We start from the raw sequence: 57261 nt of genomic DNA on the forward strand, positions 1-57261 counted from the left end.
GGAGTGGCGCTTCGTCGGCGGCCCGGCCCGGCTATTCGTCGTCGGCTGGGAGTGGCGCTCCGACGGCGGCCCGAGCCGAGTACCCGTCGGCGGCTGGGAGTGGCGCTTCGTCGGCGGCCCGGCCCGGGTATCCGTCGTCGGCTCGGAGTGGCGCTCCGACGTCCGCCCCGCGCAATCATGAGGAGGTCCGATGACCAGCGTCGCGGAGGCCCCGCCCGGCAGTTCGGTGCATCTCCGGCTGCTCGCCGACCCCGCCGGAAGCCGGCTCGACACGCATCTGTCCCAGCACGGGCGTCTGCCGGTGCCGGACGCCAGCCAGGTGATCGGCATGGCCCGCGACGCCGGGCTCACCGGCCGGGGCGGCGCCGGTTTCCCGCTCTGGCGCAAGCTCACCGCCGTCGCGGCGACCCGGCGGCCGGCGGTGGTGATCGCGAACGGCGCCGAGGGCGAACCGGCCAGCGGCAAGGACAAAGCGCTTCTCTCGTACGCACCCAACCTCGTGCTCGACGGCCTGCAGCTGATCGCCGCCGGGGCCGGGAGCGCTGTCCTCTATGCGCCGGCCGCGGCCCATCCCGCGCTGCGGCAGCTGATCGACCAGCGCCGGGCGGCCGGGCTCGACCGCGTGCCCGTGCGGCTGGTCGCCGCGCCCGACGCGTTCGTGTCGGGGGAGGAGTCGGCGGTGGCTTCGGCCGTCGCCGGGCGGGACGCGGTGCCCGCCGACAAGCTGGTCCGGATCACCGACTCGGGCCCGGACGGGTCGCCGACGCTGGTGCAGAACGTCGAGACGCTCGCGCACCTGGCCATGATCGCCCGCTACGGGCCGGGCTGGTTCCGGACGGCGGGCACCTATGACGAGCCGGGCACGTTCCTGGCCACGATCAGTGGTGCGGTCGCGTCACCGGGTGTGGTCGAGGCCGGCTACGGGGTGGCGCTCGGTGACCTGATCGCCGCTGCGGGCGGTGCCACCACGCCGTTGAGCGCGGTTCTGGTCGGCGGGTATCACGGTGGCTGGGTGCCGGCCGATCCCGCGCTCGGGGTCAGTCGGGCGGCCCTCACGCCGTACGGGGGAAGCCCCGGCGCCGGTGTGATCATGGCGCTGCCCGCGGGTTCGTGCGGGTTGATCGAAACGGCCCGGATCGCCGGTTATCTGGCCGGGCAGGTCGCGGGCCAATGTGGACCGTGCGTCAACGGACTGCCGACGCTGGCGAACACGCTGACCGACCTGGCGAACCGCCGCGCCCGGCCCGGGCTGCCGGCCGAGGTCGAACGGCTGACCCGGCTGGTCACCGGGCGTGGCGCCTGCCGCCACCCCGACGGGACGGCCCGGTTGATCACGAGCGCGATGCGTCTCTTCCACGCCGATGTCGACGCCCATCTCGCGGGGCGTTGCCTGTCCGAGGGGAGTTACCGATGATCCGTACTGCCGCTTGCTGTAATGCCGCGCCCTTTTCGGCCGTGCTCTTCTCCGCCGCGTCCCTTTCGGCCGTGCTCTTCTCCGCCGCGTCCCTTTCGGCCGTGCCCTTCTCCGCCGCGTCCCTTTCGGCCGTGCCCTTCTCCGCCAAGCCCTTTTCGGCCGCCCGCGCGAACTTCGTTGCCTCCGCGGACGGGAGTGACCGATGAGCCGGGTCCACATCGACTGGACGGCCTGTGACGGGCGTGGCCTGTGCGCGGAGTTGTTGCCGGAGTTGCTGGCCGAGGACGAGTGGGGCTACCCGGTCGCGCGCGGTGACATGAACGTGCCGCCGGCTCTGGAACCGGCGGCACGTCAGGCGGTGGACCGTTGCCCGGCCCTGGCCTTGAAACTCGTCAGCGCACGAAGCGCGTGATCGGTCAGCGCAGGCCGAGCGCCCGCTTCATCGTGAAGAACAGGTCGGTCTGGTTGGTCACGCCGAGCACGTTGGCCGCCTGCGGGCCGCCGGCGGCGATCCGCACCTCGGTGCCGGTGTGCTGCTGCGAACCGGTGATCTCGGCGGTCGCATAGCTGATCGTCATGGTGGCGTCGTCGTGCGTGATCAGCGTGGCGGTGTAGCCGAGGGTGGCCGCCTCGACGATCTGGCTGGTGTGGCCGTGGTCGGCGGTGACGACGACCAGGGTGTCCGGGTTGCGCTTCTGGTAGTCGAGCACCTTCTTGATCGCGGCGTCGAACCCCACGGTCTCACCGATCTGGCCGCACGGGTTGGCCGCGTGGTCCTGCTTGTCGATCGAGGCGCCCTCGATCTGCAGGAAGAAGCCCTTCTTGCTGTGCCGGGTCTGCTTGTCCAGCACGTCGAGAGCCTTGGTCGCCATGTCGACCAGGTGCGGCTGGGACGCCGTACGGGCCGTGTTCACCGCACACTTGGCCGGCGCGGTGCCCGTACGGGTCGGGGTCGGGCCGACCCACTCGAGGTCCATGTTGTTCTTGGCGAACGCGCCCAGGATCGGCTTGTCGCCCTTGGCCGCCGCCAGCCCCGCGGCGTCGGTGACGATCTGGTAGCCGTTGGCCTGGGCCTGCTGGGCCACCGTCAGACCCTTGTACTGGCCGGCCTTGACGGTCTGGTCGAAGTACTGCTTGCCGCCGCCCAGGAGCAGGTCGGGCTTGGTCTGCACGAGCTGCTCGGCGATCGAGCCGGCGCCACCGTTGACCTTGTCGTTGACCGCGCAGGTGGCCATCGCGTCCGGGCCCTTGCAGTCCCGGTTGATCACGTGCGAACCGAGTACGGCCGGGGTGGCGTCCTGCAGCTCGGCCGTGGTGACGTTGCCGGTCTTGTAGCCGGACGCCTTGGCCAGTTCGAGGATGGTCGGCTTGGGCTTGCCGTCCGGGGTCACCGAGATCGCGCCGTTGTAGGTCTTGTGCCCGGTCGCCCACCCGCTGCCCGAGGCGGCCGAGTCGGTGACGTAGTCGGGCTTCGACGGGTCGGCCTTCTGCACCGCGTACGTGGTGTAGGCGCCGGTCAGCGGAAGCTTGTCCATCGCCAGGCGGCCGTTCGCGCCGACCTGGTAGTTGCGGGCGATGGTGATCTCGCTGTCACCCATGCCGTCGCCGATGAGCAGGATGACGTTGCGGGCCTGCCCGCCCTTGATCGCCTGCTTGGCGGCCCAGGTGTTGTCCTGGTGCGCGTCGCCGGCCAGGGCGGCCGACGGAACCGCGACGATCGCGGCCGCTGCGAGGGCCGCGATTTTCTTGGAACGCGGGGCATTCATTGATGCGCACTCCACTATGCGTTGATGGTGGTCGCGTTCACGCCATCAGTCGCATCTTGCTTTCCGGTGGCCGTGAAGTGACGGAAAGGCCAACTTGGGCCGGAGGGGACGGTGAACGTGAACGGGCAACAACGTCGCGCTGTCAGTTCCCTGAGATCGCCGCGACGCGTAAGTGGAGGCGCGTCCCCATTTGATCACGGCGTTTAAGCTCGTGCGGTGCTGAGGGTCGTGCGGCTGGTGCTGGCGGTGGCGATCACGGCCGCGGCCGCCTTGGGCGTGATTCGTCTGACGACCCCGGCCGACGGCGGCATCCCCCGGCAGCTGGCCTTCCTGCGCGCCGAGCTGGAGTCAGGCGCGGCCGAGGACGCGCAGGAGCTCTTCCCCGAGGGCTATTTCTTCCTGCACGCCCTGTACGGCCTGACCGCCGTCGACATGGGCGACCTGTCGTCCGCGCGCTGGGCCCTTTCTCATTTGGAATCGGATACCGCCCGGGCTCCGTTCGCCGGCGAGATGCAGCTGCAGTACGGCGTCTTCTACCGCGGCTGGGTCAACTGGCTCCGAGGCGGAATCGCCGCCCTGTCCCGCGATCCCGCCGACCTGCGCGCGCTGGAGGAGGAGTCGGCCGCCATCGCCGCCGCCTTCGACGCTTCGCCCACCCCCTATCTGGCCTCGTATCCCGGCCAGGCGTGGCCGGTCGACTCCACGGTCGCGATCGCCTCGCTACGCCTGCACGACAAACTGCTCACGCCCGCCTACGACGTGACGGTGATCCGCTGGCTGGCCAACGTCGAGGCCCGCCTAGACCCGGCCACCCAGCTCATCCCGCACACGGTCGACCCCGACACCGGCGAGCCCACTTCCGGCGCCCAGGGCACATCGCAGAGCCTGATCAACCGTTTCCTCCCCGAGATCGACGCTGAGCTCGCTCAGGCCCAGTACACCCGCTTCCGTACGTGGTTCCTGGCCGCCCCGCTCGGCCTGGGCCCGACGGTCCGCGAGTATCCCGTCGGCTTCGACGGCCCCGCCAACGTCGACTCGGGCCCGCTGGTCTTAGGAACAAGCCTCTCGGCCACAGTCGTCACGATCGGCGCCGCCCGCCTGAACGGCGACCGCTCCCTGGCAACCGCCCTGTCCCAGTTCGGCGAGGTGGCCGGCCTGCCGTTCTCGACCCCGTGGACCAAGCGGTACGCCCTGGGCGCCGCCCCCATCGGAGACGCTTTCCTGGCCTGGTCCAAATCCGCCCGCCCCTGGGTGGCTGCGGCCTCTTCCCCCGAGGCGGAACCCCCGTCCCGCTTCATCTCCCACTGGTGGCGCCTGCCCCTACTCATGTTGTTCCTGGCTATCGGCCTTACCCCGTGGCTCACACGCGCAGCCCTACGCCGCCGCAAGGTAGCCGATTCCGCCGCCGCTTGAGGCGTTATCCACACTGCGGAGTTATCCACAGCCCGTCCCACTCCGCCCCGCAGAGATCGCCGTCCTCGGCCAGAATCAGCGGTGCCTCGGCGGTGGGTGGCAGTCCCCGGAGGGTGGGGGTCCCCCTGGTAGGGCGGGTAGTGCGCTCGGGAGGTCGTAATGCAGCCTGCGGCGGTCCTCTCCCAGAGGTCCGGTTGGTCGGCTTAGGTCGATTTAAGCCGAAAAAAGCGTTCCGCCGGTAACGAGGCGATAGGCCGGTTAGATTACGGAAGGCGAGAAGCCGGATCTTTCTCGGCTTTCGCTGCTCGGCCGGCCCAAGCCGGTTTCCCCGAGCCCGCCCATCGGTGCGGTACCCGAACAGGCAAACCCGTCGTAAGGCGGGGACGCAAAGCCAGGGGCCTCCACGAGGCAGCCCAGCCGCCGAAGGAGAACGAAAGACATGCGCTATCCCAAAGCCCATGCAGACTCGAGCGGCTCGGTTCCGTTCGCGCTGCGTGGACGCAAGTCGCTGAGGGCCGTCCTCTCAGCCGGAGTTGCCGGCGCCATCGGCCTGGTGCCTGTAGTCATGGCGCCTACGCCCGCTCTGGCCGCCGCGGTCTCGGGCGACCTCACCGTTTCGTCGCCCAGTGTTCTGGAGAACGCCGGCACGGCTTCGGTGACGGTGACCTGGACCGGTACAGCGAGCACTCAGCCGACGCCGGAGACCGGTCTGACCTGGTCGACGGCCGACGACACGGCCAAGGCGCCCTACGACTACACGTCGAGTTCCGGCACGGTCACCTGGTCAGGCACGACCGCCACGCTGTCGATCCCGATCGCTAACGACACCACTGACGAGGCGGACGAGACCTTCACGGTCAACGTGAAGAACGGCTCGACCACAATCGGAACCGGCACCGTCACGATCCAGGATGACGACCCTGCGCCCACCTTCACGATGACCGCTGACAAGACGACGGTCACCGAGGCCTCGGGCGCCAACGTCAAGGTCACGGTCAAGCTGTCGCAGGCTACCGAGAAGGTCGTCAGCATCCCGATCACGATCGCGAACGTGACGACGACGTCCGCCGACTACAGCACGAGCTTCGTCTCGCCGCTGGTGTTCAACCCGGGCGACCCGATCAGCAAAGACATCACGATCAACATCACCGACGACGCGACCGATGAGGACGACCAGTCCTTCCAGGTCAAGGTGGGCACGCCCACCTCCAACGTCACGGGCACGGCGGATCCGATCACCATCACGATCGTCGACAACGACGACGCGCCGGTGGTGGCGTTCGCGGGCGCGAACACGCAGGTCGACGAGAACCTGGACCTCAACCTTCCCGTCACCCTGACGCCGGCCTCGGAGAAGACCGTCACGGTCAAGTACGACACCAGTGACCTCGCCGAAGGCAAGCAGCTGACCAACAACGGTCTCGCGACGGCGGGTAAGGACTACACCGCGGTAGCCGGCGGCACCGTGACCTTCGCCCCGGGTGAGACGTCGAAGAACGCCACGGTGAAGACGCTCGCCGACGACCTCGATGAGGTCAGCCCGGAGGACTTCCAGGCCACCCTCTCGTCGCCGACCAACGCGACGCTGGGCACTCGCACCACGACCATCGGCCAGATTGCCGACCCGTCGGGTACGACGTCGCCGACCGTCACACTGTCGCCGAAGGAGGTCACCGAGGGCAGCACCGGCGCCTGGGTGCCGCAGACCTTCACCGTGAAGCTCTCGAAGGCGTCCGGCAAGTCGCAGGTGATCGACTGGACCACCGGCTCCACCGGTGCCACGGCCACCGACGCTGTGGCTGGTACCGACTTCCGGAGCGGCACGGGCAGCATCACGTTCGCCCCGGGCGAGCTTTCGAAGACGTTCACTGTGGACGTCAACAGCGACAAGGTCGATGAGTCGGACGAGACCTTCTCGATCACGCTGGCGAACCACACCGGCAGCACGCTGTCGAGCACCACCGGCGACCTCGGCACGACGTCGATCAAGATCCTTGACGACGACAGTGCGCCGACGTTCTCGGTCAAGGACGTCACCATGGACGAGGGTAACGACACCTCGGTCGCGCTCTTCACGCTGAACCTGTCGAACCCGACGAGCAAGACCACCAGCTGGAAGGTCACGGCGGTCGACGGTACGGCGAAGAGCGAGGCGGTTCCGGCCACTCACTTCGGTGCTGACGACTACTCGGTGCCGGTGGCGACGTTCACCATTCCGGCCGGCCTGAGCTCGGGCTACACCTTCGCGCTGGTCAACGGCGACAAGATCTTCGAGGGCGACGAGACCGCGTCCCTGAAGTTCGAGCCGAACGACGCCACCACCATCGCGGCGGTCAGCGGCGCCGAGACCTCGGCCAAGCTGACGCTGAAGAACGATGACACCTCTCCGGTGCTCAACATCGTTTCGGTCACGGGCAAGGAGGGTGACACCGTCACCGTCAACGGCCTGATCTCCGGTCAGTCGCAGGACGCCGTGACGTTCAACACCTGGTTCGAGGGTAAGGCCGTCGGCGGCGCCAAGGCCGCGTCGGCTGACGACTTCGTCAACCCGGGCATCCAGCAGAAGATCGTGGCGGCCGGTACCGAGATCGGCACCTCCGTCGAGCTTGCGAAGATCAAGCTGAACGTCGACACCATGCCTGAGCCGGCCGAGACGATCCTGGTCGATGGCACCGCTCTGAACAACGGCGGCTGGGTCAAGACGGGTTCGATCACCATTGAGGCCAACGGCACCACGCCGGAGGAGCCGGGTGAGGCTCCGAAGCCGACCATCAAGGCTCCGGCCAAGGTGACCGGTCCGTCGACTGTCGAGGTCGAGGGCACGGTTGCGGCCGGCCAGAAGGTCGAGCTGTGGGGTGCTCCCGTCGGTGGCGGCGCGCTGAAGTGGCTGAAGAACGTCACCAGTGACGAGGACGGCTACTACTGGTTCGAGTACAACATCAGCTCGGGCTACCGCTTCGCGACCATGTCGCAGGAGATGAAGTCGAACGAGGTCGCTGTCTGGATGACCCAGGACCCGATCTTCGTGATCTCCACCAGCACCAAGGGCCAGCTGAACCTGGGCGTCAAGGGCAACCCGTCCTGGGCCGGCCAGACCGCTGCGATCCAGCAGTGGAAGAACGGCGGCTGGGTGACCATCCGCAGTGGCAAGACCGGTAGCGACGGTGTCTACCGCACCGGCCCGAAGTTCACCTCGGGCAGCTCGGTCGTCCTGCGGGCCTGGGTTGCCGGTGAGCCGGGCAAGGGCACGCTGCCTGCCTTCACCGAGCAGGTCCGGACCACCGTTAAGTAACACCTGATCCAACGAAGACGGGGGCGGCCAAGTGGCCGCCCCCGTCGCCATGTAAAGCTGAGTTTCTCAAAAGGTCAGTCGACCTCGGCTACCGCCTGGGCGAACTGCGCCGAATACAAACGGGCGTACGCCCCACCGGCGGCGATCAGGGAATCGTGAGTTCCCTGCTCCACGATCTGGCCGTTCTCCATCACCAGGATCACGTCGGCGTCTCGGATCGTCGACAGGCGGTGGGCGATCACGAACGAGGTGCGGCCCTCGCGGAGCGTGGCCATCGCCCTTTGGATCAGGACCTCGGTGCGGGTGTCTACCGAGCTCGTGGCCTCGTCGAGGATCAGGATCGACGGCTCGGCCAGGAAAGCCCGCGCAATGGTGATCAGCTGCTTCTGGCCGGCGCTGACGTTCGAGCCCTCCTCGTCGATCACCGTGTCGTAGCCGTCGGGGAGCATGCGTACGAAGGCGTCGACGTGGGCCGCCGAAGCTGCGTGCTCCACTGCGGTCATGTCGAACGAGTCGGCGCCGTAGGCGATGTTCTCGGCGATCGTGCCGCCGAACAGCCACGTGTCCTGCAGCACCATCCCGATCTCCTCGCGCAACTGTGAGCGGGGCATCGTGGCGATGTCGACGCCGTCGAGCAGGATGCGGCCCGAGTCGACGTCGTAGAAGCGCATCAGCAGGTTGACCAGGGTGGTCTTGCCGGCCCCGGTCGGCCCGACGATCGCGACCGTCTGCCCCGGGGCCACGTCGAGCGACAAATCAGTAATAAGCGGTTTGTCCGGAACGTACCGGAACGAGACGCTGGAGAAGCTGATTGCACCACGGATACGGTCCAGAGAAGCCGGCGCCGGATCAGCCGACTGCTCAGGAGCATCCAGCAAAGCAAAAACCCGCTCAGCCGAGGCAACCCCGGACTGAATCAGGTTCGCCATCGAAGCGACCTGCGTCAACGGCTGACTGAACTGCCGGGAATACTGAATGAACGCCTGCACCTCACCCAGCGACAACGACCCCGAAGCCACCCGGAGCCCACCGACCACGGCCACCAGCACGTAGTTCAGGTTGCTGATGAACATCATGGCCGGCTGGATCAGCCCGCTGATGAACTGCGCCCGGAACGACGACGCGTACAGCTTGTCGTTGTGCTCCTGGAACACCGTCGACGCCTCGTCCTGCCGGCCGAACACCTTGACCAGCGAGTGCCCGGTGAACATCTCCTCGATGTGCCCGTTGAGCTTGCCCGTCGTGGCCCACTGGGCCACGAAGTTGGGCTGCGAGCGCTTGCCGACCGCGGTCGTGATGAAGAACGAGACCGGCACCGTGACCAGCGCGATCAACGCCAGCAGGGGTGAGATCCAGAACATCGCCCCGAGCACCCCGACGATCATCAGCAGGGCCGTGATGAGCTGCGCGAACGTCTGCTGCAGGGTCTGGGCGATGTTGTCGGTGTCGTTGGTGGCCCGGCTCAGCACCTCGCCCCGGGGCTGCTGGTCGAAGTACGACAGGGGCAGCCGGGACAGCTTGACCTCGACCTCCTGCCGCAGGTGGTAGACCGCGGTCTGCACCACGTGGGCGGTGATGCGGCCCTGCAGCACGCCGAACACCCACGCGAACAGGTAGACGATCGCGACCCAGGCCAGCACCCGCGCCAGCTGGTCGAAGTCGATGCCCTGCCCGGGGGTGAAGTCGAGCGCGTTGAGCAGGTCGGCCTGCGTGTTCTCGCCCCGCTCGCGCAGCCCGGCGATCACGTCGGCCTTGGTGACGTCGGCCGGGAACATCTGCCCGATGACGCCCTTGAAGATCACGTCGGTGGCGTGGCCCAGCAGGTAGGGGCCGGCCACCGACAGGGCGACGCTGACCGCGCCGGCCAGCATCACGAAGCCGACCAGCACCCGCTGCGGCTTGAGCCGGGCCAGCAGGCGTTTTGTCGAGCCCTTGAAGTCCTGCAACTTCTCGGTCGGGGCGGGTCCGGCCATCATCCGTACGGCGGGAGGGCCGCCGACGGGCGGTCCGGGGCGGCGGGGCGCGGTCACGCGGCAGCCTCCTGTGCGGTCAACTGCGACAAGACGATTTCCCGGTACGTCGCATTGGTGTCCATGAGTTCGGTATGTGTGCCGGTGCCGACCACCCGGCCGTCGTCCAGCACCACGATCCGGTCGGCGTCGCGGATCGTGCTGACCCGCTGGGCCACGATCACCACGGTGGCGTCGGCGATGTGGTCGGTCAGGGCCGAGCGCAGCGCGGCGTCGGTGGCGTAGTCGAGGGCCGAGAACGAGTCGTCGAACAGGTAGATCTCCGGCTTGTGCACCAGGACCCGCGCGATGGCGAGCCGCTGCCGCTGGCCGCCCGAGACGTTCGTGCCGCCCTGGGCGATCGGCGCGTCGAGGCCGCCCTCCATGCGTTCGACGAAGTCGCGGGCCTGCGCGATCTCGAGCGCCTGCCACAGCTCGTCGTCGGTCGCGTCCGGGTTGCCGTACCGCAGATTGGAACCGACCGTGCCCGAGAACAGGTAGGGCCGCTGCGGCACCAGGCCGACCAGCCGGGAGAGCAGCGCCGGGTCGAGGTCGCGGACGTCGACGCCGTCGACCAGCACCTGACCGCCGGTGGCGTCGAACAACCGGGGCACGAGGTTGAGCAGTGTCGTCTTGCCACTGCCGGTGCTCCCGATGATCGCCGTGACCTCACGGGGCCGGGCGGTCACGTCGATCCCGCAGAGCACGGGGTTCTCGGCGCCGGGGTAGAGGAAGTCGACCGCGCGCAGGTCGAGCCGTCCGTGTTCGGAGACCGTGGTGACCGGCTCCTTGGGCGGGGCAACGCTGGAGTCGGTGCCCAGCACCTCCTCGATCCGCTCGGCGCAGACCTCGGCCCGCGGGATCATCACGAACATGAAGGTCGCCATCATGATCGACATGAGGATCTGCATGAGGTAGCTGAGGAACGCGGTGAGCGCGCCGACCTGCATGGCGCCCGAGTCGATGCGGTGACCGCCGAACCAGAGCACGGCGACGCTGGACAGGTTCACGATCAGCATCACCGTCGGGAACATCAGCGCCATCAGCTTGCCGGCCTTGAGCGACACGTCGGTGAGCTCGGCGTTCGAGCTCTCGTAGCGGGCCTGCTCGCGCTCGTCGCGGACGAACGCGCGGATCACCCGGATGCCGGTGATCTGCTCGCGCATCACCGTGTTGACCCGGTCGATGCGCTTCTGCATCGAGCGGAACAGCGGACGCATCCGCACGATGATCACGCCGACCGTGGTGACCAGGATCGGCACGATGACCAGCAGCAGGGCCGAGAGCGGCACATCCTGCCGGAGGGCCAGCACGATGCCGCCGACACACATGATCGGCGCCGAGACCATCAGGGTGAAGGTCATCAGCACCAGCATCTGGATCTGCTGGACGTCGTTGGTGGTCCGCGTGATCAGCGACGGCGCGCCGAACTGGCCGACCTCACGGGCCGAGAACTCCTGCACCTTGCCGAAGATCGACGCCCGGACGTCGCGTCCGACCGCCATGGCCGTACGGGCGCCGAAATAGACGGCCACGATCTGGGCGGCGATCTGGCCGACGGTGACGGCGAGCATCCAGCCGCCGATCTCCATCACGTAGCCGGTGTCGCCCTTGACCACGCCGTTGTCGATGATGTCGGCGTTGAGCGTGGGCAGATAAAGCGTGGCCAGGGTCTGCAGGAACTGGAAGAGCACGACGAGCGCGATGTCCCGCCGGTAGGGCGACAGATGGCCGCGGAGTAATTGGATGAGCACTAGTGGGTCCCCCGTCGGATGAGCAGTCCGTCGAGCAGCAGGGAAGCGGTCTCCTCGCCACTGAAGTTGTCCGGGTCGCCGAACGGCCCGTACGTGTTGGCGCCGCAGAACAGAAGCAACAACGACGCCACGGCGGCCGGGGAGCGGCGCAGTTCGTCCGCGCCCGGGGCGATGACGTCGGTCAACGCGTTGTGGAGGGCCTCCCGGTTCGAGACCATGTGGCCGGAGGCGTCGCCCGTCATCACCAGCTTGCGCGCGGCCGCCATGATCTGGGCGTTCTCGGCGAACCGGGCGTGGATCAGTTCGGCCGCCCGGGTCAGCCGTTCCCGCAACGGCCGATCGCGGTCGATCGCGGCCAATGCGGCCAGGGTCGGTTCCGGGTCGAGCGCCTTGATCACCGAGCACACCACCAGCGACGTCTTGGTATCGAAGACGCCGAAGATGGTGCCCTCGGCCACCCCGGCCGCCTGGGCGATCTGCCGGGTGCTGACGTCGACCCCGTGTTCGTGCAGCAACGGGATGGTCGCCGCGATCAGGGCGGCGCGACGTTCCTCGGGCGCGAGCGCGGGCACACGCCGTCGTTTGTTCTCCACGTCCGCCCACTCTAATGAGCGAGCACTCACTCAGCCACTGACATTTGTCATGAGCGGCCGGTTTCGCTCAGGTTGCAGAACGGGGAACCGATCGAAGCGCCCGTGCGGAAAGTCGAGATGGACGATCACACGGCCGAATACTGGGCGCGTCAGCTGCGCCTGGGCGCGGCCATTGCCGCCGTGGTCACAGGGATCGGCGGGCTGCGGATCGCGATGGGCTGGGACCCGGCGGACCGCTGGTGGCTGGTGCCGGTCGGGCTGGCGGTCCTGGCGCAGGCCGGCATGTACCGGCTGCCATGGGGGCGCCTGGTGCGCAAGCCGCAGACCCGGCGCTGGCTGGTGCTGTGGTGGCTGGCCGAGATTCCGGTGATGGCTCTGTTCGGGTGGGTCGACGCCGACGGCTGGATGCTCTTCCTCCCCGCCGCCGTGTTGATACTGATCAGTGCGGCTGCGCTCTGGTCTCCGCGGTTCGTGATCGGACTCGGTGTGATGGCCGCCGCCGGCTATGCCGTGCTGCTGCCGGTCCGTGCGGGCAAGGGCTTCGGCACCACGTTTCTGCTGATCGCGATGCTGGGCTGCGTCATCGGGCTGACCGCGACGTACGCCAAGAGCCGCCGCGCGCTGGACAGCCGACGTCAGGCCGCCGAGCACCGTGCCGAGACGATGCTGGCCGCTTCGGCCGACGCGGTGATCGCCATCGGCCCGGACACCAAGATCAAGTACGTCACCGATTCCGTCAGCCAGCTGCTCGGGTTCGAGGTCTCGGCGCTGGTCGATCACCGGCTGGACCAGTTGCTCCCCGACGAGCGTCTGGACCGGGCCGAGAGTTTCCTGGCCGAACTCCTGACGCTGCCGACCGGGCAGAGCATGCGGGCCGAGTCCCAGCTGCGCAACGCCGCCGGCGAATGGGTCTACCTCGACGTGCTGGCCACCAACTGGATGGACGACCCGGGCATCGAGGCCGTCGTGGTGAGCCTGCGCGACATCGGCACCCGGCGCGCCTTGGAGGACCAGCTGCACCTGCAGGCGTTCACCGACTCGCTGACCGGCATGCCCAACCGTGCGCTGTTCCGCCAGCGCCTCGAGGAGGCAGTGTCGGCCCCCGGCGCCAACCCGGTCACCGTGCTGCTGCTCGACCTCGACGACTTCAAGCTCGTGAACGACAACCTCGGGCACAGCGCGGGCGACGACCTGCTCAGCACGATCGCGCTGCGCCTGCGACGGCACGTACGCCCGTCCGACGTGCTGGCCCGCCTCGGCGGCGACGAGTTCGCCATCCTGATGCACGATCTCGAACCGGGTGACGCCGCCGCCCTGGCCGAGCGGCTGGTCCGCACCATCCGCGAGCCCATCCGCCTGGCCAGCCGCGATGTCGCCTGCTCGCTGAGCATCGGCATCGCCACCTCGGAGCCCGGCGGCACCGAGGCCGGCAAGGTCAGCGCCGACCACCTGCTCGGCAACGCCGACCTGGCGATGTACGCGGCCAAGCGGGCCGGGCGCAACGGCTACGCGATCTTCGACCCGACCATGACCATGTCGGTGCTCGAGGAGGCCCAGCTGCGCAGCGACCTCGAACACGGCCTCGAGCACGACGAGTTCGTGGTGCTCTACCAGCCGGTGGTCGACATGCAGACCCAGAGCGTCACGTCGGTCGAGGCTCTGGTGCGCTGGGAGCACCCGCGCGACGGGCTGCTCGGCCCCTACCACTTCATCGCTGCCGCCGAGGCCAACGGCCTGATCGTGCCGCTGGGCCGCTGGGTCCTGCGCGAGGCGTGCGCCCAGCTGGCCAAGTGGCGCGCGGAGTCACCGGCCGCGGCCACCCTCAAGATCAACGTCAACCTCTCGGCCCGTCAGTTCCAATACGCGGGCCTGGTGCAGGACGTCGCCGAGGCGCTGGCCGACGCCGGGGTCGACCCGGCCTCGCTGACCCTGGAAATCACCGAGTCGATGCTGATGGAGGACATCGAGACCGCCAAGCGCACCCTGCACGCGCTGCGCGAGCTGGGCGTCCGGCTGGCCATCGACGACTTCGGCACCGGCTACTCCTCGCTCAGCTATCTCAAGCAGCTCCCGGTCGATGTCATCAAGATCGACAAGACGTTCGTCGACGACGTGCACATCGACCCCGACGACGTGGCACTGGTCGACGCGGTGGCCGGCCTCGGCCAGGCGCTGAAGATGCAGACCGTGGCCGAGGGCATCGAGACCGACGAGCAGTGGTCGACGCTGCGCAGCATCGGCATCGACCACGGCCAGGGCTACCTGTTCGGCAAGCCGGCCGACGCCGCCCAGATCAACCTGCTGCTGAACCGGGTCACCGTCAGCTGACGGCAAAAAAGGACAGGTCGGCCGACGGCGGCAAAGGCAACAGGTCGGCCGACGGCGGCAAAGGCAACAGGTCGGCCGATGGCGGCAAAGGCAACAGGTCGGCCGATGGCGGCAAAGGCAACAGGTCGGCCGATGGCGGCAAAGGCAACAGGTCAGCTGAAGGCGGCCAAGGCAACAGGTCAGCCGACGGCGGCAAAAGCAACAGGTCAGCCGACGGCGGCGAAAAGAACGAAAGGTCAGCCGGCGTCGTCGATCCCGAGCAGGTCGTCGGTGGTGCCGACCAGATGCGCCAGCATGCGCTCGGCGGCCCGGTCGGGGTCGCGCGCCGCGATGGCCTCCCGGATCTCACGGTGCTCGGCCAGCGACCGCGGCGGCTGGTCGGCCCGGGTCAGGCTGGTCTCGGACGTCTTGTCGTAGGCCTCGCGGATCCCGGCCACCAGCTGGATCAGGATCGGGTTGTGCGAGGCGTTCACCACGCCCAGGTGGAAGTGGCGGTCACCGGCCAGCCCCGGCTCGCCGGCGGCGATCTCGGCCGCCATCAGCGTGAGCCCGGCGTCGATCTGGGCCAGGTCGTCGGCGGTGGCGCGGCGGGCGGCGAGCCGGGCGCACTGCACCTCGACCGCCTGCCGCGCCTCCCAGATGTACGGATGGTCGACGTGCGTGGCGACCAGCTCGGTGGCCAGCGACGGGATCAGTTCCTCGCTGCGGTTGAGCAGATAGATGCCCTCGCCGTGGCGCACGTCGACGATGCCCTGCGCGCGCAGCGCGGTGATCGCCTCGCGGATCGTCGACCGGCCCACGCCCAGCTCGGCGGCGAGCTCGCGCTCGGTCATCAGCCGGTCGCCGGGACGCAGGTCGTTGTCGTCGATGAACTCGCGGAGGCGGTCGCTCACCTGCTGGTACGCCGGTTTGCGCTGGACCGGCCGGATGCGCGCCATGCCGACAACCCTAGTCGTCGTCGACGAAGGTGGCCGCAGCCCTCCGCCGCCGGTCGACCGTGCTGCCGAACACATCCGGGCGGCTGTAATGACCGGCCGGGTCGAACGTGAACCGTTCCGCGCGCACCTGCCGCAGATCGAGGGCCGCCACGATCAACCCCTCTTCCCCCCGTACGGGCGGAACGACCCACTCGCCGTCCGGACCGGCGACCGCCGAGCCACCGTCGAAGGGCATCGGGTCGGCGTCGGCCCGCAGCTCGGCGGCGAGCGGGAAGTCGTCCGGCACCTCGTCGCGGCGCAGCAGCCCCCCGGCGGCGACGCTGAACACCCGGCCCTCCAGCGCCACGAACCGGGTGATGTCGCCGGTCAGCCGGGCCGAACCGGGCCACACTCCGATGTGCACGTCCTCGCCCGCCGCGTACATGGCCTGCCGGGCCTGTGGCATCCAGTTCTCCCAGCAGTTCAGGCTGCCGATCCGCCCCGGCCCGACCGGGTGGGTGGTCAGGCCGGCGCCGTCCCCGGGCGCCCAGACCAGCCGTTCGTCATAGGTCGGCACCAGTTTGCGGTGGTGCCCGGCGACCCCGTCCGGGCCGATCGTGAGAACCGTGGCGTACGTCGACCCGTACGACCGCTCGGTGATCCCCACGACCAGCGTGAGCCGCAGGTCGGACGCGGCGGCCGCCAGCTGGCGCACCTCGGGCCCGCCGACCTCGACCGCGGTGTCCAGGTAGTACGCGTACGCCTCCTTCTGCCGCGGGTCGCCGAAGGTGGCGCCGTTGGTGCGTGACAGCCAGTACGGATAGCCGCTCAGGTAGGTCTCGGGGAACGCCAGCACGTCGGCGCCCTCGGCCGCGGCCAGTTCGGCCGCCGCCAGCGCCCGGGCGAGCCGGGCCGGGACGTCCAGCCACGGCCCGCCCAGCTGCGCCGCCGCGACGACTAGCCGGGCCGGGCCGTCGTGCTCGTGCCGGGCCAGCACCCGCAGGTCAGTAGACCTCGAAATACTCACGTTGCTCCCAGTCGGTGACCGCGGCGTTGAACCGGGCCACCTCGTGCCGCTTGATCATGGTCAGGTAGTCGACGAACGGGTCACCGAACTCGGCCCGCAGCAGGGCGCTGCCCTCGAAGTGGTCGATCGCCCGTTCCAGCGTGGCCGGCAGCGCGGGCGACTCCGACACGTACGGCTCGTCGGCCGACGGACCCGGGTCGAGCTTCTGCCGCAGGCCGTCCCGCCCGGCCGCGATCTGTGAGGCCAGATAGAGGTACGGGTTGGCGGCCGGATCGCCGACGCGGTTCTCCAGGTGGGTGTTGGCGTCGCCGCGGCCGCCGGTGACCCGCACGAACGCGCCCCGGTTCTCCTCGGCCCAGGCGATGCGGTCGGGGGCGAACGAGTCGGGGCGGTAGCGCTTGTACCCGTTGATCGTCGGCGTGGTCAGCACCGAGGTGGCCAGCGCGTGGTGCAGCAGGCCACCCATGAAGGTCATCCCGGTCTGCGACAGCAGCTCGTCGGCGGTCGCCCCGGCGAACGCGTTGCCGGTGGACTCCGAGCTCAGCGACTGGTGCAGGTGCCAGCCGCTGGAGAACGCGTTGGGCAGCGCGGGCCGGGCCATGAACGTGGCGTGGTAGCCGTTCCGCCGGGCCAGCTGCTTGATCGTGGTGCGGGCCAGCACGGCCGCGTCGGCGGTGGCGGCGCCGGGCAGCGGTTCGAACGTGAACTCGGTCTGGCCCGGTCCCCACTCGTCCTCGATCGTGGCCAGCGGCAGCCCGAGCGAGACCAGGTTGTCGCGCAGGATCGACAGGATCGGTTCGATCTCGTCGCCGCGCGACTCGGTCAGATATTGGAAGCCGTGGCCGACCGCGGACACCTTGGGCGGCGTGGGCGGATAGCCCGAGTCCTCGAAGCCCAGCATCGGGTCGTCGAGCCGGGTCAGATAGAACTCCATCTCGATGCCGGAGACATAGCCGAACCCCTCGCCGGCCAGCCGGGACAGCTGGTCGGCGAGCACCCCGCGGGTGTCGAAGGGAACCCGCTCGCCGCTGCGGTAGTGCAGGTCGGACAGGATCCAGCCGGTGCGGTCGAGCCAGGGCAGCATGCGGAAGGTGAGCGGATCGGGCACCAGCACGCCGTCGGGGAGGCCGGTCATCCGCGGGTCACCCAGCGCGGCCGCCCGGAACGGGGGAGTGACCGGGTTGTTGGTCGTGTCGAAGATCAGGGTCGCGGTCTGGAAGTCCTTGCCCGAGTCGAGCACGGACAGGAAATGCCCGACCTCGAGCGTTTTGCCGCGCAGGATGCCGTGCTGGTCGCACCACGCGATCCGCACCTGCCGCAGCCCCTCCGCCTGGGATCGGAGTCGTTCGGCCGCGTCGGTCTGCTCCGCCGTCCACAACTGGTGGCGAGCGATGAAGTCATCTTTCACCGTCGGTCTCCTGATGGCCTGGTGGTCTGATGACCCTACCTTAGGGCCGGTGATGTTATCGGCGGGTTACAGATGGGCTGAACCGCGGGCCCTGACCCAGCGTGTACCTGGTGGCAGGTATGTAATCCAGCGGTGAGGAAGTTCCCAGTGTCGGTCAACAAGCACGTACGCCGGATCGGCGGCGCGGTGGTCACCACCCTCGCCGCCCTGTTCGTCTTCCTCGCGCTGGTGCTCCCCGACCAGATCTTCCGTCTCCCACCCGGCAACTTCTGGGGGACGGCCCTGGTCCGCGTCCCGATCGAGGGGCTGCTCGCGGTCGCTCTGCTGCTGGTCCTGCCCGAGCGGGCCCGGCGCATCACGGCCACCGTGCTCGGCGTCCTTCTCGGTGCGCTGACCGTCCTGAAGATCATCGACATCGCCTTCTTCGCCGTGCTGGCCCGCGCGTTCGACCCGGTGCTCGACTGGATGCTGTTCAAGGACGGCTTCAACTTCCTCACCGACTCGGTCGGCAAGGGCGGCGCGATCGGGGTCGCGGCCGGCGGTGTGCTGCTCGCCGCGGTGACATTCGTGGCGATGACCTTTTCCGTACGCCGGTTGAGCCGTCTGCTGCCGAGTCACCCGCGCCTGGTCCGGGGCGGTGTCGTCACCCTCTCGGCGGCCTGGGTCACGCTCGCCGTGATGGGCTTCCAGCTCGTCGGCGGCATCCCGGTGGCCAGCCAGAGCGCCACCGACCTGGCCCGCGACACCGTGCTCGCGGTCCCCAAGGACATCGAGGACCGCAAGAACTTCGCCCGCGAGGTGCAGGACGACGACTTCCGCACCATGCCGCAGGACCAGCTGCTGAGCGCGCTGCGCGGCAAAGACGTGATCATCGGCTTCGTCGAGAGCTACGGCCGCGACGCCGTCGAGAACCCCGATTTCAACCGGCCTGTCGTCGAGCAGCTGCGCACCGGGCAGCAGAAACTCGAGGCCAAGGGCTTCCACGGGCGCAGCGGTTATCTCACGTCGCCCACGTTCGGCGGCGGCAGCTGGCTCGCCCACTCCACGTTCCTGTCCGGCCTGTGGGTCGACAACCAGAACCGCTACCGCAATCTCGTGGCCACCGACCGGCTCACGCTGACCTCGGCGTTCGGAAAAGCCGGCTTCCGTACGGTCGGATTCGAGCCCGGCGTCACGTTCGCGTGGCCCGAGGGTCAGTTCTACGGCTACCAGCAGATCTACGACTCGCACACGCTGGGCTACAACGGGCCGATGCTGAGCTGGTCGACGATGCCCGACCAGTACGTGATGAAGAAGGTCCAGGACTACGAGTTCGCCAAGCCCAAGCGCAAGCCGCTGATGGCCGAGGTGACCCTGACCTCCAGCCACACCCCGTGGACGCCGGTGCCGTCGATGCTGCCCTGGGACCAGATCGGCGACGGCAAGGTCTACGGGCCCACGGTGGCCGCCGCCGAGAGCCCGCAGAAGCTCTTCTCCGACGGCAAGAAGGTCAAGCAGGCGTACGCGGGTTCGATCGCCTACTCGGTCGACAGCCTGCTCTCGTGGGTCCAGGAGTACGGCGACGACAACCTGGTGCTGGTGCTGCTCGGCGACCACCAGCCGGCCTCGGTCGTGGTCGGCACCAACTCCACGAAGGACGTCCCGATCTCGATCGTCGCCAAGGACCCCAAGGTGCTCGACCGGATCTCGGGCTGGGGCTGGACCGACGGGCTCACGCCGGCGCCCGGCGCGCCGCTGTGGCCGATGAACGAGTTCCGCGACAAGTTCCTCACCGCGTACAGCCCGCAGGGCGAACCGCACTGATCGGTTTGCTGACAACAAATCGACACGCATCTACTCGCGCGTAACTGACGTTCTGTAACCAACTTCCGCTTAGATACGCCTCGGAGGCCGCGAGGGGGCGGCCCTCGGACCCAACCGGGGGAAGTTGTGGAAGAGCCGAAGCGACCGTCCCGAGCGGACAGTCTGCGGCTGACGAGAATGCCGGATCTGCGTACGAGAGAGAGGGTAGCCAGCCCGCCCGCACCACCGCCGCCGGCGCCGCCACCGGCCCGTCGGCGGTCACGTAAAGGCTGGTGGGCGGCGAGTGGCCTGGCGCTGGCGGCAATCCTCGGGGGTGGATTGTTCGTCGCCTTCCGGGCCACGACGGAGAAGGCCGTGCCGGCCCCGAGCGTGCCGTCGCCGGTGGTGCCGCCGGCCCCGGTGGCCGGGTCCGAGCCGGTCGTGCAGCCGTCGGTGACCTGGAGCGAGGCGGTAGCGGCGCCGATCACGGGTGTGCCCAAACCGTCACCGACGGTGACGTCGAGGCCGGTCCCGCCGAAGGTCACCGGCAAGGCCAACCCGGCCGGCGCGAACCTCGCGCTGACCGGGTTCGCCGCCGCCAGCAGCATCGAGGCCGATCACTTCGCGGCGTCCGAGGCGATCGACGGCGACCCGTCGACACGCTGGTCGAGCGGCTTCGCCGAACCGCAGTGGCTGCGGGTCGACCTGCGCGAGCGCCGCTCGTTGACCGAGGTCACGCTGGTCTGGGAACACGCGCACGCGATCGCCTACCGCGTCGATGTCTCGCTCGACGGCAAGACCTGGAAGCCGATCTTCTCGACCACCGCCGGCGCCGGTGGCACGGTCACGGTCGACGCCGGCGGGACGGTCGCGCGGTTCGTGCGGATGTACGGCACCAAGCGCTCGAACCAGTACGGGTTCTCGCTGTTCGAGTTCCAGGTCAGATAGCCGGGCCGGGGTTATGAGGCGCTCCCCGTGGGGAGCCCACGGGGAGCGCCTTGACGATCGACTGGGACCTAGTCGATCGTCGGAGGAAGGCTCCGGGCCGCCTTCAGTGCCGCGGCGGCACTGGAGTACGGGTTGTAGCTGTACGACCGGTCGAGGGAACCCGGCACCTTGAAGTACGAAGCAGCGAGCCTCGCCGGATCAGTTGCGATCTCACCTCGGGCCGGAACGTCGTTGCCGTCGTCCCAGCCCCACGGCGCGTTGGCCGAGTTCGTGCCGCAGCTCCACGTGCCCTGACCGCAGCCGCCCGAGGTGTCACCGGCGAAGGTGCCCAGGTTGGCGAACAGGTTCGTGTTGTTGCGCTGCGCCCACAGGCCGCCGCCCGCGAAGATGTCGATCAGCTCGTACTTGACGTCGCGGTCGTTCGGCCCGCTCGGCGCCTCCGACGTGCTCGCCGTCGGGTAGTAGACGACGCCGTCGCCGTCGATGTCGTACTGCGGCCACGCCTTGAGCCCGTGCCCGCCCCGCTCCTGGGCGGTCACCGGGTGCTGGAACGAGTCGTGCGGCGACGACTGGAGCTGCAGCGTGCCGTCGATCGTCTCGCTCCCGTTGGTCCAGCCGCTGCCGGTCGGGATGTACGAGTAGAAGTCGCTGTGCGCCACCGTGACCGCGGCCTTGAGCGTGCCGTACGCCGAACCGTCCTTCTGCACGATCTCGACCACGCCCTCGCCGTCGTTCTCGTGCTCGGTCTCGAAGAACGGGTGGTCGATCCAGTCGCGCGGGTGGAAGAAGAAGTACGTGAGGTAGTAGTGCGTGCCGGTTTCGAGCACCGAATAATAGACGGCGGCCGAAGTGTTCTTCCCCGCGTTGTCCCAGTTGTCCCGCCCGTTCAGGTTGCCGTCTAAGTCGTACCTGGTAATGAAGTCGCTCCTGCCGCCCAGCGCGTGCGCGCCGGTGGTGTCCACGTCCTGGTAGTGGATCGGCGCCCAGCGCAGTGCCAGCTCGGCCCGGCTGGGGGCGGCCTGTGCCGGCGCGGCCAGGCCCGCCGCCGCCAGGACGCCCGCCATCCCGAACGCGATTCTGCCCACGAACCTCATACGTCCTCCTCAAGCATTGATGATCGTAAATGTATGGGGCCCGGATGGACATGGGGAGGCCGGAAAATGGCGTGCCGGCGGCGGCTACGCTGGGCTCGTGTTCAAGGTCGATCTGGGCGGGGGCGCGGAGCTCCGGCCGCTGGAGCCGTGGCAGGCCGAGGAATTCCTCGCACACATCGACCGGGCGCGGGCGACCGTCGACCCGTGGATCCCGTGGGCGAGCCGCAGCACCGACCTCGCCTCGGCCCGCCAGACCCTGCAGCGCTACGCCGATCTCCAGGCCCGGGGCGAGGGGCGCATCCTCGGCATCCGCCTCGACGGCGTGCTCGTCGGCGGGGTCATGGCGTTCGACTTCGACGAGCACTCGGGCGTGTGCGAGGTCGGCTGCTGGCTCGAACCGGCCGGCACCGGCCGCGGGCTGATCACCAAGTCGGCCGCCCTGCTGATCGAGTGGCTGATCCGCGACCGCTCGGTCTACCGGGTCGAGTGGCACTGCCGGCCCGACAACGTGGCCAGTTCGGCGGTCGCGCGCCGGCTCGGCCTGAAGCACGAGGCCACGCTGCGCGCGAACTTCGTCTGGAAGGGCGTGCGCTACGACACCGAGATCTGGGCCGTGCTCGCGCCCGAGTGGCCCGGCATCGAGGCCTGACCATGCCGTCTCTCACCGGGCCCGCCGGGGACGGCCAGGACGTGCCGGAGCCGGTTCTGACCCACCGCGCCGAGAGCGGCCAGGACGTGCCGGAACCGGTTCTGACCGACCGCGTTGAGAGCGGTCGCGACGTGCCGTTGCTCGTCTGGCGGCTGCCCCGGGCCGTGCGGGCGATCTCGTCGGCGGTGCTCGGCGGGGGGATCGGACCGTGTGAGTGGCTGGTCAACGCGACCGTGCCGATGTCGTACGACCGGGACGACCCGGCCGACCATCTGCGGGCCATCGCCGGCGACCTCGGGCTGAGCGGGCCCGGCGTGGGCCTGCTGACCGGCGTCGACGTGGCCGACGTGGTGAGCGCGTCGGAGGATGGTGTGCGGCTCTGGGCCACGGTCGGGCTGGGGGCGCCGATCCAGGCGGCCGCGGCCCTCCCCTCGTACGGGAAAACCGTGGTGGGAACCGTGAACCTGATCGCGTGGGTGCCGGCCCGGCTCAGTGCAGGCGCCCTGGTCAACGCCGTGGCGACCGTGACCGAGGCCAAGACCCAGGCGATCCGCGAGCTGGGACTGGACGCGACCGGGACGGCCACCGACGCCGTCTGCGTGCTGTGCCCGTTGGAGGGACCGGAAGCGGCCTACGCCGGGCCGCGCTCGACCTGGGGAGCACCGCTGGCCCGGGCCGCCTACGCCGCGGTGCTCGACGGGGGAGCGGTCAACCTGGCCGGCACCCAGTCGTGGTCCGACCGCGTCAGTGGTAGGTGAGTTCGCCCGCCTCGATCGCCGCACTCACCGTGTTTTCCGGCGGGGCCAGCGGGCACAGGTAGGCGTCGTTGTAGGCGCACGACGGGTTGTACAGATAGTTGAAGTCGAGACGCACCCGTGAGCCGCCCAGGGGTTCGAGCCCGCGCCCGTGCGTGCCCTTCACGGTGTCGGTGAGATAGCGACCGCCGCCATAGGCGCCCTGGCCGCAGGTGGCGTCGCGCACCGGCAGGAACAGCCCGCCGCCATAGGCCTCGATCCACCAGAGCGAGAGTTCCCCGTACGGGGTCAGGATGATTCCGACGCGGTTGTAGTGAACGACGCCGTCGGGCCCGCCCGTGTCGATGTCGATCTCGCCGTCGGCCGGCCGCACCTCGGCCTCGACGATCACGCTGTCGTTGGCCGGGAAGTAGCGCAGCCCGCCGAACGCCGCCCGCTCGTCCTCCGCGATGGCCGACTGGGGGTGCGTGGCGAACAGCTTGTCGCGCTCGGCCCGGAACTCGGCCAGGCTCGTGTCGGCGAGATACATCCGCGCCACGGCCGCGCGGTAGTCGGTCAGCTCGAGTGCGTCCATCCACCCAACGTAGGCCCTGTTCTTCCCTTCCCGCAGGGCTGCCGCCTCGCCGAGATGGTGCCGGTCATCACCCTGGACGCCGTCTCACGGGGGCAGCTCAGGCCCGGTAGGCGCGTACCTCGGTCGCTTTGACGCTGGCCCACACCTCGCGGCCGGGCTCGAGACCCAGATGCACGGCCGCGGCCGGAGTGACGTCGGCCGCCGCGGGTAGTCCGCCGCCCAGCTCGATGCGTAACGCGTCGCCGTGCCGCGAGATGGTGGTCACGGTGGCGGGCCAGGTGTTGCGGGGGCTGCCGTCGGGACGGCTGGGATAGAGGGCCACGGCCGAGGGCGGGAACGCGACGAAGACATCTCCCTGCTGCTCGGTGGCGGTGATCAGCTCGAAGCCGTCCGGCAGGGTGACCGTGCTGCCCTCGGCGCGGCCGCGATAGAGGTTGAGGCCGACCAGGCGGGCCACGTAGTCGGTGCGCGGCTCGGCGGTGATCGTGGCGGCGTCGCCGGTCTGCACGACGCGGCCGTCCTCGATGATGACCAGGCGGTCGGCCAGCATCAGGGCGTCGAGCGGGTCGTGGGTGACCAGCACGGTCGCGCCCGGGAAGGCGGCGAGGTGGCCGCGCAGCTGGGCCCGGGTGTCGAGGCGCGTACGGGCGTCGAGCGCGGCCAGCGGCTCGTCCAGCAGCAGCATCCGGGGCTCGAAGGCGAGCGCGCGGGCCAGGGCCACCCGCTGGGCCTGACCTCCGGAGAGCTGACGCGGCTTTTTGCGTACGTGGTCGGCCAGCCCCACCCGGGTGAGCCACTCGGTGGCCCTCTGCCGTGCCTCGGCGCGCGGCACGCGTCGGCAGCGGGGGCCGAACGCGACGTTGTCGAGCGCGCTCAGGTGCGGGAAGAGCAGGTAGTCCTGGAAGACCACGCCGATGCGCCGCTGTTCGGGCGGGAGGGTGTCGAGGCGTACGCCGTCCAGGGTGATCGAGCCCTCGCCGAGGGGGAGCAGGCCGGCCAGCGCGCGCAGGGCCGTGGTCTTGCCGGCGCCGTTGGGCCCGAGCAGAGCCACCACCTCGCCGGGCTCGGCGGTCAGCTCGATGTCGAGCGTGAAGCCGTCCCGCTTGATGACGAGTCGCGCTTCGAGGCTCATGCCGCCACCCTCCGCGACGCGTTCGCCGGGCTTTGTGACGTGCCCGCCCGGCTTTGTGGCGCGCCCGCACGGTGTGTCATGCCGCCACCCATTTGTCGCGCAGGGCGGCCAGGATGCCGACCGACACCACCAGCAGGATCAGGCTGAGCACGATCGCCGCGTCCACGTCCTGCTCCAACGCCAGATAGACGGCGAGCGGCATGGTCTGCGTACGGCCGGGGAAGTTGCCGGCGAAAGTGATCGTCGCGCCGAACTCGCCCAGCGCCCGCGCCCAGCAGAGCACGGCGCCCGCGGCCACCCCGGGCGCGATCAGCGGCAACGTGACCCGGCGGAACGCCGTCCAGCGGGAGGCGCCGAGCGTGGCCGCCGCCTCCTCGAATCGGGCGTCGGCCCCGCGCAGCGCACCCTCGACGGCGATCACCAGGAACGGCATCGCCACGAAGGCCTCGGCCACCACCACCCCGGTCGTGGTGAACGGCAGGCTGAACCCGAACGTCTGGTCGAGCCATTCGCCGACCAGCCCGCGCCGCCCGAACACCAGCAGCAACGCCACGCCGCCCACGACCGGGGGCAGCACGAGCGGCACGGTGACCAGCGCGCGCACCAGCCGGCGGCCGGGGAACTCGGTGCGGGCCAGCACCCAGGCCAGCGGCACGCCCAGGATCAGACAGACCACCGTGGCCAGGCTCGCGGTGATCAGCGAGAGGCGCAGCGCGTCGAGGATGCCCGGCTCGGTCAGGCGTTCCGGCAGCGTCGTCCACGGCGCCCGGATCAGCAGCCCGGCCAGGGGCAGGATCAGGAACGCGAGGCCGATCGCGGCCGGAACGGCCAGCGCGAGCGGGATTTTCAGTCGGTTCAGGGCTTCTGGAACCCTGCGTCGGTGAGGATCTTCATCTCGGGCTCAGTCTGCACGAACGCGACGAAGGCGGTGGCCGCCGACGGGTTGGGGGCGTTCTTCAGGGTGACGATCGGATAGTCGTTGATCGCGCCGGCCGACTCGGGAAACTCGATGCCGTCCACATCGGTGCTCGCGGCCTTGGCGTCCGTACGGTAGACCAGCGCCGCGTCGACCTCGCCCAGCTTCACCTTGGACAGTGCGGCCTTGACGTCCTGCTCCAGCGTGACCGGCTTGACGTCGACGCCCGCGGCCTCGATCGCCTTCTTGGCGGCCGAGCCGCAGGGCACCTGCTCGGCGCAGAGCGCGACCTTGAGGTCCGGGTTCTTGAGGTCGGCCAGGCTCCTGATGCCCTTCGGGTTGCCCTTGGCGGTGGCGATGACGAGCTGGTTCTTCACGAACACGGCCGGCTCGCCGGTGGCGTCACCCGCGTCGACCACGGTCTTCATGGTGGCCGGGCTGGCGGCGGCGAACACGTCGGCCGGGGCGCCCGAGGTGATCTGCTGGGCGAGACCGGAGCTGCCGCCGTACGAAATGGTGACCTTGACGGTGGGGTTCTGCGCCTCGAAGTCCGTCTTGATCTTGTCGAAGGACTCGGTGAGCGACGCCGCCGCCAGCACGATCAGCTCGCCGCCGGCCGTGGCGCCCGCACTGCCGGACGCGCCCCCGCCCGCCGGTGAACTGTTGTCCGAGCTGCTTCCGCCGCAGGCCGCCGTGGCGAGTACCGCGAGCATCGCGATGCCGGTGAGGACTCTCTTCATTCGTCGTCTCCTCGTTCCACGACCGCCGTGGTCGACTTCCCCTCGACGTCTCCGTGATCGACTTCCACTTGTCGTTCCAGCGCTCGACTGATTTGTCGTCCCCGCGCTCGACTCATTTGTCGTCTCCGCGTTCGACGACGACCGTGGTCGACTTGATGACGGCCACCGCCGTCGAACCCACCTCGAGGCCCAGGTCGTCGACGGCCTCGCGGCTCATCAGCGACACCACCCGGAACGGCCCGGCCTGGATGTCCACCTGCGCCATCACCTCGTCGCGGACGATCGCCGTCACGATGCCGCGCATCCGGTTGCGCGCCGAGGAACGGCGGGCGCCCGCGTCGGGTTCGTCGGCCAGCGACCGGGCGAACGCGGCCAGGTCAGCGCCCGCGACGTGCCGGTGGCCGTGGTCGTCGCGACCGGCGTTCAACCGGCCGGCGTCGACCCAGCGGCGGACCGTGTCGACACTGACACCGAGCAGTTCGGCCGCTTCACCGATGCGGTAGGTGGTCACAGTCGTCACTCTAGGGTGGCAAATGCAAGGCTTCCTACCCCGTAAGGCTTGCAGATGCGGAACCGTTGCACAGCTCACAGGGGCGGCGGCATGCTGAGGGGCGTGCCCGAACGCATTGCCGAGGTCACCGCCTTCCTGGCCGAGGTGCTAGCCCCCCGCGCCCCGCTCACCGTCATCGTCGACGGGGGAGACCACGGCGCTGCGGCGAGGTTCGCTTCCCGGCTCGCCGCCGCCTTCCCGCCCTCGGCCCGGGCCTGGAACGTCGACGCCGTCATGGGCTTGAGCGGCCCGTCCGGCGGAGTGCTCGACTCGGCCCTCAACGTGCTGGAGCCGGCGGCCGACCGTGTGATCGTCTATCTGCGCGCGAGCGGCCGGGGCCCGGCCGGCGAGGGCGAACGCCGGGCCCAGGTGGTGATCGACGCGCACGATCCCCAGTGGCCGGTCATCCGCCACGTGCACCCCCGCCTGGCCGACCCCGAAAGCTGGCACCTGTCGGAGAGCCGCGCGTTCTTCGCCCCGCGCGCGGCCGGGTGGGACGAAAAGTTCGGGGACGACCTGCCCGCGTACGCGCAAGCGGTGGAATCGGCCCTGCCCACCCGCGGCGACCTGGCCCTCGACGTGGGCTGCGGAACCGGCCGCGCCCTGCCCGCCCTGGCCGAAGCGGTCGGCCCCACCGGCCGGGTGATCGGCCTCGACTGCACACCCGCGATGCTGGCCGAGGCCCGGGCCAAGGGCCGCGACCGCGTCTCCACCCTGATCCAGGCCGACGCCCGCCGCTTGCCGCTCCCCAACGAGGTGGCCGGCCTGGTCTTCGCCGCGGGCCTGGTCCACCACCTGCCCGACCCCGGGGCCGGCCTGGCCGAACTGGCCCGGGTCACCCGCCCCGGCGGCCGCCTGGTGCTGTTCCACCCGACCGGCCGGGCCGCGCTGGCCGCCCGCCACGGCCACAAGCTGACCCCGTCCGACATCCTGAACGAGGAAAACCTGACCCGGGCCCTGGCCGCCGCGGGCTGGCTGCCGGCCCGCTACGAGGACGAGGACGGACATTTCCTGGCCGTAGCCGTCCGCGACTAACGCGCCTGGTCGGTGACGAAGTCGAGCGGGCCGGGCCGGCTCTGGGAGGCCGGCACAGGCTGTTCGCCGGGGTGCCGGGCCCAGGAGAGGCCGGCGGCGTCGGTGAAGAACGCGACCAGCTCGCCGGCGCTCCCGGCGACGGTGGCGTCGGCGGTCAGCGCCCCTCCGGCCGCAAGCACCGCCACCCGGGCGAGCCGGTGGTTGCGTCCCTCGACCCGGTAGTGGATCGAGACGTCCAGGACCGGCCCGGTCCCGAAGTTGGTGACCCCGCCGCTCACCTGGTCGAACGGGCTCCCGTCGGCCCGCTTCCCCGATCGGATGTCCACGTTCTCGAAGAGGACCGTCCGGGCCTGTGCCCGCTCGGCCTCCCTCCGCTCGTCGGCGGCCAGCTTCCGGTCGGCGGCGGCCTCCGCTCTCTCCTGACGGGCCTCGGCCCGGGCCCGGCGGGCCTCACCGATCTGATGCACCAGCAGCCAGAAGGTGGCCACGGCGGCGGCCAGGGCGATCACCGCGGCGCCCAGGGTGGCCCACGCCTCCAGCTGATCGGCCCAGCTGGGCGGGTCCGCGCCCGGCGACGACGGCGGTGGCGACGACGGCGCGAACCGGATCAGGTCGAACACCGGCGGCCTCACCGGCCAGGCCGGTCGAAGAGCTTCTCCCCGTCCGCCATCGGGCGTGGCTCCGAGATCTCCGTGAGCCGGTGACGGCGCAGACCGGATGCCCACCAGATGTCCGCTCCCGGCCGGCCGGAGACGCGGTAGGCGGAGCCGTCGCCACGGATCGCGACCGAGGAGCCGTCGCGCAGAACGTGGAGCACAGCGAGGGGCCGCCCGGTGGAGGTCGACCACAGGCGGACGGTGTTGTCCCGCGCGGCCGTGGCCAGCAGCTCGCCGTCCGGTGAGAAGATCACGGCGGTCACGCCACCGACATGTCCCTCGAGTTTCAGGACCGGGTTGCCGTTCCTCGTCTCGAAGATCCGCACGACGTTGTCCGACGACCCGGTCGCCACGGTCAGGTCGTCGGGGTGCACGGCGACGCAGTTCACGCGCCCTTTGTGGCCGGCCAGGTCGATCGGCGGTTCGCCGGGTGCGGTCAGGTCCCAGATTCCAGCGGTGGCCGACCGCCCGCCGCTCGCGGTGACCAGCCCCGTACCCGAGTGCAGAAAGGCGGTGGCGTTGAGGACCTTCTTGTGGGGCAGTGTCATGTCACCGGCGCTCTCTCCGGTGGCCGGATCCCACATGCGGACGACCTGACCGTGGCCGACCGCCAGGACCGTCTCGGGGAAGGCCCCGGACAGCGGCCGGAACGACAGCCCGGCGACCGCCTCGCGGCCCAGCACCTTCCGATACCGCAGGCTTCCCTCGGCGGCGTCCCAGACCGCGAAACTGCGGTCCTCCGAGACCGTCGCGATCCATCGGCCGTCCGGTGCGAAGGCGACGTCGGTGACACCGTCGGCGTGACCGGTCAGCGGCCGTCGCGACGTTCCGGTCGCCAGATCCCACACGTAGGCCACCGGAGGGTCGAGCAGCTGGCCGGCGCAGATCAGGGTGCCGTCGGGCGAGCGGGCGACGCCGTTCAACGCTCCGGTCCCGCCGCCCAGCACCTTCTCGACGGCGCCGTCCTCCAGATTCCAGATCACCACCGCGCCGTCCCACGTGGAGGCGGCCAGCCGCAACCCGTCCGGCCGGGGGTCGAAGACGAGACCCGAGGCCCAGTACGTGCTGCTGGCCAGCGTGCTCCCGGACCACTCGGGGATCCGCGCCGGGGAGGCGGGCTCGGGCTCGATCCACCGCCGGAAACGCACAGTCCCGTCCTTCGAGCCGGTGGCGACGACGTGCGGGGACTCTGCCGGGAAGGCGATGGCGGTGACCTCGTCGGCGTGATCGGTGAGTTTGGCCCGGAGGTCACGGGTTCCGGCCATGCAGAGCCACACCGTGCCGTCGCGGGTGCCGACGGCGACCAGCGCATCGTCGGGTGAGAACGCGACGCAGGTCAGCGCACCACCGACCGGCAAGGACCCGACCCGGCGGCCGTCGGTGGCGTTCCAGAGCACGGCGTCACCGTCGTTCGCCACCGTGGCGATCAGGGTGCCGTCGTGCGAGAAGGCCACCGCGGTGACACTGTCGCCGTGCTCGAGCCGGAAGATCTCCCGGCCCGTGGTCAGGTCCCACACGATGGCGACACGGTCGGTCGCCGCGGTCACCACCACCGGCCGGTCCGGTGCGGCCGCGACCGCGTTGATGTCGCCGAGCCCGTGCCGCAGCGGCCGGTAGGAGCCGTGCGGTTCCCCGTCGGTGCGACGGATCTCCGCGGTGTGGTCCATCGAGCCGGTCAGGATCGCGTCCGCCGGCCGTGACCAGGCCAGTCCGGTCACCGGCTGGAGGTGGACGTTCCACACCTTCGACTCTCCGGTGCCGACGTTCCAGACGCGTATGGTCCCGTCCTCGGCCGCGCTCACCAGCTCCCCGGCGCCGAGGAAGATCACGCCGCGAACGGTGCTGCTGTGCCCGGTCAGACAGCGGATCGTCGAGGGACTGCGCCCGGTCAGGTCGACGATCTCGACGACGTCGCCGCGGCCGGCTGCGAGAAGACGGTCACCGGGCCCGAAGGCGAGACAGTGGACCATCCCGCCGACGACCGCCTCGATCGTTCCGGGCCGCGCGCCGGGTGCCTCCTCGGCATCCTCCGGCGGCGCCTCCGGTCCCGCTTCGGCGGGGGAGGTGAAGGCTCCGGTCCGGGCCAGGCTCCGTACGGCACTTTCGCCCGTGTCGGCGAGTTGCGCGAGACTGCGAGGGTTGCCGGCGAGCGAGAGCAGCTGCTCGTTCTCCTCCAGCATCGCCGCCCACGTGCCGGCGGTTCCGGCGAAGCGCGCGGACAGGAACTCGTCGATCCGGTCGGCGTCGAAGGGCAGCAGCTCGGCCGTATGAAGCCCGGCCTCCGGCAGCGCGATGTCGTCGGCCTCGCCGACCGCCACGACCACCCGCGACTGATCGGTCAGCAACCTCAGCAGGCCGTCGCGGATCTCATCCGCCGCTTCGTCCCAGCCGTCGACCAGGAGCACGACCCGACCCTCGCCGATCATGTAGCGGATCCGGTCCAGGCGCAGATCGGTGAGGCCGTGCTCGAACAGGTAGCGCTGGAGGAGCCTGTCGACGGACTCCGACTCGCCGGCGTCGTCCAGGGCGAGCAGGAGCGGGGCACCGGATTCGGGCAGTTGCCGCGCGAGCCGGCGTAGCAGGGTGCTCCGGCCGCTGCCGTCCTCACCGCGCGCCGCGACGACGGACGGCCGGTCGTTGACCAGCAGGTCGACGATCTCGTCGGCGAGGTCCTCGACGCGAGCGGACCGTCCGGCGGGACCGGTCAGCCGGGCCGGTTGCCGCACGTAGCGGGTGGAGTCACCGGCGAGCCGCTCCGCCTGCCGGCGTACGACCGGGGAGAGGTCGGTCAGGCGCTGGAACTCGGCCAGGCTCATCAGATCGACGTTCAGCTGCCGGGCCCGCGCCGTGACTTCGGGCGCCACGACGGCGTCACGGTGGACGATGACCGCCCCGCTTCCGGGGGCCACCGCTCGAACGCGTTCGGCGAGATCGTCGACTGTGGAGACCAGTGTCGCCGACGGCGCCGGGCGGACGGTCACCCTTCGTACGGGAAAATCAGCGGTTTCCACCACGATGTCCCCCTCGGCCTCGCCCTCTTCCAGCCGGGCGTGCAAATAGCGGAGCCTGGTCGCCAGTCGCACCCGGCGCCGGAAGGCAGCCGTGTCCGGATCGCGGACCGGCGCCGGCCGCAGCCCGAAGTCGTGGTGCACGGTTCGAGCGGCCTCGGCGGCCCAGCTCTCCTCATCGGAACTCCACCGCCAGCCGCGCCGGTGCAGCCGGCCCGGGCCGATCGTCACCAGTTGCCACCGCCGGTCGTGGCCGCCCGCGCCGAGAAGCAGCGGTCCCGGCTCCATCCGGGTGATGCTCGCGCCGGTGGCGTGCCCGTGCAGGATCACGCTGATCAGTTCGTCGTCGAAGACCTGGCCGAGCTCATGAGCATCCTCCAGACTCTGTTCGGCCTGGTCGGCCCGGGCCGGATTGTGGTGGACCACGCCGAGCCGCAGCCAGCCCTCGTCCCGATAGGGGCGGAGCCGGTCGGCGAGATCCTCGATCTGCGGACGGGTGAGCAGACCCCGCTCGTCGCCGTCGTGACGGCTGAGCCGGATGGTCGAGTTGAAGCCGGCCACGACGACGCGGAGGTCGGGAAAGGTGAAGACGGTCCAGGGCCGTTCCGCGGTGAAACCGAGCCGGCCGGCCTGCGGGTCAAGCTGATCGACGGCGACAGCGAACGGACGCCACAGGTCGGCTCCGGCCGTCGGCTCGAGGAACCGGGACTGCTCGTGGACGAGTTCACGGAGCCGGGCGCTGACATCGCGTTCTCCGGGAACGACGACGATGTTCCGAGGGCTCACGTGGAGGCTGCGCGCGAGCGTACGGAGCCAGATGGCCGCACTGCCGAGCGCCCACTTGTCTCCCGCGACGGTCAGATCTCCGCTGACGACGATCAGGTCCGGCGAGATCCCACTCAGTTCGACCTGCTTGCCGATCTCCGTCGGTAGACGCCGGTCGGCGCCCGAGGCTTCCTCGCGACCACCGAGCCGCAGATCGGACAGGTGCAGCAGGGCGATCGTTCCCGGCGCGGGCGCCGACGCGAACGCCTCGGGCCAGAAACGGCGGATCTCCTCGATGGACACCAGGTAGGCGAGGCGGTCGTCCCGATCACTGCCCGGCGGCACCAGCAGCCCGACCATCGCGCCGGTGGCCGGGTCGTACGCGGGAGAACCGCCGAATCCCGCCCCCAGCCGATGACCCCCGGCTGACCGCCAGATCACCTGGATGCGACCGTCCGCGACCCGCTCGACGACGCTGAGGTCGACCAGCACGCCGGACTCGGCGCCCGGTTCGGACGAGTAGCCGAAGACCTGGGCGTCGCCGGGGAGCAGCCCGCTCGGTGCCAGTGGCTGTGGAGCCGCTTCCGCGGGCAGATCGCCGTCGATCAGCTCCAGGCCGGCGAGGCCGAAACCCGCGCCTCCCGCCGACGGCGCCCACCGCACGACCCGGACGGTGCGCGACGGCGCCTCCGGGCGCGCCTCGGCCAGGCGCGGAAACGAGATCACCAGGTCCGTGGCCGGCCGTTCCGATTCGGACGGCGGCCGCGCCAGAGCCCGGTTGACGACGGTGGTGCTGGTGATGACATGGCGTGGACCGACCACCACTCCGAGGCCGGCCGACCGGTCGCCGGCTCCGGGGAACGACACGGTGTACCGGGCGGGCAGGTTGTCCGGAAAAGCGGTGGTCATCTACCGATCGGCTCCAGTCGGCGAGTCTATGATCCTCACCGTACCGCCCCGCGACGCTCCACAAACTGTTGCCGAGTGGTGGGCCGCGAGGGACGCGAGCGAGGAGCAGATCGATTGAGTACGGCGGTTCGACCGGCCCATGTGCATGCGAATGTTCCGATCGTCTCGGCCGCCGACGTCGACGTGCTCCGGGTGCCGCCGTCCGCGGACGGCTGCCGCCCGCCGTTCGCTCGGCTGCCCGAGGTGGTGGCCGGGCGCGGCCCGGAGATCGATTCGCTGATCGAACTGGCCGATTCGGACCGCCGTGTGCATGTGCTCGCCGGACCGGCCGGCGTCGGCAAGACCACGGTCGCCCTCGCCGCCGCCCGCGGACTGCCCGACGTCATGTGGGCCCCGGCCCGCAACACCGTGTCGCTGGTCGAAGGGCTGGCCGCCGCGGCCCTGAAGTTCGGGGCGGGCGAGGCCGTGGTGTCGCGGGCCCGGGAGATGTGCGGCGGACGTCTCGAGCCCGAGGAGGACGCCGCCGGCCTCGATTGGGAGCAGGACGCACGACGTTTCGCATGGGCCATGCTCCGGCTGTTCGCCGCACCGGCGCCGGACGGGCGACGCCGGGTCCTGGTGATCGACGGCGCCGACGACCCGGATCTCTGCGCCGAGGTCCTCGAGGAAGCCGCGCGTCTGCCGTCGGGGGCGGCGTTCGTCGTCGTCACCACCAGGCACGAGGGCGCCGGTGGGGTCCGGCTCGGCCCGATCTCACCGGAAGATTCGGCAGCATTGTTGCTCAGCCGCGTCCCCGACCTCGACGACGATCGCCGCGATGCGGCCGGCAGCGTCGCCGCCGACCTCGCCGGCCTGCTCGGCGGCCTTCCCCTGGCGTTGCACGTCGCCGGTTCACAGCACGGCAGCACAGTAGTCCGGCACACGCTGGACGAGTACGCCTCGGAGCTGAGAGAGATCACCGGTGCGGCCCCACCACCCGGCCCTGTCGTGCGGCTGGCAGTGCGGCTCGCGCTGAAGGCGATCGGTGGGGAGGAGAGCGCGGCGGCCGGAGACGTCCTGCGGTTGCTGGCCGCGCTGGCCCCGTCCCAGCCGTTTCCCCTCGACCTGCTCGACGCCGCCTCGGGGTCCGCCGCCGGCCCTGCGCTGCTGCGTCGGGCCTGGCGCAACCTCCGCGGCACCGGTCTGCTGGAGTTCGGTGTGGACGACGGCGCCCACGTGGTGACGTTGCATCCCCTGGTCGCCGAGGCGGTGCTCGGCGAGGGCGGGGACGGGCCCGACGCGGCCACGGCCCTTGATCTGGCGACGCAGGCCCTCGCCGGCCGCGAGGGGCCGTCGTTGACCCTGTGGCGGCTTCTCGTCCCGCACGTTGATCACGTTCTGGCCGCCGAACGGACCGAGATCGGAGCGGTTCTGCACGCGGCCGGCCGGACGGTGCGGCATCTGCTGGCCCGCGGCATGTACCGGGCCGCCTCCGCGATCGCCGAAGCCGCGGTGACGAGGTCGTCCTCGCTCGCCCCGGACGACCCGGACCGGCTCGCCGCACGGTTGGACCGTGGCCTCGCGTTCCAGGCACGTGGCCTCTACACCGATGCCTGTCGCGACATCCGGCACGTGGCGGTGCGGGAACGGCGACGTCGGGGCGCCGCCGACCGGCTGACCCTGGAACGTCGCCTCACGGCCGAGCATCACCTGGGTGCCGTCCTGCACGATCAGGGAGCTCGGGGCGGGCTGGCCCGCTCCGAGCGGATTCTCGTGGCGGTGCTGGCGTTCCGCTCGCTTCTGCTCGGCCCCGACCACCCCGACGCGCTGGCCACCCGGCACCGGCTGGCGCTCGTGGTCCAGGCGGCCGGCAACGCGCGGGCCGCCTTCGGCCACCTCGTCGAGGTGCTCGACGCCCGCGAGCAGGTGCTCGGCCTCCGGCATCCGGACACGCTCACTACGATGCACAGCAAGGCCTACGCCCGGCAGGCGATGGGTGGTCCCGACTCCCTGCGCGTCGCCGGCGAGGAGTTCGCCGAGGTGCTCCGGCACCGCCGCCGCGTGCTCGGCGACAACCACCCGAACACCCTGGTCACCGAGCACAACCTGGCCTGGGTGGAGCAGGCCAAGGGCCGGTACGTCGCCGCCGAGACGATGTTCCGCTCGGTGCTCGCCGTGCAGCTGCGCCGGTGCGGGCCCGATCATCCGCACACCCTGGCCACCGCCGCCAACCTGGCCTGGGACCTGCTCCAGCGCAAGCAGTTCGACACCGCGCGGCGCCTGTTCAAGCAGGTGCTCCGCATCCGGCGCAACCGGCTCGGCCCGAACCATCCGGACACGCAGACCACCCGGGGCAACATCGGCTGGCTGACGTACGAGCAGGGGAACCTCGCCGAGGCCACCCACCGGTTCGAACGGCTGGTGGACGATCGGGTGGACTTTCTCGGGGCCGAGCACCCGAGGACGCTCACCACGCGCCACAACCTCGCGCTGAGCCTGCGCTCCCAGCGCCGCTACGAGGAGGCGCTGACCCAGTTCGAGCAGGTCCTGGCCGTCCAGGAGCAGGTGCTCATCGCCGATCACGAGTCGACGTTGAGCACCCGGTACAACCTCGCCGTCACCCTGCGCCTGCACCCCGGGAACGGGAACCTGAGCCGCTCGATCGACCTGCTCAGCGAGGTGCTGGACAAGCAGCTCACGGTGTTCAGCGCCCGCCATCCGACCGTGGTGCAGACCCGGGAGGAGCTGATCGCGGCGCTGCGGCAGCGGGGCACCGCCGCCGACCTCGACCGGGCCAGCGACGAGCGCACACCGAGCCGGGCGGCCGGGGCGCTGAGCCGGCACCGCGGCGACCACGAGTACGACGACGACCCCGGACCCGCGACGGACGAGGATCCGCTGCTCGAGGCGTTCCTGGACCCGGACATCGACGCGTACGTGGACGACGACATCCGGGACCTGACCGCTCGGTGATCGCTAGGGCTTGAAGCGGCGCACCTCCTGGGGCCATCCGCACGCTTCGGCGATCTTTCCGGCCCACATGCGGGCCGTTTCCTCGTCGGGGACGTCCACGATGGTCAGGCCGCCCAGGAACTCCTTCGTCTCGACGTACGGGCCGTCGGTGAACAGCAGCGTGCCGCTTGTGGCGTCGGCGCTGAAGACCGGGCCGTCCTCCTCCTCCAGGCCACCGGCGAAGACGTACGCGCCGGCGGTTTTGATCTCTTCGACGACTGCGCGCGAAAGGGGCCCGCGACCGCGGAACCACTCCTCGCTGTGGTCGCCGACCCACTGCTGGTTGAAGTAGATGAGGTACTGGGGCATGGTCACTCCCTCTGCTCGGCCTGTGCACTGATGCCACGAACGGCGATGGGCCGATCCGACACGTCGGCGCGGAAAAGTTTCAGTCGGCTGGGCCGCCCAGGTCGCGGGCCAGCCAGCCGGGTGAGTCGAAGCGGACCGCCTGGGGGCCGATCAACGCCGTGAGCTGCTTCTCCAGCGTCTCCAGCTCGGCCGCACCGATCTGGGTTTTCCACCGTTCCCGCAGGTCGTCGAAGATCGACTCGCCTACGGTCATCACCTCGTGGCCCAGCGGCGTGACCTCGAGGCGTTTGCGGCGGGCGTCGCGGGGGTCGGGGCCGCTCGTCACCCAGCCTCGCTCCTCGAGCACCGCGATCGTGCGGGCGGCCGACTGCTTGGTGATGGAGAGGCGCCGACCCAGCTCGGAGGCGTTGTCGGCGCCGGCCGCGATGGCCCGCATGGCGAAGTCGTGGACCGGCCGGACGTCGTCGTATCCGCGGTCGGCCAGCTCGGTTATCGCGGCGTCGACCAGGGTGCGGAACCCGCCGAGCAGCAGCAACGCCAGGTCGGCGCCGGAACGTGACATGCGGAAAGGCTACGGCAACGTCTGGACGATAGACAGTCTGGGTGTCTATATTTGCCGAGGAAAGACAGTCAGACTGTCGAAAAGGAGTCGATCATGGAAATCACCCATCACCGGGCCGAGGTCAACGGCACGACGCTGCACTACGCGGCGGCGGGAGACGAAGGGGAGCCGATCCTGCTGGTCCACGGCTTCCCCGAGACCTGGTACGCCTTCCACAAGCTGATCCCGCTGCTCGCGGCCCGCCACCGCGTGTTCGCGGTCGACCTGCGCGGCTTCGGAGACTCCGACCCGGGCGAGTCGGACAGCGCGACCGCCGCCGAGGATCTGCACCAGCTGATCGCCCACCTCGGCCTCGGGCCGGTGCACCTGACGGGTCAGGACATCAGCGGCGGCACCGTCTTCCGGCTCGCCACCGAGCACCCGGAAGACGTGCGGACGTTCACCGCGATCGAGATGGGGCTGGCCGGTTTCGGCCTGGAAGCGCTGGCCGACGTCACCCACGGCGGCGCCTGGCACATCGGCGTCCTGGCCGCGCCGGGCATACCCGAGATGCTGCTGGCCGGGCGGGAAAGCGCATTTCTCGGCTCGTACGCGTTCCCGTCGATGCTCGCCGACCCGGGCTCGGTCACCGGGGCCGACATCGAGGAGTTCGCCCGTACGTACGCACGCCCCGGCGGCTGGCTGGGCGCGGCCGGTCTCTACCGGTCGATGCTGACCGAGGGCGACGATCTGCGCACCCGGCCCGCCCTCACCATGCCGGTGCTGGCCGTCGGCGCCGGCGGCGGCCCGTTCACCGAGGTGACGATGAAGCAGGTCGCCGCCGGGCCGATCACGTCGGTGCAGCTCGACGGCGTCGGCCACTACGCCGCACTGGAGGCCCCGGACCGGCTCGCCGCGGCCCTCCTGGAATTTGTCAGCCGAGCGCCTTGAGCTGCTCCTCGAGCCGCTCGCGGCGCTGCTCGAGGATGTCGATGACCGCCTCGTTCTCGGCGATGCCGGTCAGCTCGGTGGCGATCTCCTCGGGCTCGACGTAGCCCTCGGACGTGTCGGTGTCCTGCCCGCGGCGGGCCTCGGCGTCCCCACCGACGCGGCGCAGCTCGGCGATCTGCTCCTCGACGTCCTTGAGTTCCTGACGCAGCTGGTCGGCGGTGATCTCTTCACTCATGCGGCCATCCTAGGCTTCGAGCTGGGCCAGCCTGGCTCGGAGTGCGGCGGTCACTCCCGCGTACGAGTCCTCGCCCAGCACCACCCGCAACGGCGCCGGCTCGACCTCGGCGCTCCCGATCACCCGGGCCGCGTACTCGGCCGGGTCCCCCGGGATCTCGATCGACCCGTCCTGAAGCCCGCGCACGAAGGCGGCGGGCGTGTTGTCGTACGCGCTCATCGGTGTGCCCCCGCGCAGGCTGCCACCCGCGAACTCGGTGCGCGCGCCGCCCGGCTCGACCAGCGTCACCCCGATCCCGAACGGCGCCACCTCGCCGGCCAGCGCCTCCATGAACCCTTCGACGCCCCACTTGCTCGCGTGATAGATCGAGGCACCCGGGAAGGCGGCCAGCCCCGCAACCGACGACAGCTGGATCAGCCGGCCGCCGCCCTGGGCCCGCAGGTGGGGCAGGGCCGCCCGGACCGTCTGGATCGAGCCGAGCAGGTTGGTGTCGATCTGGTGACGTACCTGCTCGTCGCTGACCTCCTCGGCCGCGCCGAACAGCCCGTACCCCGCGTTCGAGACCACCACGTCGATGCGCCCCAGCTCGGCGAACGCGGCGTCCACGACCTCGCGCACCTTCGGCTGGTCGGTCACGTCGAGGTGGCCGAGCCAGAACTGGTCGCCGTACTTCTCCCGCAGGTCGTCGGCCGAGCCCGCCCGCCGCACCGTACCGGCGACCCGGTCACCCCGCTCCAGAAGCTGCGACGCCATCTCGCGGCCGAACCCACTGCTGATCCCTGTGATGAACCACGTTTTCATGCCCTCGATCGTCCGAGCCGGGCCGCCGGCCAGGGAGTCCACCGCTGTTCCGGGTAGTAGCAGGGCACCCCCACCGCGGGTGGTCCCGGCATAGCGTGGACGTATGGACAACGCCCTCGGGGACTTCCTGCGCGCGCGGCGTGAACTGGTCACCCCGGCCGAGGTCGGGTTGCCGCCCGGCAACGGCCTGCGCCGCGTACCCGGTCTGCGCCGCGAGGAGGTCGCCATGCTGGCCGGGATCAGCGTCGAGTACTACCTGCGCCTGGAACGCGGCCGCGACCGCAGCCCGTCGGCCCAGGTCGTCGAGGCCCTGGGCCGGGTTTTGCAGCTCGACGCCGAGAGCACGGCCTACCTGATGACCCTGGCCGGCCCGAAACCACGGCGGCGCTCCACCGCCCAGCGGGTTCCGGCCAGCATCGAGCTGCTGCTGCGCACCATCAACGTGCCTGCCCTGGTCTTCAACAAGTACAGCGACGTGCTGGCCGCGAACGCGCTGGCCCGCGAGCTGTCCCCCGACATGGCCCCCGGCGTCAACCGCCTGCGCATGCTGTTCACCGACCTCGAGGCCCGCACGTACCACGCCGACTGGGAGCAGTACACGGCCGCCGCGGTCGCCCACCTGCGCGCCCAGGCCGGCGCCGACACCGACGACGAGCGCCTGCACGCCCTGATCGGCGAGCTCTCCCTGAAGAGCGACCGCTTCCGCCGCCTGTGGGCCCGCCACGACGTACGCACAGCGAGCGGCGGCACCTTCGTGATCCGCCACCCCCGGGTCGGCGACGTCGAGCTGCTGATCGACAAGTTCGCGGTGCTGGGCACGGACGGCCTGGAGGCGCTGCTCCTGCACGCCGAGCCGCACACCCGCTCGGCGACGGCCCTGGCCGAGCTGGCCCACCTGGTCACCGCCGACTGAGGCGGAGCCGGTTCGTTCGCGGAGCCGCCGGCACCCACAGCCCGGAAACCTCCGCGCAAGGATCAACCGCGCAAAGATCAACCACACCGGGCCAACCGCACCGAGCTCAAGTGCATCAAGGTCAACCGCACCGAGCTCAAGTGCATCAAAGGTCAACCGCGCCAAGATCGAGTGCCCACCCAGGGGCCCGCCCTCCACCGGGGGCCCCCGCCACAACCATTATCCCAGCTCCGGCGCGCCGCCACGCCCCCGCCGCGGGCGCACTGTGGACAACCAGGAATTGTGGATAACTCTCAAGACCGCTTTCCCGTACGCCTCGTCAGCCCCAGCACAAGCACCAACCAGGTCCCCTGACGCACGGCGATCTGATCGGAACTCACGGCCGTAGCGCCCGACCGGGACGTTCCCGGTGGTAACGAGGCCGTGCGGCCGCCGCCCCCGACCACCCGAAGATCGCGGACCCACGCAGCTGACGGCCGACCGCCGCAAGCTCAATTCGGCAGCTCGCACACGCCCCCGACAGCCGCGAGCCTTGCCGCAGCTCACAAGCGCGCCCGGCCGCCGGCAGTCGCGACCGCCGGCGCTCGGCGCGCGGGCCATGCTGCAGCTCACAAGCGCGCCCGGCCGCCGGCAGTCGCGACCGCCGGCGCTCGGCGCGCGGGCCATGCTGCAGCTCACAAGCGCGCCCGGCCGCCGGCAGTCGCGACCACCTGCGCTCGGCGCGCGGGCCATGCTGCAGCTCACAAGCGCACCCGGCCGCCGGCAGTCGCGACCACCTGCGCTCGGCGCGCGGGCCATGCTGCAGCTCACAAAGCGTGCCCGGTCGCCGGCAGCCCCGAGCGTTTGCGTCCGGCGCCCAGTATGGAGTCATGTCGATTGATGCGCAGCCGGACCGCGACGCGGAGGCCGGGCCTCGCCGCCGGGGGCTTGCGTTCGTTGTGGCGGCGGCCGTCCTGGTTGTGGCCGCCGGTCTTGCCGTGTGGCTGTGGCCCCGCGACGACGACCCCCGCACCGCGGCCACCGAAGCCGCCCTCGACCGGGCGCTGGCCGTCGGAGGGCCGCAGGGCTGGGCCAGCGCCGAGCCCGTGTCGCTGATGCTGCCGCAAGCCGATCAGACCGGCGAGACCGAGTCGCGCGACGGCGTCCTGGTCGGCATCACCCGTGACGGCGACGCCGAGACCGGCTTCACCGCGACCTGGACGATCGAGACGGCGTCCTCGGCGGCCTGCGACGCCCTGGTCACCTGGGCCGTCCGCCAGGTGCCGACCACCGACGCCGACGACACCCGCTCGAACTGCCAGGGCGGGGGCAGTGGTCTCTTCGCCAGCGCGGGCACCGAGGTCGACGGCAGCGGCCGCTGGATGTTCACGGCCGCGGCCGACGAGAACAATCAGCTCACCGCGACCCTGACGTTCAAGGCGGCCTGAAGCGGGGCACCCACCGGCCCCGGAAGATGCGAGGATCTTGCGGAATCGGTGGTGGCGGAGACGCCCGGCTCTGTGAAGGACGTCCTGCGATGCGCCTGCTTGTTATCGGTGGCACCCGGTTCGTCGGCCGTGCCGTGGTCGAGGCCGCCCTCCGCGCCGGCCACGACGTGACCCTCTTCAACCGCGGCCGTACGGCTCCTGGCCTCTACCCGGACGCGGAAACCGTCGTCGGTGACCGCACCGCCGACCTCGCCCCGCTGGCCGGCCGTGCCTTCGACACCGTGATCGACTGCGCCGGCTATCAACCCGAGGTCGTACGCATCTCAGCCACCGCCCTGAAGAACAGTGTGGACCGTTACGTCTTCGTCTCGACGGTTTCCGTGTACGCCGATCAGAGCGTCCCGGCCGACGAGAGTTCCGCCGTGCTCGACGACGACTCGTACGGCGGACGCAAGGCGCGCTGCGAGCGGGTGGTGATCGACGCGTACGGGGAGCGGGCCCTGATCGCGCGCCCGGGCCTCATCGTGGGGCCGCACGACCCGACCGAGCGTTTCCCGCACTGGCCCCGGCGGCTCGCGCGCGGAGGGCGGGTGCTCGTGCCGGGGGCGCCGGAGGATCCGATGCAGCTGATCGACGTACGGGATCTGGGGAATTGGCTCGTCGCCGCGGACGTCACGGGCGTGTTCAACGCGGTGGGCCCGACGCTGCCGATGCGAGACCTGATCGAGGCCTGCACAACAAAAGAGGCCGGCACAACAAAAGAGGCGGGCACGACGAAAGAGGCCGGCACAACAAAAGAGACAAACGACGCCGAGCTGGTCTGGGTGCCGACCGCGACGTTGCTCGAAGCGGGCGTCGACCCGTGGATGGGCGTGCCGATGTGGATCGGCGACCCGGAAGCGGCCGCGGCCAACCTGGTCAGCGGCGAGCGCGCGCGACAAGCAGGCCTGGTCACGCGGCCGGTGCGGGAGACCGCGGCCGACGTGCTGGCCTGGGACATCGCGCGGGGCGGACCGACCGACGACCCGTTCCCGGCGGAGGCCGAGGAGAAGCTGCTCAGTCGAGTGTCAGGTTGAGCATGTCGAGGCCCGTGACCGGCCGGAACCCGGCGGCGGCATAGAGCGCGTGCGCCGGAGCATTGCCGGTCTCCGTCTGCAACGAGACCCGCCGCGCCCCAGCGGCCCGGGCTGCGGCCACCACCCAGTCGATCAGCTCCCGGGCCACGCCCTGACGACGGAATCGCGGCGGCACATAGAGGTCGCGCACCATCCAGGCCGTACCCAGGGTCAGCGAAGCCGGCAGCACGACCGTGGTGACAAAGCCCCGTAACGACGGATCCGCAGCCACCGACAGCCCGCTCGACGCGAGCCACGAGCGGGTGGCGGCGGGCGCGCTGGGTTCGCCGTAGTGCACGCGGTATTCGTCGAACAGTCCGGCCACCGCCGGGAACCCCGGGTCGGCGGGCGTCACCCAGGCGATCACAGGTCGGCCAGTTCGGCGTCGAGCAGGCCGCGCACCCACTGCTGCCGGTCGTCGTCGGCCTCGATGCCGCGGCTGGGTCCTTCGGCGAGCATCAGGAGGTAGAGGTGGATGCGGTAGAGCGCGATCCGGGTCTGCTCGTCGGCGGTGAACGACTCGATGCCGTAACCGGCGGCGAACGGGTGCGACGGCGTGATCCGCCGGCCCAGTGCGGGTGACACGAAGTCGAGCAGCGGATCGCCGTACAGGTAACGCTCGCCGTCGACCAAGCCGCTGAGCGAACCGTCCGGCGCGGCCAGCACGTTGCCGTCCCAGAGGTCGAAGTGCAGCAGCGCCGGCCGGATCACGGTGGCCAGCAGCGGGCGGAAGCGGTCGAGGTCAAAGGCAGGGAGCCGTACGTTCCAGGCGTCCGCGTCCGCCCGCAGCGAATCGATCATGGCAGCGAACGCGGAGGGCCAGGACGAACCGGAGGGCCGGTCACCGGTGTAGCCGAAGTGCTGCCCGGTGAGGGTGTGCACGCGGGCGACAGCGGCGCCGAGCTGGCGGCGGGCCTCCGTCGACTCGACCTCGGTCAGCGGCGCACCGGGCAGCAGCGTCGAGATGATCCAGTCGTCGGTGTGCGCCAGGACCACCGGCACCGGCGCGAGATCCCGTACGAGGGAGTAGTAGGTCACCTCGGACGGGAGCATCCCCGCCTCGTACGCGAGAAGGCGAGCCGACGGCGGCGGACCCACCTTGACCACCACGTCGCGCCCGTCGGTGAGCGAAGCTCGCCAGACGGCGGCGAAACCGCCCCCGCCCAGCTCGGACGCTTCGGACACGCCGACGCCGAGACCGTCACGGACGATCCCGGCGATGTGGTCGGCTTCCAGAGCGGGCTGGGTCGGACTGCGCATGCGCGAAGACTAGATCGTCAGTGGGCGCAGCACTGCCCCGTCGAACCGCGTCGCGAAGGCCCGGTAGTGACGCAGGGAGAGAAAGAGCCAGCCCAGGCTGATGACGGCCAGAACCACGTACGCGATGGGCGACGCGAACGTGTCCCAGCAGGTGTGCAGCACCACCGCGCCGGCGAAGGTGGCCAGGAACGAGAGCACGTGCCGGGTGTTCGGCGCCGCGATCAGGGCCCACAGGGCGCCCGCGGTGAGGCCGGTCCAGGCGGTGTGCCCGGCCGGGGCGGTCAGGCCGCGGATGAACAGGGTCTGCTCGACGCTGCCGATGTTGCCGCCCGAGGCCAGCAGCGACGTGAAGCCGTACCCCATGGTCTCGAGGGCCGCGAAACCCATGCCGGACGCGACACCGATGATCAGGCCGTCCGACGGGAGCCGCCGCTCGTGCCGCGACAGGAACGTGAAGAGCAGGATCACCGGCACGATCAGCTTGGCCGACTCCTCGATGACCGCGACCAGCACCATCGGCAGCACGCCGAGCTTGTGCAGGGTGTCGTACTCGAGCGTGCCGGCCACCACGATGCCGATGACCCCACCGAAGAACGCGGCGATCACCAGCGCCGAGGCGGGCACCTGCCATCGGCCCGTACGGGCTTGGGCGAACGTGAGGAAGGAGAGCGGGACGACCGTCGCGCCGAGCAGGATCAGGGCCGGCACGAGGTTGGGGTTCTGCGTGTGAACGAGCGTCCGCAGCACGATGGCGTAGAGAGCAAGTCCGGTGACCAGGACGCCTAGCCAGGCCCACCGGCGGGGGTTCGATTCGCGCATGCCGCGCTTCTACCCCGCCGGTGAAATCGACTAGCGGAAATGCGACGGACGTCGCTCAGTGTGCGACGGCGGTCACGGAAGTCGACGAGCGACTGCGGTCACGGAGTCAGTGCGCGACGGCCATCACGGGTTCGCCGGTCTCGACCGGGAGCCGGCTCGGCCGGACGACGACCCACAGCACGCCCACGGAGGCGACCATCGTGCCCGCCACCACGATCGCCATGGCCAGTGCGCTGTTGCCGAGCACACCGACCAGCGGTGCGGCCAGGGCGCCGACGCCGAACTGCACGGCGCCGAGCAGTGCGGCCGCGGTTCCGGCGGCCTCGCCGTGGCGGGACAGCGCCAGGGCCGGGGCGTTCGGCATGGCCAGGCCGACCGTGGCCAGCACCAGCCACAGCGGGATCAGCACGCCGGCCAGCCCGCCGAAGCCGGTGAGCGCGAACACCAGGAAGATCACGCCGAACACCGCGCCCGCGACCAGCGCGCCGCCCAGGATCTGCACCGGCTGCCAGCGGCGGAGCAGGCGCACGTTGAACTGGGTGGCGCCGATCAGGCCGATCGCGCCGCCGGCGAAGACGTACGCGAACTGCTGCTCGTCCATCCCGTACTCCTCCTGGAACACGAAGGACGAGCCCGAGACGTACGCGAACAGGGCCGAGAACGCGAGTGCGGCGACCAGGATCAGACCCACGTACGAACGGTCGGTGAAGAGCCGCCCGTAGTCGCGCAGGGTGCCCACGACACCGCCGCTGCGCCGTCGCTCGACGGGCAGGGTCTCGGGCAGGAACAGCGCGGTCGCCGTCATGATCGCGATCGCGGCCACGGTCAGCACGACGAAGACGCCGCGCCACGAGGTCCAGTTGAGCACCACGCCACCGATGGTGGGCGCGAGGATCGGGGCCACGCCGACGACCAGCATGAGGCGGGAGAAGAGCTTGGCCGCGGCGAGCCCGCTGAACAGGTCACGCACGATCGCCATGGCGACCACCGAGGCGGCCGCGGCGCCCAGGCCCTGCAGGACCCGCAGGGTGCCGAGCACGGCCAGGTTGGGCGCGACGACACAGAGAACAGAGGCCAGCACGTGGACGCCGACACCCGCGAGCAGCGGCATGCGGCGCCCGATGGCGTCGGAGAGCGGTCCCACCAGCAACTGCCCGAGCGCCAGCCCCAGCAGCGTGCCGGTCAGCGTGAGCTGGACGGCGGCCTCGGTGGTGTGCAGGTCGGTGGTGATCGTCGGGAGCGACGGCAGGTACATGTCGATCGTCAGCGGCCCGAGCGCGGTGAGGAAACCCAACACGAGGACGATGCGGAGGCGGCGGCCTGCGGGCAGCAGTTCGCCAGGGGAAAGTTCAGCGCGCATATTCAGCCACAAGTCCTCCCGCCCACGGATTCTTCCGGGTCGTAATGGTGATCACAACCTGGCCGAATCGCGGAAATCGGCTTGACGACCTGGGAAAACGATCAGTGACGGGACGCACGTGTGGCGTGGGCCGCGATCGGTTGTGACCACGGCGGAACCGGAGAAAAGTATTCGTCGTACGTGCGACAAATGCGAGTGAAAGGCGACCCCGTGCCCCTGCGTCCCTCAGCAAGGGCCTGGGCGGTCTGGGCCGTCGGCCTCGCCGCGTACATCGTCGCAGTGCTGCACCGCACCTCGCTCGGCGTGGCCGGGCTCGACGCGCAGCACCGCTTCGGCATCGGCGCCGGAGCTCTGGCCTCGTTCGCCGTGCTGCAACTTCTCGTCTACGCCGGCCTCCAGGTGCCGGTCGGGGTGCTGCTCGACCGGTTCGGCTCACTGCGTCTGGTGGTCAGCGGCGGCGTGCTGATGGCGGCCGGTCAGGCGATCATGGCGACCACCGATCACGTGGGCGGCGCCGTGCTCGCCCGCATCCTGGTCGGCGCGGGCGACGCGATGACCTTCATCAGCGTGCTGCGCCTGGTGCCCCAGTGGTTCCCGGCCCGGCGGGTGCCGGTGCTGACCCAGGTGACCGGCCTGGCCGGACAGGCGGGACAGGTGCTCTCGGCCGTGCCGCTGGCCGCCATGCTGGCCGGCCCCGGCTGGAGCACCGCGTTCCTCGCGACCGCGGGCGCCGGGGTCTTCGTGGCGGTCGCCGCGTTCCTGGCGCTGCACGACACCCCGGAGCGGCGGATCAGCAACGGCGCCGCCGTCACCATGCGCCAGCTGGGTCACGACCTGGGCAGCGCGTGGCGGCACCCGGGCACCCGGCTCGGCCTGTGGACACACTTCACCACCCAGTTCACCGGCACCGTGTTCGCGCTGATGTGGGGCTTCCCGTTCCTCATCGCCGGCCAAGGCCTGCCCCAGGAGACGGCGAGCGCCCTGCTCACCCTGTTCGTGCTGGTCGGCATGGCGGCCGGCCCGCTGATCGGGATGCTCGTGCAGCGGCATCCGCTGCGCCGCTCGTGGCTGGTGCTCGGTGTGATCGGGGCCAACGCGGCCGGGTGGGGGCTGGTGCTGGCGTGGCCCGGCCACGCGCCGATGCCGGTGCTGGTGGTGCTGATCGTCGCGCTCGGCCTCGGTGGCCCGGGCTCGATGATCGGCTTCGACTACGCCCGCACGTTCAACCCGCCGAGCCGCCTCGGCACCGCCACCGGAGTCGTGAACGTCGGGGGTTTTGTCGCCTCGCTGTTGTCGATCGAATTGATCGGCCTGATTCTCGACGCGCGCACCGGCGGGTCGGCCGCGTATGACATCACCGACTTCAAAGTGGCCATGTCGGTGCAATACCTCTTCATGATCGTCGGCGTCGCCGGAATTCTGCGAACCCGCAGGCTGGCCCGGCGACGCATGGCCGAGGAGGGTGTCGTGGTTCGCCCGTTGCGCGAGGTCTGGGCCGAACGGCGGGGTTTAGCGATCGGGCAGGCGGTAAAGGCACAGAGCCTGACGAGACAGGAGTAAGGGCAGAGGAGGACATGACCGAGCACGCACCGGCCAAGATCTGGTCCGGCATCGACATCCCCAAGACCATCGCAGGAACCCTGGCCGCGGTCTCCGCCGCGTTTCTGGGCTCCTTCCTAGGCGTCGCAGGAACACTGATCGGCGCGGCCGTGGCGAGCATCGTCGGGTCGGTCGGCACCGAGCTCTACACCCGCTTCATCCACCGCGGCACGAACACCATCAAGTCGACCTTCGTGACCGCCCCGGCGGCCGTGGGCACACCGTCCGTGGCTGCGGCCGAGGACGAAGTGCCGTCGGACGAGCCGGTCGAGAAGGCGCCGGCGAAGATGCGCTGGGGCCGTATCAGCCTCGCCGCCGCCGCGGTGTTCGTGCTGGCCATGGGCTCGCTGCTCGCGGTCGAGCTGTTCATGGGCCGCACCGTCGCCGACGCCGTCGGGCACAAGACCAGCTCGAGCACGACGATCGGCTCGGTGTTCGGCAGCGACAACAAGAGCGACAGCACGCCCACACCTGCTCCGTCGGAGTCGGAGGCACCGGCCTCGGCCTCGGCCGACCCCACCGACACGTCGGAGACCACGGCCCCGACCGACGCACCCAGCGCCGGCCCCACCGGGACGACCGAGCCCACCGAGCCCACCACCGACCCGCAGCAGACCGGCGGGACGGACCAGGGCACCACGCCGACCGGGGAACCCACCCAGGCGCCGGCCGAGGGGCAGACTGAGCAGGACCAGCAGGACCAGCAGCAGCAACAGCAGAACGGCGACGGGACGGAGTAGTTCATGGACGCCAAGGGCGTACTGACGGAGGCCTTCGGCCGCCTCCCCGAACTGGTGGAGACGGCGGTGCAGGGGCTCAGCCCCGAGCAGCTGCGGTGGCGGCCGGCCGAGGGCGCCAACTCGATCGGCTGGCTGGTCTGGCACCTGACCCGGGTGCAGGACGACCACGTGGCCGAGGTGATGGGCGTCGAGCAGATCTACGCCACCGGCGAGTGGCCGGCGCGGTTCGGGCGCAAAGACACGGCCGAGACCGGGTACGGGCATGACGCGTCGCAGGTGGCGGAGATCGTGCCGGAGAACGCCCAGGCGCTTCTCGACTACTACCAGGCGGTCCACGACCGTACGGTGGCGTATCTGTCCGGCCTGACCGAGGAGGACCTGGACCGGGTGGTCGACGACAACTGGGACCCGCCCGTGACCCTCGGCGTACGCCTGATCAGCGTCTATGACGACGACGCGCAGCACGCGGGTCAGGCCGCGTACATCCGAAGCCTGTTCTGAAACACCCGTCAGCGGAGGCCGGCCCAGCGTCGGCCTCCGCTGACGTATATAGAGACAGTGACATTCATCATGATTTACCGGGATCTATGCGGGTAGTCGATCACCACGGCAACAGAGCGATTCCTGAGGAGGAATTATCTTGCGCAGTGGAAAAGTCATCCGATCCCTGTTCGTAGGGATGGTGGCCACGGGGGCCGTCATCGCAGGAGGCTCCGCGGCCAACGCCGCCGGTCCGGAGGTCGCACCGGATCCCGATGCCTGGATGGGCACCGCGACCATGGATTACAACCGCCCCGCCGACGGTGGCGGGCGCGGTGACGTCGTGACGCCGAGCGCGACCGCCCCCAACTGCATCAACCTGTCCGTCGAGTACGGCAGCGTCGGTACGGTCATGTGGGCCACCGTGGTCAACCGGTGCGGCAGCAACCAGCGCATCAACATCGTGGTGCAGAACGCGCCCGACAGCGGGTGCTTCACGCTGCAGAACGGTTATCAGCAGCGCTGGACCTTCGCCGGCATCAACCCGAAGGTGACCCGGATCGACTCCTGCTGAGAGTCGAGATGAACAAAAGCCCCCTCTGCCGTTCGGCGGAGGGGGCTTTTCGGCGGATCAGGCCGACGACGGCTCGGTCAGCGGCAGCCTCACGAGGAACTTCGTGTCGCCGGGCTTGGAATCGAGCTTGATGTCGCCGCCGTGGCCGTTCACCACGATCCGGTACGAGATGTCGAGGCCCAGCCCCGTGCCCTCGCCCACCGGCTTGGTGGTGAAGAACGGCTCGAACACGCGCTTCTTCAGCTCCTCGGGCACGCCCGGACCGGAGTCGCCGACCGAGACCACCACGTGGTCGTCCTCGCGGTACGTCTTGATCGTCAGCGTGCCGGCGCCGTGCATGGCCTGCACCGCGTTGTCGATCAGGTTGGTCCACACCTGGTTGAGCTCGGCCGGGTGGGCCGGGACCTGCGGCAACGACCGGTCGTAGTCCTTCACGACCTTCACCCCGTCGCCGATCTTGTGGGTGAGCATCACCAGCGTGCTGTCGAGACCGCTGTGCACGTCGATCCACTGATGGGCGGCCCGGTCCATCTGCGAGTACTGCTTGGCCGCCGACACCAGCGACGAGACGCGACCGGTGGCGTCCTCGATGTCGGTCATCAGCTGCTCGGTCTCGAGCGCGTAGCCGATCCAGTGGATGGCCTGGTCGAGCAGCTTCTGGGTGCCGACCCGCTCCTCGATCAGGGTGAGGCACTCGATGTCGAGACCGCCCTGGGCGAAGACCGGAGCCAGGTCCCAGCCGCCGGTGACGTTGCGCTCGTCCATCCAGTCGCCGAGCTCGTCCTCGCGGTCGGCCGTCTCCATCGCGGTCAGCGGCTTCGCCTTGGCCGCCCGCTCGATCACGTCTTCCTGCAGCTCGACCAGGGCCACCAGCTTCTCCGGTTCGACCTTGCCGGCGGCCAGCATGGCCAGCTTGTGGCGCATGCCGGCGACCCGCTGGCGCAGCGCGGCGGTGGCCCGGGAGGCGGCCGCGGCCGGGTTGTTGAGCTCGTGCATGAGACCGGCCGAGAGGGCACCGAGCGCGGTGAGGCGCTGCCGCTCGCTGACCGCGGCCTGGGTGTTGCGCATGCCGATGGTCAGGCCCTCGAGCAGGTGGATCGCCATCGGGAACCACTCGCGCATCATCCAGCCGAAGTCGGTGGCGGAGAGCACGAAGAAGTCGCTGTCGTCGAGCGCGCGCAGGCTCATCATGTAGTTGCGCTGCACACCGTCGTCGCGCAGGTAGGCGTTGGTAGCGCCCATGTAGACGCCGCGCTGCTCGGTGCGGTTGGTGCGCACCTCGTCCTGCCCGACCCGGCGGGTCAGCTCGATCGTGCCGGTGAGCAGCACGAAGAACTGGTCGGCGGGGTCGCCCTCGCGGATCACCACGCCGCCGGCCGGCATGTGCATGGTGCAGCCGTGCTCCGAGATCCAGGTCAGCTGGTCGTCGGTCAGCTTCTCGAACAGGAACAGCGTGCGCAGCTCGTCGTTGGTGAGCTGTCCCGGCTCACAGGGAACCAGCCGGACCTCGTCGGTGGTGTCACTCATGGCTTACTGAGCCTCCAGATAGCGGTGGACCAGCGTGACGGCCATCGCGCCCTCGCCGACCGCCGAGGCCACCCGCTTCACGGAGTTGGCCCGGACGTCGCCGGCGGCAAAGATGCCGGGAACACTGCACTCCAGGTAGAACGGATCCCGGTCCCGATTCCATCCCTTCGGGCGGGTGCCATTTGAGAGAAGATCCGGCCCGGTGTAGACGAAGCCCTTCTCGTCGCGGGCCACGGAGGTTCCCAACCAGTCCGTACGCGGTTCGGCGCCGATGAAGACGAAGAGGTACCCGCATTCGACGGTGGTGCTCAGGCCCTCTTTGCTGTCACAGATCGTGATCGCCTGCAGATGTCCGTCGCCCTGCGCGCCGATCACTTCGCAGCGCGTACGCACCTTGATGTTGTCGATCTTGTTGAGCTGCTGGATCAGGTAGTACGACATCGACGCCTCGAGCGAGTCGCCGCGCACCAGCAGCGTCACCGACCGCGCGTATCGCGAGAAGAACAGTGCCGCCTGCCCGGCCGAGTTGGCGCCGCCCACGATGTAGACGTCGCTGCCCGCGCAGGACGGGCCCTCGGTCGAGGCGGAACCGTAGTAAACGCCCGAACCGGTGAGCTCGGCGACGCCGTCGGCGACCAGCGGACGATAGGCCACACCGGTGGCCAGCACGATCGAGTGGGCCGAGATCTCGCCACCGTCGGCGAAGCTCAGCGTGCGGGCCGAGCCGTCCTGCCGCAGGCCGGTGACGTCGCGCGTGGTCAGCACCTCGGCCGAGAACTTGCTGGCCTGGCGGCGGGCCCGGTCGGTCAGCTGCGCGCCCGAGACGCCGTCGGGGAAGCCCAGGTAGTTCTCGATCCGCGAGCTCTGACCGGCCTGACCGCCGACCGCGCGCCGCTCGACCAGCAGCGTCTTGAGGCCCTCGGAGGCGCCGTAGACCGCGGCGCCGAGCCCGGCCGGGCCGCCGCCCACGATGATCAGGTCGTAGAAGTCGCGGCCCGGGGCCGTGGACAACCCGACCGCCTCGGCCACCTCGGTCGTGCTGGGCTGGGTCAGCGCCCGCCCGTCGGCCGTCACGACCAGCGGGATCGACTCGGGACCGACCCCGGCCGCCTCGAGCAGGCGCAGGCCCTCGGACTCGTCGGCGCCGAGCCACTTGTAGGGCACCAGGTTGCGGGCGAGGAAGTCGCGGATCTCGTACGAGGGTTCGCTCCACCGGTGGCCGACGACGCGGATGTCCTCCATCTCGCGGTCGCCGGTGGCCTGCCACGCGTCGAGCAGCGCGTCGATCACCGGGTAGAGCTTCTCCTCCGGCGGGTCCCACGGCTTGAGCAGGTAATGGTCGACGTCGACCACGTTGATGGCCTGGATGGCGGCGTCGGTGTCGGCGTACGCGGTCAGCAGCGCGCGCCGGGCGTTGGGGAACAGGTCCATCGCCTGTTCCAGGAACTCGATGCCGTTGGTCTGCGGCATCCGGTAGTCGGCGAGCATGACGGCGACCCGGCCGCCGCGCAGTTTGAGTTCCTTGAGCGCGTCGAGGGCCTCGGAGGCCGACGACGCGCGCAGGATGCGGTACTGGTCGCCGTAACGACGGCGCAGGTCGCGGGCGATGGCCCGGGAGACCGCGGGATCGTCGTCGACGGTCAGGATCGCGGGGTGGCCCATGGCAGTTACCTCAGCTATCCGCAGTTGGGGTGGCCAGGAGGTCGGCGTATTCGGGGTGGCGGTCCAGATATCCGGTGACGAAGGGACAGGAGGGAACGACCGGGGTGGCGCGGCCGCGGGCGTCCTCGAGCGCGGCCGCGGCGAGGCGGCTCGCCAGGCCCCGGCCCGAGAACGACTGCTCGATCTCGGTGTGCAGCAGTTCGATCTTGTCGCCGTGGCGGCGGTAGTGCAGCACGCCGGCCACCTCGCCGCCGATCAGCAGCTCGTAGCGCTGCCGCTCGAAGGCGTCGACCACGGCGGCGTCGGCCGCGTCGGGCACGCCGACCTGGGCGCTGCCCTCGACGCGCAGCTTGCGGCGGGCCCGCTCGTAGAAGCTGGTGTTGCCGAGGCGGATCACCTGGGCGGCCGACGGGATGGGCTCGATGGACAGCTTGTCACCGGGATCCGCGTATCCCTCGATGATCCCGTCGACCTCGATCGCGAGCCGGCCGCTGGTGGGCAGCACGTCGATGTCGAGCTGCTCCTGCAGGGCCAGCATGAGCGGGCGGTTGAACGAGGAGTGGGCGGCCGAGGCGGTGACGATCAGGCCCTCGACGTTCGGTGAGACGATCGGGCCGCCGGCCGAGAAGCTGTACGCCGTCGAGCCGGTCGGGGTGGCGACGATCACCGCGTCGGCCGCGTAGTTCACGAAGTTCTTGCCCTCGACGCAGATGCCGATCGCGGCCAGCCCGTCGCCCGGCACGCGCACCATGGCGATGTCGTTGAACGCCGAGACGTCCTTGCCGTCGGGCAGAACGGTCCGGACCGCCGTACGGGACTCGATCGTGAATTTGTGCTCGTCGATCGCGGTCAGTGCGTCGGGCAGATCGGGCAGGTCGACCTCGGCCAGGAAGCCCAGGCGGCCCACGTTCACACCCAGCACCGGCGTCTTGCGGCCCTCGACCAGGCGCATGGTGCGCAGCATCGTGCCGTCGCCACCCAGGCTGACCAGCAGACCCGCCCGCTCGGCCATCTCGTCGGGGGTGACCGCCACCGCCTCGCAGTCGATGCGGTCGATCTCGTCGTGCAGGCCCAGCACGGTGACGTTGCGCCGCACGGCCCAGTTCACGATCGCGTCGATCGCCGATCCGCAGTCGCGTCGTGGGTGCAGCACGAGCCCTACGACCTTGACCATGCCCATGCCGGATTACCGCCCGTTCTCGTAGTTCAAGAAGACAGCCTTGCACGTTCCGCGCCGGATCGGCGAGGGCAGGGGACGGAGCACACGTGGTTCATTCGGGCAGGTTTCCTTCGTGTTTCTTGACAGCGTTGTCAGACATAGACAGCCTCCGATTTATCCCCGGTTTTCCCGGCGCTCCGAGAGGATCCCCATGCGCCCACGTTCACGATTGCTGGCGATAGCCGCCGCCGCGGTCACCGCCGCGTCCCTGAGCCCCATCCCCGCCGCTCAGGCCGCACCGTCCCCCGCGCCCTCCGACTCCGCCTCGTCCTTCGGCATCGACCCCGGGATGCTCAAGGCGATGCGGCGTGACCTGAAGCTCACCGACGCCCAGATCGCGACCCGGCTGCGCACCGAGGCGACCGCACCGGCGGTCGAGAAGCGGCTCCGGGCCAAGCTCGGCTCCGCCTTCGCGGGGGCCTGGATCCCCTCCGGGGCCTCCCGTCTGACGGTCGCGGTGACGTCGTCCGCGGCGCTTGCTTCTGTACGGGCGGAGGGGGCCGATGCTCGGCTCGTCGCGTCTAGTGCTGCTTCTTTGGAGTCGACACGCGCCAATCTGGACAAAAAGGCTAAAACGGCAAGGGCTTCCGCCGTACGGGGTTGGTATGTCGACACGCCCAACAACCGGGTTGTCGTCATGGCCGCCCCCGGTTCTTCTGATGCCGCGCGTTCGTTCGCTTCCGGCTCCGGCCCGGTCGCTGTCGTCACCACCGCCGAACAGCCGCGCCCGATGTACGACACCCGCGGCGGCGACCAGTACGTGATCAACGGCAACACGCTGTGCTCGGTCGGCTTCCCGGTCGCCGGCGGCTTCGTGACGGCCGGCCACTGCGGCGGCACCGGCAGCCCGACCCTCGGCTACAACAACGTGTCGCAGGGGACCTTCGCCGGTTCGTCGTTCCCCGGCAACGACTACGCCTGGGTCCGTACGAACGGGAACTGGACCTCGCAGCCGTGGGTCAACAACTACGCCGGCGGCAACGTCACCGTCGCGGGCTCGCAGGATGCGGCGGTCGGCAGCTCGATCTGCCGCTCCGGACGCACCACCGGCTGGCGCTGCGGCACCCTGCTCGGCCGCAACGAGACCATCAACTACTCGCAGGGCGCCGTGTCCGGCCTGTCCCGCAGCAACGCGTGCGCCGAGCCCGGTGACTCCGGCGGCTCGTGGATCTCGGGCAACCAGGCCCAGGGCGTCACCTCGGGCGGCACCGGCAACTGCTCCAGCGGCGGCACCATGTGGTTCCAGCCGGTCAACGAGATCCTGCAGGTGTACGGCCTGTCGCTGACCACCACGGGCGGCGGCTCGGGCGGGTCGTCGCTGATCAGCAGCCTCAACAACAAGTGCATCGACGTGCCCAACAGCAACTTCTCGGACGGCGTACAGCTGCAGATGTGGAACTGCAACAACACCGCCGCCCAGAAGTTCAATTTCGTGAACGGCACCCTGCAGACGTCGAACAACAAGTGCGTCGACGTCGCGTGGGGCTCCACGGCCAACGGCGCGGTCATCCAGATCGTCACGTGCAGCGGCAACCCGGCCCAGCAGTGGGTCCTGTCGGCGGCCGGCGACCTGGTCAACCCCCAGGCCAACAAGTGCATCGACATCGACGCCTGGAACCCCAACGACGGCGCCAAGCTGATCCTGTGGGAGTGCCACGGCGGAGCCAACCAGAAATGGCGCCGCGGCTGACCCCTTCTCTGAGGGGTGCCCGGGATTACGGCCGTTCGGTGGCCGCAATCCCGGGCACCTTCGTGTCATGACAGTTGACCGCTCCGGATCCCGCATCGACCACCTGAACCTGGCCGTCCCCGACCTGGCGGCGGCGGTGGCCTTCTACGAGCCGGTGCTGGCGTCCATCGGCATCACCAAGATGCTGGAGATCCCACCGAACGCCACCCCGAACCAGCCGACCGCGATGACGGGTTTCGGCCTGGCCGACGTGAAGCCCTACTTCTGGCTCATCGACGGCGGCACCGTGGGTTCGAACATGCACGTGGCCTTCACCGTCGACACCCACGACGACGTGCACACCTTCTACAAGGCGGCCCTCAACGCCGGCGCCACGTCATTGCTGGAGCCGGCCGTCCACCCCGAGTATCACGACGACTATTACGGCGCTTTCGTCCTCGACCCGCACGCCATCAACCTCGAGGCCGTCTGTCACCGCCAGACTAAGCCGCGTTGACTCGATGGACCAGACTCGGATGAGTGGAGGTGGCCTCGCCGTCGTTTGCGCAATGCCGCCAGGCGGCACGTTCGATTCGTGCCGGTGATCGATGGAAGATTGTCCGCGATTTCCTCCGGCCCCGGACATTCTCGTGGTTTCGCTCGCGCCTGCCGATTGCGCTCCTGCTCTTCCGGTCCGGTCGCGACGGCTGTCTTCTGTGGGAGTCGCCCCACTCCTTGATCGTGGTGGCTCCACCGGCGGCACAGCGGCGTCGATCCTGGCTGGATCGCTGGTGTGACACCTTGATGCTGTTCGGTCCGTCGCTGGGCTTACTCATCGCCGCTGTTGTCAGCGTCGCGCTCCGGGCGCCGATGGCTGTTCAGGTTTCGCTGGTATCGGCGTTCTTCTTCTGGCCGGTCCTGTTCTCCACGATCGGTATGGTCGCCGACCTTGTGGACTTTGCGAGGTGGTTCATCCGCAATTCGTCCGCCGGCGACGGTCTCGCAGAGGTGGACCGGGTGCTCGACGCGAACTGGTCGGTCAGGTTGCTTCACGGTGCCGGGCCAGGTGATTTTGCCGAGGTCACCGGAGGTCTTCCGGGTGGCACCGAAGCACTCCTGATTCCGGCCGAAGCGGTGACCGGAGAGAACGTGCTGACGCATTGGAGATCCTCGCCGCAGGTGAGTCGCCTCGACGAATCGGGCTCGGTGCTGGTGATGCTCCCGGAGCAGAAACGCCTGATCGAGGCGCAGCCGATAAGGACCTCGCCGCACGCGGTCATTGCGATCATGACTGCGCTGAGCGTGCTGCTGCTCGTCGCCGGAGGTGCGTATGTGGTGGCCCCGGCGGAGAAAGCCGCATGTGGAAGTTCCTGCGGCGAGCGACCCGCCACGTATGGAAACGCGCTTTATTGGCTTCTCAATCGGCTGTCCGGCGGCGACCCCAACGACCTTGGGGCCGCAACGCTTTTCGGTCGCTTCGTAGGAATCGTGGTGACCACGGTGAGTGTCGTCGTCGTGGCCGTCTTGGCGAAGTCGCTTGCGAACAAGGCCTTGGAGGTCCGGCGTCCCTCCGCCGTCGATGTCGGTGCCGCCTTCAATGCGTCCGTCGCGCGGAATCGGCGAGCAGTGCCGCTC

Annotated in this window: 50 protein-coding genes and 1 riboswitch (1 of these 51 only partly in view); of the genes, 23 read left to right on the forward strand and 27 right to left on the reverse strand. The window is 70.1% G+C overall.

Features of this window, described 5'->3' with window-relative positions:
• The 3 genes from JIG36_RS45675 to JIG36_RS45685 all read left to right on the forward strand — a co-directional run.
• The coding region (locus JIG36_RS45675; RefSeq protein WP_203383175.1) for a hypothetical protein at positions 1 to 181 on the forward strand (181 nt) is incomplete at its 5' end.
• Positions 182 to 190: 9 nt separating this feature from the next.
• Positions 191 to 1414 carry an NADH-ubiquinone oxidoreductase-F iron-sulfur binding region domain-containing protein gene (locus JIG36_RS45680; RefSeq protein WP_203383176.1) on the forward strand — a complete coding sequence of 408 codons (1224 nt, stop codon included), beginning with the start codon at positions 191 to 193 and terminating at the stop codon, positions 1412 to 1414.
• Positions 1415 to 1616: 202 nt separating this feature from the next.
• Positions 1617 to 1826: a ferredoxin gene (locus tag JIG36_RS45685; protein WP_203383177.1), complete on the forward strand. Its 210-nt coding sequence runs from the start codon at positions 1617 to 1619 to the stop codon at positions 1824 to 1826.
• A gap of 4 nt (positions 1827 to 1830) precedes the next feature.
• On the opposite strand, the gene phoA is transcribed toward JIG36_RS45685, so the two are convergent.
• Positions 1831 to 3180 (reverse strand): alkaline phosphatase, encoded by a 1350-nt coding sequence (gene phoA, locus JIG36_RS45690; RefSeq protein WP_203383178.1) that lies wholly within the window; start codon positions 3178 to 3180, stop codon positions 1831 to 1833.
• A gap of 216 nt (positions 3181 to 3396) precedes the next feature.
• Between phoA and JIG36_RS45695 the strand changes: the two genes are divergently transcribed.
• The gene (locus JIG36_RS45695; RefSeq protein ID WP_203383179.1) at positions 3397 to 4593 is read left to right on the forward strand and encodes a hypothetical protein; all 1197 of its coding nucleotides are present in this window, start codon (positions 3397 to 3399) and stop codon (positions 4591 to 4593) included.
• Positions 4594 to 4943: 350 nt separating this feature from the next.
• A riboswitch (cyclic di-GMP riboswitch) is annotated at positions 4944 to 5018 on the forward strand.
• Positions 5019 to 5032: 14 nt separating this feature from the next.
• Complete coding sequence (locus JIG36_RS45700; protein ID WP_203383180.1) at positions 5033 to 7885, forward strand: Calx-beta domain-containing protein; 2853 nt, start codon at positions 5033 to 5035, stop codon at positions 7883 to 7885.
• A gap of 74 nt (positions 7886 to 7959) precedes the next feature.
• Here JIG36_RS45700 and JIG36_RS45705 read toward each other — a convergent pair whose 3' ends face one another.
• Genes JIG36_RS45705 through JIG36_RS45715 form a run of 3 tightly spaced genes read right to left on the reverse strand, consistent with a single transcriptional unit; the run spans position 7960 to position 12241 of the window.
• Entirely contained in the window at positions 7960 to 9915 is a 1956-nt protein-coding gene (locus JIG36_RS45705) for an ABC transporter ATP-binding protein (RefSeq protein WP_438870806.1), read from the reverse strand.
• Positions 9912 to 11648: an ABC transporter ATP-binding protein gene (locus JIG36_RS45710; RefSeq protein WP_203383181.1), complete on the reverse strand. Its 1737-nt coding sequence runs from the start codon at positions 11646 to 11648 to the stop codon at positions 9912 to 9914. The genes JIG36_RS45705 and JIG36_RS45710 overlap by 4 nt, the downstream gene beginning before the upstream one ends.
• Complete coding sequence (locus JIG36_RS45715; protein ID WP_203383182.1) at positions 11648 to 12241, reverse strand: TetR/AcrR family transcriptional regulator; 594 nt, start codon at positions 12239 to 12241, stop codon at positions 11648 to 11650. The genes JIG36_RS45710 and JIG36_RS45715 overlap by 1 nt, the downstream gene beginning before the upstream one ends.
• A gap of 102 nt (positions 12242 to 12343) precedes the next feature.
• Here JIG36_RS45715 and JIG36_RS45720 point away from each other — a divergent pair, with 102 nt between their 5' ends.
• Complete coding sequence (locus JIG36_RS45720) at positions 12344 to 14569, forward strand: putative bifunctional diguanylate cyclase/phosphodiesterase (RefSeq protein ID WP_203383183.1); 2226 nt, start codon at positions 12344 to 12346, stop codon at positions 14567 to 14569.
• Here the strand turns inward: JIG36_RS45720 and JIG36_RS45725 are convergent.
• From JIG36_RS45725 to JIG36_RS45740, 4 genes are read right to left on the reverse strand one after another with little or no spacing between them, the layout of a single operon-like run.
• A complete protein-coding gene (locus tag JIG36_RS45725; RefSeq protein ID WP_203383184.1) occupies positions 14562 to 14771 on the reverse strand; it encodes a hypothetical protein in 210 nt (69 codons plus the stop codon). The two genes, JIG36_RS45720 and JIG36_RS45725, sit on opposite strands and share 8 nt — an antisense overlap.
• 34 nt (positions 14772 to 14805) lie before the next feature.
• The gene (locus JIG36_RS45730; RefSeq protein WP_203383185.1) at positions 14806 to 15507 is read right to left on the reverse strand and encodes a FadR/GntR family transcriptional regulator; all 702 of its coding nucleotides are present in this window, start codon (positions 15505 to 15507) and stop codon (positions 14806 to 14808) included.
• Between the two features lie 10 nt (positions 15508 to 15517).
• Positions 15518 to 16513 carry a carbon-nitrogen hydrolase family protein gene (locus JIG36_RS45735; protein WP_307873181.1) on the reverse strand — a complete coding sequence of 332 codons (996 nt, stop codon included), beginning with the start codon at positions 16511 to 16513 and terminating at the stop codon, positions 15518 to 15520.
• Positions 16491 to 17921 carry a glutamine synthetase family protein gene (locus JIG36_RS45740; protein WP_203383186.1) on the reverse strand — a complete coding sequence of 477 codons (1431 nt, stop codon included), beginning with the start codon at positions 17919 to 17921 and terminating at the stop codon, positions 16491 to 16493. The genes JIG36_RS45735 and JIG36_RS45740 overlap by 23 nt, the downstream gene beginning before the upstream one ends.
• Positions 17922 to 18053: 132 nt before the next feature.
• Between JIG36_RS45740 and JIG36_RS45745 the strand changes: the two genes are divergently transcribed.
• Together JIG36_RS45745 and JIG36_RS45750 are read left to right on the forward strand one after the other, a co-directional pair.
• Positions 18054 to 19724: an alkaline phosphatase family protein gene (locus JIG36_RS45745; protein WP_307873182.1), complete on the forward strand. Its 1671-nt coding sequence runs from the start codon at positions 18054 to 18056 to the stop codon at positions 19722 to 19724.
• A gap of 354 nt (positions 19725 to 20078) precedes the next feature.
• Complete coding sequence (locus JIG36_RS45750) at positions 20079 to 20651, forward strand: discoidin domain-containing protein (RefSeq protein ID WP_203383187.1); 573 nt, start codon at positions 20079 to 20081, stop codon at positions 20649 to 20651.
• Between the two features lie 68 nt (positions 20652 to 20719).
• Here the strand turns inward: JIG36_RS45750 and JIG36_RS45755 are convergent, their stop codons facing one another.
• The gene (locus JIG36_RS45755; protein ID WP_203383188.1) at positions 20720 to 21745 is read right to left on the reverse strand and encodes a hypothetical protein; all 1026 of its coding nucleotides are present in this window, start codon (positions 21743 to 21745) and stop codon (positions 20720 to 20722) included.
• A 97-nt stretch (positions 21746 to 21842) separates the two neighbouring features.
• Here JIG36_RS45755 and JIG36_RS45760 point away from each other — a divergent pair, with 97 nt between their 5' ends.
• Together JIG36_RS45760 and JIG36_RS45765 are read left to right on the forward strand one after the other, a co-directional pair.
• Positions 21843 to 22394 carry a GNAT family N-acetyltransferase gene (locus JIG36_RS45760; RefSeq protein ID WP_203383189.1) on the forward strand — a complete coding sequence of 184 codons (552 nt, stop codon included), beginning with the start codon at positions 21843 to 21845 and terminating at the stop codon, positions 22392 to 22394.
• Positions 22395 to 22396: 2 nt separating this feature from the next.
• Positions 22397 to 23152, forward strand: coding sequence for an adenosylcobinamide amidohydrolase (locus JIG36_RS45765; protein ID WP_203383190.1), 756 nt, complete (start codon positions 22397 to 22399; stop codon positions 23150 to 23152).
• Here JIG36_RS45765 and JIG36_RS45770 read toward each other — a convergent pair.
• From JIG36_RS45770 to JIG36_RS45790, 5 genes are all read right to left on the reverse strand, one after another.
• Complete coding sequence (locus JIG36_RS45770; RefSeq protein WP_203383191.1) at positions 23139 to 23723, reverse strand: DUF1684 domain-containing protein; 585 nt, start codon at positions 23721 to 23723, stop codon at positions 23139 to 23141. The two genes, JIG36_RS45765 and JIG36_RS45770, sit on opposite strands and share 14 nt — an antisense overlap.
• Positions 23724 to 23820: 97 nt before the next feature.
• Positions 23821 to 24855, reverse strand: coding sequence for an ABC transporter ATP-binding protein (locus JIG36_RS45775; protein ID WP_203383192.1), 1035 nt, complete (start codon positions 24853 to 24855; stop codon positions 23821 to 23823).
• 76 nt (positions 24856 to 24931) lie between these two features.
• Entirely contained in the window at positions 24932 to 25699 is a 768-nt protein-coding gene (locus tag JIG36_RS45780) for an ABC transporter permease (protein WP_203383270.1), read from the reverse strand.
• An 11-nt stretch (positions 25700 to 25710) separates the two neighbouring features.
• Positions 25711 to 26511: a molybdate ABC transporter substrate-binding protein gene (gene modA / locus JIG36_RS45785; protein WP_236049659.1), complete on the reverse strand. Its 801-nt coding sequence runs from the start codon at positions 26509 to 26511 to the stop codon at positions 25711 to 25713.
• 112 nt (positions 26512 to 26623) lie between these two features.
• Positions 26624 to 27022, reverse strand: coding sequence for a TOBE domain-containing protein (locus JIG36_RS45790; protein WP_203383193.1), 399 nt, complete (start codon positions 27020 to 27022; stop codon positions 26624 to 26626).
• Between the two features lie 102 nt (positions 27023 to 27124).
• Between JIG36_RS45790 and JIG36_RS45795 the strand changes: the two genes are divergently transcribed.
• A complete protein-coding gene (locus tag JIG36_RS45795) occupies positions 27125 to 28096 on the forward strand; it encodes a class I SAM-dependent methyltransferase (RefSeq protein WP_307873183.1) in 972 nt (323 codons plus the stop codon).
• Here the strand turns inward: JIG36_RS45795 and JIG36_RS45800 are convergent.
• Positions 28093 to 28716 carry a hypothetical protein gene (locus JIG36_RS45800; protein ID WP_203383195.1) on the reverse strand — a complete coding sequence of 208 codons (624 nt, stop codon included), beginning with the start codon at positions 28714 to 28716 and terminating at the stop codon, positions 28093 to 28095. The genes JIG36_RS45795 and JIG36_RS45800 overlap by 4 nt on opposite strands.
• A gap of 8 nt (positions 28717 to 28724) precedes the next feature.
• Positions 28725 to 33434, reverse strand: a complete 4710-nt coding sequence (locus tag JIG36_RS45805; protein WP_203383196.1) for a hypothetical protein — start codon at positions 33432 to 33434, stop codon at positions 28725 to 28727.
• 141 nt (positions 33435 to 33575) lie between these two features.
• Between JIG36_RS45805 and JIG36_RS54500 the strand changes: the two genes are divergently transcribed.
• Positions 33576 to 36386 carry a tetratricopeptide repeat protein gene (locus tag JIG36_RS54500; RefSeq protein ID WP_307873184.1) on the forward strand — a complete coding sequence of 937 codons (2811 nt, stop codon included), beginning with the start codon at positions 33576 to 33578 and terminating at the stop codon, positions 36384 to 36386.
• 3 nt (positions 36387 to 36389) lie between these two features.
• Here the strand turns inward: JIG36_RS54500 and JIG36_RS45815 are convergent, their stop codons facing one another.
• Both JIG36_RS45815 and JIG36_RS45820 read right to left on the reverse strand, forming a co-directional pair.
• On the reverse strand, positions 36390 to 36734 hold the full coding sequence (locus tag JIG36_RS45815) for a YciI family protein (protein WP_203383198.1): 345 nt from the start codon (positions 36732 to 36734) through the stop codon (positions 36390 to 36392).
• Between the two features lie 79 nt (positions 36735 to 36813).
• Complete coding sequence (locus JIG36_RS45820; RefSeq protein WP_203383199.1) at positions 36814 to 37296, reverse strand: MarR family winged helix-turn-helix transcriptional regulator; 483 nt, start codon at positions 37294 to 37296, stop codon at positions 36814 to 36816.
• 93 nt (positions 37297 to 37389) lie between these two features.
• Here JIG36_RS45820 and JIG36_RS45825 point away from each other — a divergent pair, with 93 nt between their 5' ends.
• Positions 37390 to 38226, forward strand: coding sequence for an alpha/beta fold hydrolase (locus JIG36_RS45825; protein ID WP_203383200.1), 837 nt, complete (start codon positions 37390 to 37392; stop codon positions 38224 to 38226).
• Here JIG36_RS45825 and JIG36_RS45830 read toward each other — a convergent pair.
• Together JIG36_RS45830 and JIG36_RS45835 are read right to left on the reverse strand one after the other, a co-directional pair.
• Positions 38210 to 38461 carry a hypothetical protein gene (locus JIG36_RS45830; protein ID WP_203383201.1) on the reverse strand — a complete coding sequence of 84 codons (252 nt, stop codon included), beginning with the start codon at positions 38459 to 38461 and terminating at the stop codon, positions 38210 to 38212. The genes JIG36_RS45825 and JIG36_RS45830 overlap by 17 nt on opposite strands.
• 9 nt (positions 38462 to 38470) lie before the next feature.
• Positions 38471 to 39262 (reverse strand): SDR family oxidoreductase, encoded by a 792-nt coding sequence (locus tag JIG36_RS45835; protein ID WP_203383202.1) that lies wholly within the window; start codon positions 39260 to 39262, stop codon positions 38471 to 38473.
• Between the two features lie 103 nt (positions 39263 to 39365).
• Between JIG36_RS45835 and JIG36_RS45840 the strand changes: the two genes are divergently transcribed.
• From JIG36_RS45840 to JIG36_RS45850, 3 genes are all read left to right on the forward strand, one after another.
• Entirely contained in the window at positions 39366 to 40175 is an 810-nt protein-coding gene (locus JIG36_RS45840) for a helix-turn-helix domain-containing protein (protein WP_203383203.1), read from the forward strand.
• 869 nt (positions 40176 to 41044) lie between these two features.
• A complete protein-coding gene (locus JIG36_RS45845; protein WP_203383204.1) occupies positions 41045 to 41602 on the forward strand; it encodes a hypothetical protein in 558 nt (185 codons plus the stop codon).
• Positions 41603 to 41691: 89 nt separating this feature from the next.
• Positions 41692 to 42678 (forward strand): NAD-dependent epimerase/dehydratase family protein, encoded by a 987-nt coding sequence (locus JIG36_RS45850; protein ID WP_203383205.1) that lies wholly within the window; start codon positions 41692 to 41694, stop codon positions 42676 to 42678.
• On the opposite strand, the gene JIG36_RS45855 is transcribed toward JIG36_RS45850, so the two are convergent.
• From JIG36_RS45855 to JIG36_RS45870, 4 genes are all read right to left on the reverse strand, one after another.
• Entirely contained in the window at positions 42659 to 43072 is a 414-nt protein-coding gene (locus tag JIG36_RS45855) for a GNAT family N-acetyltransferase (protein ID WP_203383206.1), read from the reverse strand. The genes JIG36_RS45850 and JIG36_RS45855 overlap by 20 nt on opposite strands.
• A gap of 8 nt (positions 43073 to 43080) precedes the next feature.
• Positions 43081 to 43977, reverse strand: a complete 897-nt coding sequence (locus JIG36_RS45860) for a phosphotransferase family protein (protein WP_203383207.1) — start codon at positions 43975 to 43977, stop codon at positions 43081 to 43083.
• Positions 43978 to 43986: 9 nt separating this feature from the next.
• Entirely contained in the window at positions 43987 to 44796 is an 810-nt protein-coding gene (locus JIG36_RS45865) for a PrsW family intramembrane metalloprotease (RefSeq protein WP_203383208.1), read from the reverse strand.
• Positions 44797 to 44902: 106 nt separating this feature from the next.
• Entirely contained in the window at positions 44903 to 46156 is a 1254-nt protein-coding gene (locus JIG36_RS45870; protein WP_203383209.1) for a multidrug effflux MFS transporter, read from the reverse strand.
• A gap of 189 nt (positions 46157 to 46345) precedes the next feature.
• Here JIG36_RS45870 and JIG36_RS45875 point away from each other — a divergent pair, with 189 nt between their 5' ends.
• From JIG36_RS45875 to JIG36_RS45890, 4 genes are all read left to right on the forward strand, one after another.
• Positions 46346 to 47716 (forward strand): MFS transporter, encoded by a 1371-nt coding sequence (locus JIG36_RS45875; protein WP_203383210.1) that lies wholly within the window; start codon positions 46346 to 46348, stop codon positions 47714 to 47716.
• A gap of 14 nt (positions 47717 to 47730) precedes the next feature.
• Positions 47731 to 48495, forward strand: a complete 765-nt coding sequence (locus tag JIG36_RS45880; RefSeq protein WP_203383211.1) for a hypothetical protein — start codon at positions 47731 to 47733, stop codon at positions 48493 to 48495.
• A 3-nt stretch (positions 48496 to 48498) separates the two neighbouring features.
• Positions 48499 to 48996: a mycothiol transferase gene (locus tag JIG36_RS45885; RefSeq protein WP_203383212.1), complete on the forward strand. Its 498-nt coding sequence runs from the start codon at positions 48499 to 48501 to the stop codon at positions 48994 to 48996.
• Between the two features lie 262 nt (positions 48997 to 49258).
• Positions 49259 to 49549: an alpha-amylase inhibitor gene (locus tag JIG36_RS45890; RefSeq protein WP_203383213.1), complete on the forward strand. Its 291-nt coding sequence runs from the start codon at positions 49259 to 49261 to the stop codon at positions 49547 to 49549.
• Positions 49550 to 49606: 57 nt separating this feature from the next.
• Here JIG36_RS45890 and JIG36_RS45895 read toward each other — a convergent pair whose 3' ends face one another.
• From JIG36_RS45895 to JIG36_RS45905, 3 genes are read right to left on the reverse strand one after another with little or no spacing between them, the layout of a single operon-like run.
• Positions 49607 to 51076 (reverse strand): ATP-binding protein, encoded by a 1470-nt coding sequence (locus JIG36_RS45895; RefSeq protein WP_203383214.1) that lies wholly within the window; start codon positions 51074 to 51076, stop codon positions 49607 to 49609.
• A gap of 3 nt (positions 51077 to 51079) precedes the next feature.
• Positions 51080 to 52738, reverse strand: coding sequence for an NAD(P)/FAD-dependent oxidoreductase (locus tag JIG36_RS45900; RefSeq protein WP_203383215.1), 1659 nt, complete (start codon positions 52736 to 52738; stop codon positions 51080 to 51082).
• A 10-nt stretch (positions 52739 to 52748) separates the two neighbouring features.
• On the reverse strand, positions 52749 to 53912 hold the full coding sequence (locus tag JIG36_RS45905; RefSeq protein WP_236049661.1) for an NAD(+)/NADH kinase: 1164 nt from the start codon (positions 53910 to 53912) through the stop codon (positions 52749 to 52751).
• Between the two features lie 196 nt (positions 53913 to 54108).
• Here JIG36_RS45905 and JIG36_RS45910 point away from each other — a divergent pair, with 196 nt between their 5' ends.
• From JIG36_RS45910 to JIG36_RS45920, 3 genes are all read left to right on the forward strand, one after another.
• Positions 54109 to 55647 (forward strand): ricin-type beta-trefoil lectin domain protein, encoded by a 1539-nt coding sequence (locus tag JIG36_RS45910; protein ID WP_203383217.1) that lies wholly within the window; start codon positions 54109 to 54111, stop codon positions 55645 to 55647.
• A 67-nt stretch (positions 55648 to 55714) separates the two neighbouring features.
• Positions 55715 to 56143, forward strand: a complete 429-nt coding sequence (locus JIG36_RS45915) for a VOC family protein (protein WP_203383218.1) — start codon at positions 55715 to 55717, stop codon at positions 56141 to 56143.
• A 23-nt stretch (positions 56144 to 56166) separates the two neighbouring features.
• Positions 56167 to 57261 carry the 5' portion of a hypothetical protein gene (locus JIG36_RS45920; RefSeq protein ID WP_203383219.1) on the forward strand. 171 nt of this gene lie beyond the right edge of the window, so 1095 of the gene's 1266 nt are visible here — the first part of the coding sequence; its start codon is at positions 56167 to 56169; its stop codon lies off the right edge, out of view.

The organism is Paractinoplanes ovalisporus (genome assembly GCF_016834655.1).
GTDB lineage: Bacteria > Actinomycetota > Actinomycetes > Mycobacteriales > Micromonosporaceae > Actinoplanes > Actinoplanes ovalisporus.

What these genes read in the sequence shown, in the direction of transcription:
- JIG36_RS45905 (WP_236049661.1), bottom strand. Translation starts at nt 53,912, where the DNA reads ATGGTCAAGGTCGTAGGGCTCGTGCTGCACCCACGACGCGACTGCGGA.
- JIG36_RS45840 (WP_203383203.1), top strand. Translation starts at nt 39,366, where the DNA reads ATGGACAACGCCCTCGGGGACTTCCTGCGCGCGCGGCGTGAACTGGTC.
- JIG36_RS45825 (WP_203383200.1), top strand. Translation starts at nt 37,390, where the DNA reads ATGGAAATCACCCATCACCGGGCCGAGGTCAACGGCACGACGCTGCAC.
- JIG36_RS45820 (WP_203383199.1), bottom strand. Translation starts at nt 37,296, where the DNA reads ATGTCACGTTCCGGCGCCGACCTGGCGTTGCTGCTGCTCGGCGGGTTC.
- JIG36_RS45775 (WP_203383192.1), bottom strand. Translation starts at nt 24,855, where the DNA reads ATGAGCCTCGAAGCGCGACTCGTCATCAAGCGGGACGGCTTCACGCTC.
- JIG36_RS45870 (WP_203383209.1), bottom strand. Translation starts at nt 46,156, where the DNA reads ATGCGCGCTGAACTTTCCCCTGGCGAACTGCTGCCCGCAGGCCGCCGC.
- phoA (WP_203383178.1), bottom strand. Translation starts at nt 3,180, where the DNA reads ATGAATGCCCCGCGTTCCAAGAAAATCGCGGCCCTCGCAGCGGCCGCG.
- JIG36_RS45900 (WP_203383215.1), bottom strand. Translation starts at nt 52,738, where the DNA reads ATGGGCCACCCCGCGATCCTGACCGTCGACGACGATCCCGCGGTCTCC.
- JIG36_RS45850 (WP_203383205.1), top strand. Translation starts at nt 41,692, where the DNA reads ATGCGCCTGCTTGTTATCGGTGGCACCCGGTTCGTCGGCCGTGCCGTG.
- JIG36_RS45700 (WP_203383180.1), top strand. Translation starts at nt 5,033, where the DNA reads ATGCGCTATCCCAAAGCCCATGCAGACTCGAGCGGCTCGGTTCCGTTC.
- JIG36_RS45755 (WP_203383188.1), bottom strand. Translation starts at nt 21,745, where the DNA reads ATGAGGTTCGTGGGCAGAATCGCGTTCGGGATGGCGGGCGTCCTGGCG.
- JIG36_RS45835 (WP_203383202.1), bottom strand. Translation starts at nt 39,262, where the DNA reads ATGAAAACGTGGTTCATCACAGGGATCAGCAGTGGGTTCGGCCGCGAG.
- JIG36_RS45860 (WP_203383207.1), bottom strand. Translation starts at nt 43,977, where the DNA reads ATGCGCAGTCCGACCCAGCCCGCTCTGGAAGCCGACCACATCGCCGGG.
- JIG36_RS45685 (WP_203383177.1), top strand. Translation starts at nt 1,617, where the DNA reads ATGAGCCGGGTCCACATCGACTGGACGGCCTGTGACGGGCGTGGCCTG.
- JIG36_RS45865 (WP_203383208.1), bottom strand. Translation starts at nt 44,796, where the DNA reads ATGCGCGAATCGAACCCCCGCCGGTGGGCCTGGCTAGGCGTCCTGGTC.
- JIG36_RS45770 (WP_203383191.1), bottom strand. Translation starts at nt 23,723, where the DNA reads ATGGACGCACTCGAGCTGACCGACTACCGCGCGGCCGTGGCGCGGATG.
- JIG36_RS45890 (WP_203383213.1), top strand. Translation starts at nt 49,259, where the DNA reads ATGGGCACCGCGACCATGGATTACAACCGCCCCGCCGACGGTGGCGGG.
- JIG36_RS45875 (WP_203383210.1), top strand. Translation starts at nt 46,346, where the DNA reads ATGCGAGTGAAAGGCGACCCCGTGCCCCTGCGTCCCTCAGCAAGGGCC.
- JIG36_RS45895 (WP_203383214.1), bottom strand. Translation starts at nt 51,076, where the DNA reads ATGAGTGACACCACCGACGAGGTCCGGCTGGTTCCCTGTGAGCCGGGA.
- JIG36_RS45730 (WP_203383185.1), bottom strand. Translation starts at nt 15,507, where the DNA reads ATGGCGCGCATCCGGCCGGTCCAGCGCAAACCGGCGTACCAGCAGGTG.
- JIG36_RS45845 (WP_203383204.1), top strand. Translation starts at nt 41,045, where the DNA reads ATGTCGATTGATGCGCAGCCGGACCGCGACGCGGAGGCCGGGCCTCGC.
- JIG36_RS45830 (WP_203383201.1), bottom strand. Translation starts at nt 38,461, where the DNA reads ATGAGTGAAGAGATCACCGCCGACCAGCTGCGTCAGGAACTCAAGGAC.
- JIG36_RS45910 (WP_203383217.1), top strand. Translation starts at nt 54,109, where the DNA reads ATGCGCCCACGTTCACGATTGCTGGCGATAGCCGCCGCCGCGGTCACC.
- JIG36_RS45880 (WP_203383211.1), top strand. Translation starts at nt 47,731, where the DNA reads ATGACCGAGCACGCACCGGCCAAGATCTGGTCCGGCATCGACATCCCC.
- JIG36_RS45885 (WP_203383212.1), top strand. Translation starts at nt 48,499, where the DNA reads ATGGACGCCAAGGGCGTACTGACGGAGGCCTTCGGCCGCCTCCCCGAA.
- modA (WP_236049659.1), bottom strand. Translation starts at nt 26,511, where the DNA reads ATGAAGAGAGTCCTCACCGGCATCGCGATGCTCGCGGTACTCGCCACG.
- JIG36_RS45815 (WP_203383198.1), bottom strand. Translation starts at nt 36,734, where the DNA reads ATGCCCCAGTACCTCATCTACTTCAACCAGCAGTGGGTCGGCGACCAC.
- JIG36_RS45765 (WP_203383190.1), top strand. Translation starts at nt 22,397, where the DNA reads ATGCCGTCTCTCACCGGGCCCGCCGGGGACGGCCAGGACGTGCCGGAG.
- JIG36_RS45680 (WP_203383176.1), top strand. Translation starts at nt 191, where the DNA reads ATGACCAGCGTCGCGGAGGCCCCGCCCGGCAGTTCGGTGCATCTCCGG.
- JIG36_RS45915 (WP_203383218.1), top strand. Translation starts at nt 55,715, where the DNA reads ATGACAGTTGACCGCTCCGGATCCCGCATCGACCACCTGAACCTGGCC.
- JIG36_RS45805 (WP_203383196.1), bottom strand. Translation starts at nt 33,434, where the DNA reads ATGACCACCGCTTTTCCGGACAACCTGCCCGCCCGGTACACCGTGTCG.